General features: G+C 50.0%; 50 protein-coding genes (2 of these 50 only partly in view). 24 read left to right on the forward strand and 26 right to left on the reverse strand.

Annotation, left to right across the window (positions count from 1 at the left end):
- From potG to rlmC, 5 genes are all read left to right on the forward strand, one after another.
- Window positions 1-708: the 3' portion of a putrescine ABC transporter ATP-binding subunit PotG gene (gene potG, locus CPY98_RS07215; RefSeq protein WP_096387017.1), read on the forward strand. The gene continues 426 nt to the left of window position 1, outside the view; only the last 708 of its 1134 coding nucleotides appear in the window; its start codon lies beyond the left edge, outside the window; the stop codon is at window positions 706-708.
- Window positions 709-718: 10 nt separating this feature from the next.
- Window positions 719-1681: a putrescine ABC transporter permease PotH gene (gene potH, locus CPY98_RS07220; RefSeq protein WP_040045868.1), complete on the forward strand. Its 963-nt coding sequence runs from the start codon at window positions 719-721 to the stop codon at window positions 1679-1681.
- Window positions 1681-2526 carry a putrescine ABC transporter permease PotI gene (gene potI / locus CPY98_RS07225; RefSeq protein WP_025800918.1) on the forward strand — a complete coding sequence of 282 codons (846 nt, stop codon included), beginning with the start codon at window positions 1681-1683 and terminating at the stop codon, window positions 2524-2526. Before potH ends, potI begins: the two co-directional genes overlap by 1 nt.
- A 158-nt stretch (window positions 2527-2684) precedes the next feature.
- Window positions 2685-3176, forward strand: a complete 492-nt coding sequence (locus CPY98_RS07230; RefSeq protein WP_096387020.1) for a YbjO family protein — start codon at window positions 2685-2687, stop codon at window positions 3174-3176.
- A gap of 107 nt (window positions 3177-3283) precedes the next feature.
- Window positions 3284-4417 (forward strand): 23S rRNA (uracil(747)-C(5))-methyltransferase RlmC, encoded by a 1134-nt coding sequence (gene rlmC, locus CPY98_RS07235; protein ID WP_096387023.1) that lies wholly within the window; start codon window positions 3284-3286, stop codon window positions 4415-4417.
- Here the strand turns inward: rlmC and CPY98_RS07240 are convergent.
- The 7 genes from CPY98_RS07240 to CPY98_RS07270 form a co-directional block, all read right to left on the reverse strand.
- Entirely contained in the window at window positions 4405-4893 is a 489-nt protein-coding gene (locus CPY98_RS07240; protein WP_096387026.1) for a methylated-DNA--[protein]-cysteine S-methyltransferase, read from the reverse strand. The two genes, rlmC and CPY98_RS07240, sit on opposite strands and share 13 nt — an antisense overlap.
- A 144-nt stretch (window positions 4894-5037) precedes the next feature.
- Window positions 5038-5769 carry an arginine ABC transporter substrate-binding protein gene (gene artJ, locus CPY98_RS07245; RefSeq protein WP_043492268.1) on the reverse strand — a complete coding sequence of 244 codons (732 nt, stop codon included), beginning with the start codon at window positions 5767-5769 and terminating at the stop codon, window positions 5038-5040.
- Between the two features lie 230 nt (window positions 5770-5999).
- Complete coding sequence (artM, locus tag CPY98_RS07250; RefSeq protein ID WP_025800923.1) at window positions 6000-6668, reverse strand: arginine ABC transporter permease ArtM; 669 nt, start codon at window positions 6666-6668, stop codon at window positions 6000-6002.
- Window positions 6668-7384, reverse strand: coding sequence for an arginine ABC transporter permease ArtQ (gene artQ / locus CPY98_RS07255; RefSeq protein ID WP_025800924.1), 717 nt, complete (start codon window positions 7382-7384; stop codon window positions 6668-6670). The genes artM and artQ overlap by 1 nt, the downstream gene beginning before the upstream one ends.
- A 168-nt stretch (window positions 7385-7552) precedes the next feature.
- Window positions 7553-8284 carry an arginine ABC transporter substrate-binding protein gene (gene artJ / locus CPY98_RS07260; RefSeq protein ID WP_025800925.1) on the reverse strand — a complete coding sequence of 244 codons (732 nt, stop codon included), beginning with the start codon at window positions 8282-8284 and terminating at the stop codon, window positions 7553-7555.
- A gap of 69 nt (window positions 8285-8353) precedes the next feature.
- Window positions 8354-9082: an arginine ABC transporter ATP-binding protein ArtP gene (gene artP, locus CPY98_RS07265; protein ID WP_043492272.1), complete on the reverse strand. Its 729-nt coding sequence runs from the start codon at window positions 9080-9082 to the stop codon at window positions 8354-8356.
- Window positions 9083-9292: 210 nt separating this feature from the next.
- Entirely contained in the window at window positions 9293-10210 is a 918-nt protein-coding gene (locus CPY98_RS07270) for a LysR substrate-binding domain-containing protein (protein WP_043492275.1), read from the reverse strand.
- Between the two features lie 136 nt (window positions 10211-10346).
- On the opposite strand from CPY98_RS07270, the gene CPY98_RS07275 reads away from it, so the two are divergent.
- The 3 genes from CPY98_RS07275 to CPY98_RS07285 all read left to right on the forward strand — a co-directional run bounded on the left by CPY98_RS07275 (window position 10347) and on the right by CPY98_RS07285 (window position 12918).
- Complete coding sequence (locus CPY98_RS07275) at window positions 10347-10961, forward strand: FMN-dependent NADH-azoreductase (RefSeq protein WP_043492278.1); 615 nt, start codon at window positions 10347-10349, stop codon at window positions 10959-10961.
- 25 nt (window positions 10962-10986) lie between these two features.
- On the forward strand, window positions 10987-11355 hold the full coding sequence (locus CPY98_RS07280) for a helix-turn-helix domain-containing protein (protein ID WP_025800929.1): 369 nt from the start codon (window positions 10987-10989) through the stop codon (window positions 11353-11355).
- Window positions 11356-11517: 162 nt separating this feature from the next.
- On the forward strand, window positions 11518-12918 hold the full coding sequence (locus CPY98_RS07285) for a Xaa-Pro peptidase family protein (protein WP_096387028.1): 1401 nt from the start codon (window positions 11518-11520) through the stop codon (window positions 12916-12918).
- A 43-nt stretch (window positions 12919-12961) separates the two neighbouring features.
- Here the strand turns inward: CPY98_RS07285 and CPY98_RS07290 are convergent, their stop codons facing one another.
- Entirely contained in the window at window positions 12962-13282 is a 321-nt protein-coding gene (locus CPY98_RS07290) for a heavy metal-binding domain-containing protein (RefSeq protein WP_025800931.1), read from the reverse strand.
- Between the two features lie 47 nt (window positions 13283-13329).
- Here CPY98_RS07290 and CPY98_RS07295 point away from each other — a divergent pair, with 47 nt between their 5' ends.
- Window positions 13330-14190, forward strand: coding sequence for an N-acetylmuramoyl-L-alanine amidase (locus CPY98_RS07295; RefSeq protein ID WP_043492286.1), 861 nt, complete (start codon window positions 13330-13332; stop codon window positions 14188-14190).
- Here CPY98_RS07295 and CPY98_RS07300 read toward each other — a convergent pair.
- From CPY98_RS07300 to CPY98_RS07330, 7 genes are all read right to left on the reverse strand, one after another.
- The gene (locus CPY98_RS07300; RefSeq protein WP_025800933.1) at window positions 14184-15203 is read right to left on the reverse strand and encodes an NAD(P)-dependent oxidoreductase; all 1020 of its coding nucleotides are present in this window, start codon (window positions 15201-15203) and stop codon (window positions 14184-14186) included. The two genes, CPY98_RS07295 and CPY98_RS07300, sit on opposite strands and share 7 nt — an antisense overlap.
- 287 nt (window positions 15204-15490) lie before the next feature.
- Window positions 15491-16936 (reverse strand): DUF2867 domain-containing protein, encoded by a 1446-nt coding sequence (locus tag CPY98_RS07305; RefSeq protein ID WP_096387031.1) that lies wholly within the window; start codon window positions 16934-16936, stop codon window positions 15491-15493.
- 87 nt (window positions 16937-17023) lie between these two features.
- Window positions 17024-18076, reverse strand: coding sequence for a low-specificity L-threonine aldolase (ltaE, locus tag CPY98_RS07310; RefSeq protein ID WP_046358728.1), 1053 nt, complete (start codon window positions 18074-18076; stop codon window positions 17024-17026).
- A 236-nt stretch (window positions 18077-18312) separates the two neighbouring features.
- Window positions 18313-20034 (reverse strand): ubiquinone-dependent pyruvate dehydrogenase, encoded by a 1722-nt coding sequence (poxB, locus tag CPY98_RS07315; RefSeq protein WP_096387037.1) that lies wholly within the window; start codon window positions 20032-20034, stop codon window positions 18313-18315.
- A 258-nt stretch (window positions 20035-20292) separates the two neighbouring features.
- Window positions 20293-21294, reverse strand: a complete 1002-nt coding sequence (gene hcr, locus CPY98_RS07320; protein WP_172625173.1) for an NADH oxidoreductase — start codon at window positions 21292-21294, stop codon at window positions 20293-20295.
- Window positions 21295-21360: 66 nt separating this feature from the next.
- The gene (gene hcp / locus CPY98_RS07325) at window positions 21361-23013 is read right to left on the reverse strand and encodes a hydroxylamine reductase (protein ID WP_043492296.1); all 1653 of its coding nucleotides are present in this window, start codon (window positions 23011-23013) and stop codon (window positions 21361-21363) included.
- Window positions 23014-23225: 212 nt separating this feature from the next.
- Window positions 23226-24125, reverse strand: a complete 900-nt coding sequence (locus tag CPY98_RS07330) for a lysine exporter LysO family protein (RefSeq protein ID WP_025800939.1) — start codon at window positions 24123-24125, stop codon at window positions 23226-23228.
- 223 nt (window positions 24126-24348) lie between these two features.
- Here CPY98_RS07330 and CPY98_RS07335 point away from each other — a divergent pair, with 223 nt between their 5' ends.
- Window positions 24349-26019 carry an ATP-dependent endonuclease gene (locus CPY98_RS07335; protein ID WP_096387040.1) on the forward strand — a complete coding sequence of 557 codons (1671 nt, stop codon included), beginning with the start codon at window positions 24349-24351 and terminating at the stop codon, window positions 26017-26019.
- 61 nt (window positions 26020-26080) lie between these two features.
- On the opposite strand, the gene CPY98_RS07340 is transcribed toward CPY98_RS07335, so the two are convergent.
- Window positions 26081-27031, reverse strand: coding sequence for a VirK/YbjX family protein (locus tag CPY98_RS07340; RefSeq protein ID WP_043492303.1), 951 nt, complete (start codon window positions 27029-27031; stop codon window positions 26081-26083).
- 360 nt (window positions 27032-27391) lie between these two features.
- Window positions 27392-27613 (reverse strand): cold shock-like protein CspD, encoded by a 222-nt coding sequence (gene cspD, locus CPY98_RS07345; RefSeq protein ID WP_025800942.1) that lies wholly within the window; start codon window positions 27611-27613, stop codon window positions 27392-27394.
- A 585-nt stretch (window positions 27614-28198) separates the two neighbouring features.
- On the opposite strand from cspD, the gene clpS reads away from it, so the two are divergent.
- Window positions 28199-28522 (forward strand): ATP-dependent Clp protease adapter ClpS, encoded by a 324-nt coding sequence (gene clpS / locus CPY98_RS07350; RefSeq protein ID WP_004095820.1) that lies wholly within the window; start codon window positions 28199-28201, stop codon window positions 28520-28522.
- A 26-nt stretch (window positions 28523-28548) separates the two neighbouring features.
- On the forward strand, window positions 28549-30825 hold the full coding sequence (clpA, locus tag CPY98_RS07355; protein ID WP_025800943.1) for an ATP-dependent Clp protease ATP-binding subunit ClpA: 2277 nt from the start codon (window positions 28549-28551) through the stop codon (window positions 30823-30825).
- 175 nt (window positions 30826-31000) lie between these two features.
- On the opposite strand, the gene infA is transcribed toward clpA, so the two are convergent.
- The 5 genes from infA to CPY98_RS07380 all read right to left on the reverse strand — a co-directional run bounded on the left by infA (window position 31001) and on the right by CPY98_RS07380 (window position 36732).
- Window positions 31001-31219, reverse strand: a complete 219-nt coding sequence (infA, locus tag CPY98_RS07360; RefSeq protein WP_002211347.1) for a translation initiation factor IF-1 — start codon at window positions 31217-31219, stop codon at window positions 31001-31003.
- A gap of 95 nt (window positions 31220-31314) precedes the next feature.
- The gene (aat, locus tag CPY98_RS07365) at window positions 31315-32046 is read right to left on the reverse strand and encodes a leucyl/phenylalanyl-tRNA--protein transferase (RefSeq protein ID WP_043492307.1); all 732 of its coding nucleotides are present in this window, start codon (window positions 32044-32046) and stop codon (window positions 31315-31317) included.
- A 59-nt stretch (window positions 32047-32105) separates the two neighbouring features.
- Entirely contained in the window at window positions 32106-33827 is a 1722-nt protein-coding gene (gene cydC / locus CPY98_RS07370; protein ID WP_096387043.1) for a cysteine/glutathione ABC transporter ATP-binding protein/permease CydC, read from the reverse strand.
- Between the two features lie 2 nt (window positions 33828-33829).
- Window positions 33830-35602 (reverse strand): cysteine/glutathione ABC transporter permease/ATP-binding protein CydD, encoded by a 1773-nt coding sequence (gene cydD / locus CPY98_RS07375; RefSeq protein WP_096387046.1) that lies wholly within the window; start codon window positions 35600-35602, stop codon window positions 33830-33832.
- 230 nt (window positions 35603-35832) lie between these two features.
- A complete protein-coding gene (locus tag CPY98_RS07380) occupies window positions 35833-36732 on the reverse strand; it encodes a LysR family transcriptional regulator (protein WP_096387049.1) in 900 nt (299 codons plus the stop codon).
- Window positions 36733-36860: 128 nt separating this feature from the next.
- Here CPY98_RS07380 and CPY98_RS07385 point away from each other — a divergent pair, with 128 nt between their 5' ends.
- On the forward strand, window positions 36861-38108 hold the full coding sequence (locus CPY98_RS07385) for an alpha/beta fold hydrolase (RefSeq protein WP_231899446.1): 1248 nt from the start codon (window positions 36861-36863) through the stop codon (window positions 38106-38108).
- Window positions 38109-38200: 92 nt separating this feature from the next.
- Here the strand turns inward: CPY98_RS07385 and trxB are convergent, their stop codons facing one another.
- Entirely contained in the window at window positions 38201-39163 is a 963-nt protein-coding gene (trxB, locus tag CPY98_RS07390) for a thioredoxin-disulfide reductase (RefSeq protein WP_046358720.1), read from the reverse strand.
- Window positions 39164-39955: 792 nt separating this feature from the next.
- Here trxB and lrp point away from each other — a divergent pair.
- The 11 genes from lrp (at window position 39956) to CPY98_RS07445 (ending at window position 55088) form a co-directional block, all read left to right on the forward strand.
- On the forward strand, window positions 39956-40450 hold the full coding sequence (gene lrp, locus CPY98_RS07395) for a leucine-responsive transcriptional regulator Lrp (RefSeq protein WP_008812989.1): 495 nt from the start codon (window positions 39956-39958) through the stop codon (window positions 40448-40450).
- 200 nt (window positions 40451-40650) lie between these two features.
- Window positions 40651-44424, forward strand: coding sequence for a DNA translocase FtsK 4TM domain-containing protein (locus tag CPY98_RS07400; protein WP_096387055.1), 3774 nt, complete (start codon window positions 40651-40653; stop codon window positions 44422-44424).
- Window positions 44425-44713: 289 nt separating this feature from the next.
- A complete protein-coding gene (gene lolA / locus CPY98_RS07405; RefSeq protein WP_025800949.1) occupies window positions 44714-45325 on the forward strand; it encodes an outer membrane lipoprotein chaperone LolA in 612 nt (203 codons plus the stop codon).
- 26 nt (window positions 45326-45351) lie between these two features.
- Window positions 45352-46695: a replication-associated recombination protein A gene (locus tag CPY98_RS07410; RefSeq protein ID WP_096387058.1), complete on the forward strand. Its 1344-nt coding sequence runs from the start codon at window positions 45352-45354 to the stop codon at window positions 46693-46695.
- 108 nt (window positions 46696-46803) lie between these two features.
- Window positions 46804-48096 (forward strand): serine--tRNA ligase, encoded by a 1293-nt coding sequence (gene serS, locus CPY98_RS07415; RefSeq protein WP_025800951.1) that lies wholly within the window; start codon window positions 46804-46806, stop codon window positions 48094-48096.
- Between the two features lie 483 nt (window positions 48097-48579).
- The gene (gene dmsA / locus CPY98_RS07420; RefSeq protein WP_043492488.1) at window positions 48580-51024 is read left to right on the forward strand and encodes a dimethylsulfoxide reductase subunit A; all 2445 of its coding nucleotides are present in this window, start codon (window positions 48580-48582) and stop codon (window positions 51022-51024) included.
- A 10-nt stretch (window positions 51025-51034) separates the two neighbouring features.
- The gene (locus tag CPY98_RS07425) at window positions 51035-51655 is read left to right on the forward strand and encodes a DMSO/selenate family reductase complex B subunit (RefSeq protein ID WP_025800953.1); all 621 of its coding nucleotides are present in this window, start codon (window positions 51035-51037) and stop codon (window positions 51653-51655) included.
- 1 nt (window position 51656) lies between these two features.
- Complete coding sequence (locus CPY98_RS07430; RefSeq protein ID WP_096387061.1) at window positions 51657-52517, forward strand: dimethyl sulfoxide reductase anchor subunit family protein; 861 nt, start codon at window positions 51657-51659, stop codon at window positions 52515-52517.
- Between the two features lie 113 nt (window positions 52518-52630).
- Window positions 52631-53245, forward strand: coding sequence for a Tat proofreading chaperone DmsD (dmsD, locus tag CPY98_RS07435; RefSeq protein ID WP_096387064.1), 615 nt, complete (start codon window positions 52631-52633; stop codon window positions 53243-53245).
- The gene (gene napF, locus CPY98_RS07440; protein WP_096387067.1) at window positions 53245-53832 is read left to right on the forward strand and encodes a ferredoxin-type protein NapF; all 588 of its coding nucleotides are present in this window, start codon (window positions 53245-53247) and stop codon (window positions 53830-53832) included. Before dmsD ends, napF begins: the two co-directional genes overlap by 1 nt.
- Before the next feature lie 116 nt (window positions 53833-53948).
- The gene (locus tag CPY98_RS07445; protein ID WP_043492326.1) at window positions 53949-55088 is read left to right on the forward strand and encodes an MFS transporter; all 1140 of its coding nucleotides are present in this window, start codon (window positions 53949-53951) and stop codon (window positions 55086-55088) included.
- A 75-nt stretch (window positions 55089-55163) separates the two neighbouring features.
- Here CPY98_RS07445 and CPY98_RS07450 read toward each other — a convergent pair whose 3' ends face one another.
- The 3 genes from CPY98_RS07450 to pflB form a co-directional block, all read right to left on the reverse strand.
- Complete coding sequence (locus CPY98_RS07450; protein WP_025800958.1) at window positions 55164-55619, reverse strand: PTS sugar transporter subunit IIA; 456 nt, start codon at window positions 55617-55619, stop codon at window positions 55164-55166.
- Window positions 55620-56171: 552 nt separating this feature from the next.
- Complete coding sequence (gene pflA / locus CPY98_RS07455) at window positions 56172-56912, reverse strand: pyruvate formate lyase 1-activating protein (protein ID WP_025800959.1); 741 nt, start codon at window positions 56910-56912, stop codon at window positions 56172-56174.
- A gap of 297 nt (window positions 56913-57209) precedes the next feature.
- A protein-coding gene (gene pflB, locus CPY98_RS07460; RefSeq protein WP_025800960.1) for a formate C-acetyltransferase crosses the window boundary here: on the reverse strand, window positions 57210-57671 show its end. It continues 1821 nt past the right edge of the window; the window shows 462 of its 2283 coding nt (coding positions 1822-2283); the start codon falls outside the window, past its right edge; the stop codon is at window positions 57210-57212.

Raw genomic sequence — 57671 nt, forward strand, 5'->3', positions numbered from 1 at the left:
GCGAAACGTAAGCCGCATCAGCTTTCAGGCGGGCAGCGTCAGCGTGTTGCGTTGGCGCGCAGTTTGGCCAAACGGCCAAAATTGCTGCTGCTAGATGAGCCCATGGGAGCATTAGATAAAAAACTGCGTGAGCGCATGCAGTTGGAAGTGGCGGACATCTTAGAACGCGTGGGCGTGACCTGCGTGATGGTGACGCACGATCAGGAAGAGGCGATGACGATGGCAGGGCGAATTGCCATTATGAACCGCGGTAAATTCGTGCAAATAGGTGAGCCAGAAGAGATTTATGAGCACCCAAACAGCCGCTACAGCGCCGAATTTATTGGCTCGGTTAACGTCTTTGACGGCATTTTGAAAGAACAGTTAGACGATGCGTTGCTGATCCAAAGCCCCGGCCTGTTGAATCCGCTCAAAGTGGATCTCGATGCCGCCGTGGTTGAGGGCGTTCCGGTGCAGATTGCTTTGCGCCCAGAGAAAATTCTGCTGTGTGAAGAGCCACCGGAAGACGGCTGTAATTACGCAACGGGAGAAGTGGTGCACATTGCCTATCTTGGTGATTTGTCTATTTATCACGTCAAGCTGCTCAGTGGGCAAATGATTAGCGCTCAGTTGCAGAATGGTCACCGTTTCCGCAAAGGTATGCCAACCTGGGGCGACCAAATCAAGCTGTGTTGGGATGCCGATAGCTGCGTGGTGCTCACCGTCTGAGGAGATAGCGATGTCTACACTGTTTACAAGTCGCAGCGATCGCCCTCCGGTTCAGCGGGTGGGAAAATTCACTGCGTGGCTCTACCGTTTACGCGGGGTGCATGGCCGTAAACTGGTTATTGCCTTGCCCTATCTATGGCTGATCTGCCTATTTTTACTGCCGTTCCTGACGGTGTTTAAAATCAGTCTGGCCGAAATGGCACGTGCGATCCCGCCGTTTACCGATCTAATGACCTGGGCGGACGACAAGCTGGATATTGCGCTGAACTTTGCCAACTATTTTCAGCTTTTTGACGACCCGCTTTATGTCGATGCTTACCTTCAATCGCTGCAAATCGCCGCTGTCTCAACGATATGCTGTTTAATCATTGGCTATCCGCTGGCGTGGGCGGTAGCGCACAGCAGTTCATCGACGCGCAATATTTTGCTGCTGCTGGTGATCTTGCCGTCTTGGACGTCGTTTCTGATCCGCGTGTATGCATGGATGGGAATACTTAAAGAGAACGGCGTGCTGAATAACGTGCTGCTGTGGCTCGGCGTTATCGATCATCCGTTGATTATTCTGCACACCAACACGGCGGTGTATATCGGCGTGGTGTACTCCTATCTGCCTTTTATGGTGCTGCCTATTTATACCGCGCTGACGCGTATTGATTACTCGCTGGTGGAAGCGGCGTTAGATCTCGGTGCGAGGCCAATGAAGACTTTCTTTAAAATCATCGTCCCTTTGACCAAAGGTGGAATTATCGCGGGCTCTATGCTGGTGTTTATTCCCGCCGTGGGTGAGTTTGTGATCCCTGAATTATTAGGTGGGCCGGACAGCATCATGATTGGGCGCGTACTGTGGCAGGAGTTCTTTAACAATCGCGATTGGCCCGTGGCTTCGGCGGTGGCGATCTTGATGTTGTTACTGCTGATCGTGCCAATCATGTTGTTCCACAAATATCAGAACAAAGAACTGGGGGCACACTGATGAATACTTTACCGGTTGTGCGCTCGCCGTGGCGTATTGTGATTTTAGTGGTGTGCTTTTTCTTCCTGTATGCGCCGATGCTGCTGTTGGTTATCTACTCCTTCAACAGCTCTAAACTGGTTACCGTGTGGGCAGGGTGGTCAACGCGCTGGTACAGCGTGTTATTCCATGATTCGGTGATGATTAGCGCGGTAGGATTAAGCCTAACTATTGCCGCAGCGGCGGCAACGATGGCGACCATTCTTGGCACCATGGCGGCGGTAGTCATGGTGCGCTTTGGCCGCTTTCGTGGCTCTAACGGCTTTGCATTCATGCTGACCGCTCCGCTGGTTATGCCTGATGTCATTACCGGACTCTCACTGCTGCTGCTGTTTGTGGCGATGGGACACTTGATCGGCTGGCCCGCAGAACGCGGTATGCTGACCATCTGGATGGCGCATGTGACCTTTTGTACGGCCTATGTCACCGTGGTGGTCAGCTCCCGCTTGCGTGAGCTGGATAAATCATTGGAAGAGGCGGCGATGGATCTGGGCGCTACGCCGCTGAAAGTGTTCTTTGTGATCACCATTCCTATGATTGCCCCTGCGCTGGTTTCCGGCTGGCTGTTGGCATTTACGCTGTCGCTCGACGATCTGGTTATCGCCAGCTTTGTGGCGGGGCCGGGATCAACGACGTTGCCGATGCTGGTGTTTGCCAGCGTGCGCATGGGTGTTAATCCAGAAATTAACGCGCTGGCCAGTATTATTTTGCTGGTGGTTGGGGTGATTGGCCTGATTGCATGGTGGTTTATGGCCAGAACAGAAAAACAGCGGTTGAAAGAGATCAGAAAAGCCGCAGGTGGTTAACAGTGGTTATCTAACCTATCTCAGCGAATATCATCACTGAGCGTGTGAATAAATAGGGCGTGTAACACGTTAATTTGAAACATAAAGATCATAAACCGCTAGCCTGAACAACATAATTTGTCCTATCATGAGTTTTTCAGGCTAGCTTATGGAATAAGATGTCAGAAATACTGCGTAACCGGCATGAAATGCTGAGGAAATGGGCTTTGGCCCCGGTACCTGTATTAATTGCCGGCACGGCAATGATCGGTATTCATACGCTTGGATTTTTGCTGTTACTCCATGAGCTGGGCTTTGACGGTTTAAGCGCGTTTATTTCAGATAGCGTACAGAATTGGGATTCCATGCTGCTTTGTATCGCAAGCGTTGCGGTGCTGAGTATTGAAATTGTCTGTGGGCTGGCCGTCATTCAGGGAAAAAACTGGGGGCGCTGGGGATACTTAGGCTGCCAGATTACGGTGATCGCCTATATGTTGCTGGCCTCGCTTGGCTGGTTTCATCCTGAAATGTTCAGCGTAAACGGAGAAACCGGCAGCGAAATTTTCGCTGAGCTGGTGCGTTTAAAAATTCCTGAGCTCATGATCTTAGCCCTGCTATTTATTCCCCTCGCTAGCCGCCGTTACTTTGGGTTGCAGAATCGCCGCAGGTAAAGTCAGCGCGTTATTTACCGTCTGTATTTCGCCTGAACCTATGCCTTTATGCTACAATCCGCGCCGCCGTAACCCCATCTTTTCTTATTCAATAGAGTCTTTGTGATATGCACTGTGCCCTGTATCAGTCGGGAACCTGTCGCTCTTGTCAGTGGCTTGAAACGCCATATGCCCAACAAATTACCCAAAAACAGCAGCAGCTAGAAGCGCTGATGTCTGCCTTGCCGGTCGGGCGTTGGCTACCGGTTGTCAACAGTGTAGAACAGGCATTTCGTAACAAAGCGAAGATGGTTGTCAGCGGCAGCGTAGAACGCCCGCTGTTAGGTATGCTGCATCGTGATGGCACGGCGGTTGATTTATGCGAATGCCCGCTTTATCCCGACGCTTTTGCCGCGGTGTTCGATACGCTCAAAGTATTTATCGCCCGCGCCGGATTAACGCCTTACAACGTTGAGCGTAAACGCGGTGAGCTAAAATATTTACTGCTCACCGAAAGCCAAAAAAATGGCCAACTTATGCTGCGCTTTGTATTGCGCTCGGAAACTAAGTTGGCACAGCTGCGTCAGGCATTGCCTTGGTTACAGCAGCAACTGCCTCAGCTCGCGGTGATCACGGCCAATATTCAACCGGTGCATATGGCGATTTTGGAAGGAGAGACGGAAATCTTTCTCTCCGAACAGCAGGCGCTGGAAGAGTCGTTTAACCAAATTCCGCTGTATATTCGCCCGCAGAGTTTTTTCCAAACCAATCCTCAGGTTGCCGCGGCGCTGTATGCCACCGCGCGTGACTGGGTGCATGAGCTCAATGTCAGCAGTATGTGGGATCTGTTTTGTGGCGTGGGGGGGTTTGGATTGCACTGCGCAACGCCTGAGATGGAACTCACCGGCATTGAGATTAGTGCCGAAGCCATCGCCTGCGCGACGCGCTCTGCGCAGCAAATCGGCCTGCATAACGTCCAATTCGCCGCTCTAGATTCAACGCGTTTTGCCACTGCCGAAGGCGAAGTGCCTGAACTGGTATTAGTTAATCCGCCGCGCCGTGGGATTGGGGCAGAGCTTTGCGCTTATCTTAGCACCATGGCTCCGCAATATATTCTCTACTCAAGCTGCAATGCGCAGACGATGGCTGTAGATATTGCGCGCTTGGAAAATTATCGCATCGAACAAGTTCAGCTCTTCGATATGTTCCCGCATACGGCGCATTACGAAGTATTAACCCTACTGGTTCGTCAGGATCGGTAGCTGATTTTCTCCAGATCGAGTAAGGCTTTTTTGATCGGTAATCCGCCTGAATAACCGGTCAAAGAGAGATCTTTGCCGAGCACGCGATGGCAGGGAATGAGAATCGAAATGGGGTTTCTTCCCACCGCGCCGCCCACGGCGCGCACGGCTTTCGGATTGTTTAACGCATTAGCAATGACCGAGTAGTGGCTGATGGTGCCGTATGGGATAGTGAGTAATGCCTGCCATACCGACTGCTGAAACGCCGTACCAACGGGCGCGAGCGGCAGGTTATCAAAACGTAGTTTTTCCCCTGCAAAATAGGCATCTAAACAGTCGCGAATTTGCCGGTTGATGCTGAAATCCCCATCCTCAATCCACTCGGCAGGGCAGATCTTTTCTTCGATCTCATTAGGTAGCCACAGCTGGCGCAGCCCTTTTTCATCCGAAACTAATCTGAGCATGCCAACGGGCGAGGAATAAAGTGCGTGGTACATGAAGTCTCCCTGAGTTTGGTTTAGTCCACGTTGATTGGGCTAAGGTAGCAAAACGCAGCGAGGGAGGGTATTACCATGAAGGATAAGGGATAAAATTCAGAATTTCAGCGACCCCTCTCCCGAGATGGGAGAGGGGGATTTTATTTATTGCGGGAACCACTGATCGTTGATTTTTTTGTACGTTCCATTGGCCTTGATATCGTCCAGCGCTTTATTGAGCTTTGCCAGCAGAGCGGTATTTTCAGGACGAACGGCAATCCCTAAGCCGGTACCGAAATATTGCGCATCGGTCACGTGATCGCCCACGGCGGCGAGATTAGGATTGCTTTTCAGCCATTCATTGACGACCGCAGTATCGCCAAATACGCCGTCCAAGCGGCCACTTTTCAGATCCAGAATCGCGTTTTGATAGCTATCGTAGGCCACGGTTTTAATTTCAGGATGCTTATCCTGCAAATATTTCTGATGGGTGGTGCCATTTTCCATCCCTACGCGCAGGCCTTTCATATCGGCGAAGGTTTTATATTTGCCTTTGTCCGCTATGATAATGGCGGAGTTAGCGTAATAGGGCTGGGTAAAGGTGACCTGCTTTTGGCGCTCTGGCGTGATATCCATGCCAGAAATAACGGCATCATAACGTTTGAATTTCAGTGCAGGGATCAGGCTGTCGAAGGCCTGATTGGTGAATGTGCAGGTCGCCTGCATCTGTTTGCACAGCGCCTTGGCCAAATCCATGTCAAAGCCAACGATCTGGTTGTTTGAATCCATGGATTCAAATGGTGGATAGGTGGCAGAAGAGGCAAAGCGGATCGTTTCCGCTGCGGTGGCGGTAAAGCTCATTCCTGCCAGTAATGCACAAACCATCAGCTTTTTCATCGTAAAACTCCTGTCTGAAATAGTATCTTTAGGCGACCGTCTTTATTTTGAGGTATTCGCACGAACGGAACGATGTTCATACGGAATGACGGCTAAGTGAACAGAATTGACTTTGCCATTAAGTGAATTTATATGCAATATATTTGGTTAAATATTTATTGTGTATTTTTTATAGACACAAAAAAACCAGCGCAATGGCTGGCTTTTTGTAGGTATTCTAAATGATTAGGTTAGTTTCTGCGTTCGAAGGCCAGTGCACGGCGTTCAACCATACGCATAATTAACGTAAGTAAACCATTTACGCACAGGTAAATCACGCCCGCTGCGCCGAACACCATAACATCGTAAGTACGGCCATACATCTGCTGGCTGTAACCCATCACTTCCATCAACGTGATGGTGTAGGCCAAAGAGGTACTTTTAAAAATTAACACCACTTCGTTGGAATAGGACGACAGTGCGCGTTTAAATGCGAACGGCAGCAAAATACGTAACGTCTGGCTGCGTGACATGCCAAGGGCTTCGCAGGATTGCCACTGACCGGATGGAATCGCCTTCACCGCGCCGTAGAACAGCTGAGTGGTATACGCCGCGCTGTTCAGCGCCAAGGCAACCATGGCGCACAGCCAAGGCTGCGACAGCATATTCCACAACCATGGCGTCTGCTTTATCCAGTCAAACTGCCCTGGGCCATAATAGATCAGGAAGATTTGCACCAGCAGCGGGGTGCCAGTAAACAACGTGATATAGCCCTGCACTAGCTGAGTGAGCACGATAGGGCGCAGGGTCAGCACGATGGTGAACAGCAAAGCCAGCACCAAAGCCACCAACAGGGAAACCACGGTTAACGTTAGGCTGGTCGGCAACCCTTGAATGATATCGGGAATGTACTCAAACATTAGGCGTTCCCCCGCTCAAAGCGCGTGGTACGCAGTTCGATTCGCTTCAGAATATATTGGCTGAAAAGGGTAATAATCAAATAAATCGCCGCGGCAACCATATACCACGTAAACGGCTCTTGAGTTCGGGTGGCAATGCTTTTGGTTTGCAACATTAAGTCATTCACACTGATCAATGAAACCAGAGCGGTATCTTTCAGCAGTACCAGCCATTGGTTACCCAGTCCCGGCAGCGCATGACGCCACATCTGCGGCATGACCAAACGGAAGAAAATGGCGCTTTGGCTTAATCCTAATGCTTGACCGGCTTCGCGCTGACCTTCAGGAACGGCTTTCAGTGCGCCACGCAGGGTCTGAGAGGCATAGGCCGCATACAACATCGCCAGCGCAATAACGCCGCAAATGAAAGGGCTCACCTCAAAGTTTTCGATATTCAGCTGGATTGGGATCTGGATAAAGCCCAGATTCAGATTAAAACCGTCTGAAAGCACCATCAGCAACTGCGCTGAACCAAAATAGATAAACAGCACGACGAGAATTTCAGGGAGTCCGCGCACCAGCGTTACCCATGCGGTACCCAGCCAAGCCACCGGTTTAACCTGTGACGATTCCCATACGGCGAAAATCATGGCTAATATCAGCCCAAGAACTAATGCACAAAGCGCGAGGCCAACGGTCATACCCGCCGCACTTAATAAAGGTTGAAATTCAATCATTGCTTGGAGCCTATCCCATCAAGCGCTCAACACGCCTGAATGATACTTTTTATTACGCCTACAAAGATAGGCACTATACCCGTTCACAGTGCAGGGTATATATCCCCCGTTCATTGGCGCTGCATGGAGGCGGTTAGCCTAGCAACAGCGCCAAAGATATCAGAGATATTACTGCTGGAACCATTTGCTATAGATGGTTTTATAGGTGCCATCTTGCTTGAGCTGGTTCAGCGCGGTGTTAAATTGATTCAACAGCTCCGCGTTGTTCTGGCGCACGGCAATGCCCAGACCGGTGCCGAAGTAGTTAGGATCGGTCACTTTGTCGCCCACGGCGGACAGGGTCGCATTCTGCTTCAGCCATTCGTTCACTACCGCAGTGTCACCGAATACCGCATCCAGACGGCCATTTTTCAGATCCAGAATGGCGTTTTGGTAGCTGTCATAAGGAACTGGCGTAATTTCAGGATGTTTTTCCTGCAGGTATTTTTGGTGAGTTGAACCGTTTTGCATGCCAACGCGTTTACCTTTCAGCGCAGCGATGTCGGCAACTTTGCCTTTCTCCGCGATGAACAGCGCAGAGTTGTCATAGTATGGCGCGGTAAACGCAACCTGTTTCTGACGCTCTGGGGTGATATCCATACCGGAAATCACCGCATCGATACGTTTGAATTTCAGGCTTGGGATCAGGCTATCGAAAGACTGATTGGTGAACGTACAGGTCGCTTTCATCTGTTTACAGATGGCATTGGCCAGATCGATATCAAAGCCCTGCATCTGGTTGTTGGCGTCCATGAATTCAAATGGAGGATAAGAAGCTTCGGCAGCAAAACGAATGGTTTCCGCCGCTGATGCAGAGACGCTGATACCGGCTAATACTGTGGCAATTATGATTTTTTTCATCGCAGACTCCAACTTCTGTTAGCTAATAGTTTGGTCAAAAACGACCCTGTTAACGTGTCAATCTAACCGTTAGTGAGACAGATAACCGGCAAATGCTTCGGTTTGCGGATGTGCAAAATGACTGGCGTCACCGTGCTCAATCACTCTGCCTTGTTCCATATACACTACGCGGCTAGCGGTTTTACGTGCCACTTCCACTTCGTGAGTCACGATAACCTGTGTGATGCCAGTTTCAGACAGTTCGCGAATAATGCTAACGATCTGAGCGGTAATTTCTGGGTCTAGTGCCGCAGTCGGTTCGTCAAACAGTAATACCTGAGGTTCCATCATCAGAGCACGGGCGATGGCCACACGCTGCTGTTGACCGCCAGAAAGATGCAGCGGGAAACGATCCACGTAGTCTGTCAGACGCAGGCGTTGCAGCAATTTTTGCGCGCGTTCCACGGCCTGAGCTTTGCTCAGCCCCAAGACTTTGCATGGTGCTTCAATCAGGTTTTGCATCACGGTCAGATGTGGCCACAGATTGTACTGTTGGAACACCATTCCGACGTTACGACGCAGTTCGCGGATCGCTTTTTCACCCGGCGTTTGGCTGAAATCGAACTGATTACCCGCAATAGAAAGTTGTCCAGAACGCGGCATCTCAAGCAGGTTTAATACCCGCAGCAGAGAGCTTTTACCTGCACCGCTCGGCCCCAGTAATACCAAGGTTTCGCCCGCAGGACATTCCAGTGTGATGTCGAACAGCGCTTGATGTGCGCCGTAAAAGCAATTAATGCCGTTTATTTGAATACTCATGCGCGTTTACTGAATAGCCATTGATGGGGCAAATGTTAACTTCCACAGAATACTTATGCAATCTTTGTGCGTTAAAATTTATTACCGCACCCCTTAATCGCTTAAGATTAGCACAATATCACCTTTTTACTGGAAAACTGGCACATTTGCCCAGCCTCGACTAAATCCTCTTGGCTGAATGCATACAAAGTGAATGAATAAGAGACTGCATTAGGTTTTATTGATGCGGCGCACTTCATTCAGTGACTGGCTAAGGTAGTCCAAAAAGGTTTTGAACAGCAGTGTCTGCCCGCGTTTAGACTCATACAAAGCGTGAATTGAGTGAGGTTCGTTAGTCCACTCGGGTAAAACATGCACCAGCGCACCGGAATCAATATGATCTAAGCAGATAAAACGCGGCAGACAGGTAATGCCGACGCCGTTAATCGCTGCATAAACGACCGCGCGCATATTATTGGTTATCAGGCGCGGAGTGACGTTGAGGGTCACTTTTTCTTTATGCACATTAATGAGACGCCATTGGCGGTTATTGTCGTCGCTTTTTTTGATTATTGTTGCATGCTGTGCAAGCTCTGAAACATCGTTTGGCATGCCAAAACGTGCAATATAATCGGGGCTACACACTAATATTTGGTGCTCAATGCACAGAGGTTTGACGTGCAGGCTCGAATCGCGCAGCGGGAGTGGCTCTGGGCGAATCGCAATATCAATACCTTCCGTGGTTAAATCAACGTCTCGGTTCATGGCTAACAGTTCAATTTCCACATCGGGATATTTTTGAATAAATCGACACACCACCGGAGCCATAAATTCTTCTGTCATCATCACCGGCGCGGCGATTTTAAGCTTGCCGCTTGGGTAGGCCAATGCGTTGCTCACCAAATCTTCGGCAATTTGCGCCTGTTGCACGGCCAGACGGCACTGCTCAGCAAATTTAAGCCCCAAATCCGTGACGTTAAAGCGCCGAGTCGAGCGCTGCAATAGACGAACGCCAAGGCTCTCCTCCAGCGATGCAATACGACGACTCAGCAAGGATTTTGATACACCGAGCGCTTTAGCTGCGGCGGTATAACCCTGATGATCGACGGCATGAACGAAGTAGAGCATATCGTTGAGATCGCATTTCATTTTATTGTCTCGTTTTTGCAACAATGTTTCCGAAAATTAGATATTTCGCTCTGTAATTGCAACCATTAACCTAGCAGCAGTTATTTTTTCTTCAAAAAATGCATTTTTTGCAAACAGAATATCTTTAGGAATCAGAATGAAATTGCTGCATATCGACTCAAGCCCATTTAGCACCCAATCGACCTCGCGCCTGCTGAGCGCCGCAATCGTGGCCCAGTTGCAGGAAAACCACCGCATTCAATCTGTCATCTACCGTGATGTCGGGCTCACACCGCCGCCACATTTAACCGAAGCCGTATTCAACGCGATGCGAAATGGCGTCGAGGGATACAGCGACGAGGTTATTCACGCCGTACAGGCCGCCAATCAGGCAATTGAAGAGCTGAAAATATGTGATGCGCTGGTGATTGGCGCCCCGATGTTTAATCACTCCATCGTGACTAATCTCAAATCTTGGATTGATCAGGTCTGTCAGGCGGGGAAAACCTTTGCTTTTACCTCACAAGGTGCGCAAGGGCTGATTGCGGATAAGCCGGTATTTATCGCTTCAACGCGAGGCGGCATCTACGCGGACGCTGTTCACCGAGCGATGGATTTTCAAGAGCCTTATTTAGTTTCCGCGCTGTCTTTGATGGGGCTAAAAAACGTCAAAATTATTCGTGCCGAGGGCGTCGATAAAACGCATCCGGGCCGATCGGAAGCGCAACGCATGGCGTTGGAGGAGATAAAAAACACCGTTTTTATCGATTAATACCGCATCTAAAAGGGAGAGAATAATGACAACACAACAATACGACCACCTCATCGTGACCGATCTGGTGAATTGGATTGAAAGCCATATCGACGATAAATTGCTAATTGATGATGTTTCACGCCAGTCCGGTTATTCCAAATGGCATATTCAGCGTAAATTTAAAGCCGTCACCGGTAAAACCATTGCCAGCTATATTCGCAACCGTAAACTCACACGCGCGGCGCTGGCGCTGCGTAAAACAGATCGTCGCGTGTTGGATATCGCCTTGTCCTGTGGGTTTGATAACCAACAGACATTTACCCGCATGTTCCGCAAACGATTTGGCATTGCACCGGGGTTATATCGCGCAAGTGCTGATGCCTCTGCTCAGAATTTCATCTACCCAATCTAGATAAATTAAACGTAGAGAAAACAATTATTCGAACTACGATGATTTTTGCAAGCGAGCTCGGTTATTCAGAACAGCGTTCTCTCTCTCTGACTTAATTCCGTTATTATCTCGGTTATTGTTGTGACTTAGATGATGACTGCGCAAGCTAAAGGGAGAGTCGGCATGGATTTACTGAAAGAGAAGAATATTGTTTTAAAATCTGTACCACAGCCACAGGTATTTCCCGATGCTCAGCAGGTAGAGCTTCTCGATGAGACCCTTCAGCTTCGCTTGGATCGCGTGCTGGCGCGTATGAAAGCATCTGGGCACGACTATCTAGTGATTTATGCCGATAAAGAGCACGGGGCTAATTTCGAATATCTAACGGGGTTTATTCCTCGATTTGAAGAAGCGTTATTAGTGCTCGCTGTGTCAGGAAAGGCATTTTTATTGTTAGGCAATGAAAACATGAAAATGTCCCAGCATGCGCGAATTGCCAATCATGCCATCTGCGTTCCTCATTTCTCACTGCCTAATCAGCCGATGGATAACCCGATGACGTTAACTCAGGCGCTGAAAGATACCGGAATTCATCACGCGTCTTCAGTGGGCATTGTGGGTTGGAAAATGTTCACTAGCCCAACAGAAAATAACGAGCAGATTTTTGATCTGCCTTATTTCATGATGAATGCTATTCAGCGCGTCGTTTCTCCTCACGCTAAGATCTGCAACGCGACGCATTTATTTATTGGCGGAGACAGCGGGGCGCGAGTCATCAATTCGGCCAACGAAATTGCCCATTACGAATATGGCGCAAATTTAGCCTCAACCTGTATGTTGCAGGCGATGAACGCGATAGAACTGAATAAAACAGAAAAAGAGATTGGGCATTATCTCACGGCGGACGGGCAGCCCAATAACGTGGTGACGATTGCCGCGTTCGGTCAGCGGTTTAAAAATGCGCGTTTATATCCGGGTGAGAATCGTATTACGCTGTCAGATCGTGCCTCGTTGACGACCAGCTACAAAGGCGGCTTATCCAGCCGTGGCGGCTACGTTGCTCATGATCAACATGATTTGCCGCCTGACCAACGGGATTATCTCAACGCCGTGGCAAAGCCTTATTATCGCGCCGTTGTTGCATGGCTTGAATATATGGCGATTGGCGTAACAGGGGATGATATTTATCAGCGTATTGAGACTGTGCTGCCTAAAGCGCAATACGGTTGGCACCTTAATCCAGGCCATTTAGTTGCCGATGAAGAGTGGATGAGTTCACCCATCTATTCGGGTTCACAGGCTAAAATACACAGCGGTATGCTGCTGCAAATTGATATTATTCCCTCAGTTCCGGGCTACGCCGGTGCCAGCGCCGAAGAGTGTGTGGCTCTTGCTAATGCCGAACTGCGTGAGCAGATTGCGCGTGAATACCCTCAGGTTTGGCAGCGTATTCAACAGCGCCGAGCCTATATTATTGAGCATCTCAACATTGCATTAGGTGAGGATATTCTACCGTTGTCTAATTTGGTGGGCTATTTACGGCCTTATTTGCTCAATAAAAATATGAGCCTTTGCGGCGAGTGATGAGGACGCATAAGGGCTGAGTTATTCAGCCCTTACATATTCATTATTTCACCTTTACCGCGGTACCACTCACGCTAACCATTAACATGCTACCGTCTTTTCCTACGGTTTCGTAATCAATATCAATGCCGACGACCGCGTTGGCGCCGAGCGATTTGGCTTGATCGTTCATTTCAGCAAAGGCTATTTCTCGTGCTTTGCGCAGCTCTTTTTCATAAGCGCCAGAACGACCACCGACAATATCGCGAATGCCCGCGAAGAAATCTTTGAAAATATTGGCGCCGAGGATGGCCTCTCCGGTGACAACGCCGCAGTAGTCAACGATAGTAAGGCCTTCGAGGGATGGAGTTGTGCTATTACGCATGGCATTGTTCCTTTAATATTGAATTACTGAATGATGGAGTTTAAGACATGCCAAAACGGATTGGGTTCGCAGCGATGACAATATTGTTGGCAATTGGCTTAGCTGGTTGCCAAAGCGCGCCGTCGCAGCACCAATTGGTCAATCGAGGTACCTATCTGGTTGAAGATCGTCATCAGGCTCAGGGCGTCGATCAGCGCATCCGGTTTTTAGTGCTGCACTACACGGCGGAAGACTTCCATTCATCGCTAAAAACGCTAACCGATGAACACGTGAGCGCGCATTATCTGGTGCCCGCGCATCCACCTGCGGAGAACGGCAAATACGTGGTGTGGCAGTTAGTGCCGGAATCGCAGCGGGCATGGCATGCGGGAGCCAGTTCTTGGCGCGGACGAACGAGCCTGAATGACACATCGATTGGTATCGAAATCGTGAACAAAGGCTACCAGCAAGGCATGTTAGGCAAAATTTGGGCACCTTATACGCCGCAGCAAATTGAGCTGGTGACCGCCCTAAGTAAAGACATAGTGCAGCGTTACGCAATTGCGCCACAAAACGTGGTGGGGCATATGGATATCGCGCCACAGCGCAAGCTTGATCCGGGGCCGTTGTTTCCGTGGCAACAGTTGGCTGAACAGGGCATTGGCGCATGGCCGGATCAAAACCGGGTAGATTATTATTTGGCGGGCAGGGCGAAAACGACACCGGTCGATGTGTTAACACTACAGAAGAAACTGGCCGCTTATGGCTACGATATCGTGCCCAGCGGCACCAATGATTCAGCGTCGCGCAACGCGATCGCCGCGTTTCAAATGCACTTTAGACCCACCAACTATCAGGGCGAACCGGATGCTGAAACAGAGGCGATGGTTGATGCCCTAATCGAAAAATATGGCAGCGTGGATCAATGACGATCGCGGTTTTGCAGACGGCCATGATCTTTAAGCCAGTGCGCAGTGCGAATAATCCCTTCGTCAATGGAAACAATCGGATGATAGCCTAACTCAAGCTGCGCACGCGTGGTATCGAGCGTCATATCGAAGTTGAGTTTTGCTACGCCATAGTGTGTTAGCGCGGGCTCTTTGGGGCTATTAGCACCAATTTTTTCCATTCCGCGTGCCATCATATCCAGCATAGGATAAGGAATTGAGCGGATTTTACATTTTACGCCCAGCTCGTCGATTAAATGCTGCAACAAGGTGTGCAGATGACGTGGCTGATGGTTTGAAATATTAAACGTTCTGCCCGACGGTGTGCTTTCGATCTGCGTTGCCAACCACATGGCATGCACCGCATTTTCTTCATAGGTCATATCCACTAACGCATCACCGCCGCGCGGCAGCAACAAGGTGCCGTGCTTGCGCATTGCGTTAAGCAAACGCGGGAGTAATACTTTATCGTGTGGGCCAAACAATCCCTGTGGGCGCAGAATGGTGAAGTGTGTTTGTGGATTAGACAGCGCTAGATTTTGAATAACGTCTTCACCCGCCGCTTTGCTACGGGCGTAGTAATTGGCGTAGCGGTTCGGGACAAAATCTTCTTTGATGTCACGATGGTGGCGATAATCAAAATAGACGGCGGGCGAGGAAATATGAATAAAGTTGCGAACTCCGTAGGCGGCGGCCCATTCGCCAAGGCGGCGGGTTGAGCGTACGTTGGCCTTCTCAAAGAGTTCTTCCGAGCCCCACGGGGAGGTAAAACCATCGCAATGCCACAGCGTATCCACATCATTCAGCATGGCCTTGGCCTGTGATGATACGAGATTGGTGAGATCGGCATGAATAAATTCCGCGCCCATTTTTTTCAATAGGTCGCCCATGGCCTGATTTTGTCCAGTAGCGCGAACGCTAATCCCTTTCTGACGTAAAAACTCAACCGCATTACGTCCGAGACCGCTGGTTGCACCGGTCACCAATACTTTCATAACTTATCCGAATCCGCAGTGTGCCTAGGTTAATAGGCGTTTTATGGCTGATGTCAGCCAGCTAGTTCATTGCCCTTACTCAAAGGGAAAGGGCGCTCTCATCGCTAATTTGACCGCTTCTAGCAACAAGGGTGCCATTCTTCCGTGAATTTACTCTACATGCAATCAGATTACGGAGAGAGAGCGTAACAATTGTTTAGTTGCTCACAGGGTACGCGTTTTATAATAGATACGAGCCGTTGCCTCAGCAGGACTTATTATGCCAAGCCATGCTGAGGCAGGGTTAACTATCGCTGCTTATTTTCCCGATCGTAGGCTTCGGCAAGCTTGGTTATTTTTTTGCTCATGCCACGGAAAATAAACAGATGAGCGGGCATCATGGCAAACCAATACAACAGGCCGCTGAATCCTGCGGGATGCCACCACGCACGTACATCCAGAACGCGTTTGTCGCCTTTGTCTTCAATGGTGAAAGTTAGGCGACCAAGGCCGGGGGCTTTCATGCCAAACATCATGGCTAACTGGCGCAGGGGTTTTACCGTAATCACTTTCCAGCCGTCGACCAAATCGCCTAGCGCGAGGGTATCGCCATCAGGCCGACCATAGGCCACTTTGTTGCCGATCATATCGTCCATTCTAGCGCGGATAGCCCAGAGAATATTGGCGTAGAAATAGCCTTCTTTGCCGCCGATTTGCTGAACCACATGCCATAGGGCTTCTGGAGAGGCACTGGTTTCTTGCTCATATCCGGCGTGCTTTGGATAGAAACCGTAGCCCGGCCGCCAGCGTTCGCGGGCTTCAGGATCGTAACCCCAGTCGGCAGAGTTCACGACTTCGGCCTCTTTATCCAACGTGTCTTGTACCGCCTGATCGAATTTGATCAGCGTTTGGGGAATGAGTCGTTCAATGGCGGTGCTGTGCGCGGGAAGATCGTGTTTTAGACCTTCGATCAACGCACGGGAAATCGTGGTGGGAACCGACGTGATCATACTGAGAAAATAGACAGAAACCCAACGCGTTGGGATTGGCAGCGGGATCATCCAACGCTTTTTACCGCTCAAGGCAATGAACCGCTCAAACATCGTTTGATAGCTGATGTATTCAGGGCCGGCGACGTCGAACACGCGGTTGCCGATGGCGGGATGGTTCAGTAACTCGGTGAGATAGGTCAGTAGATTCTCAAGGGCTATCGGCGATGTTTTTGAACGCACCCAGCGTGGCGGCGTGAGGATGGGTAGGTTATAAACCATATCACGCATCACTTCAAAAGCGGCGGAGCCCGGGCCGATGATGATGCTTGCGCGCAGTTCGGTCACCGGAATTCCGCTGGCGCGAAGTGCATCACCGGTTTCTTTGCGTGCCACTAAGTGGCGTGATGACTCGCCGTTGGGCTGAAGGGCGCCGAGAAAAATAATTTGTTTCACGCCTGAATCGCGCAGTGCTTCGCAGGTATTTTGGGCTGCATTAATTTCACCGGTCACGAAATCATGGCTATCACCCATGCCGTGAACCAGATAATAAACGACATCAATATCAGCCACGGCGGCGGGTAGGGTTTCTGGTTTATGAAGATCGACGTACTGACATTCGACGCGTGGCCAAGCCTGTTCACGTAGCCAGTCAATGCGGCGTGCGGCGGCTCTGACTGAATGGCCTTCTTCAACTAATTTTGGGATCAGGTGTTGTCCGATATAGCCGCTGGCACCCAGCACTAAAATCCTTTGTGGGGTCATAGTTAAACCTAAGCAGATGAGAATATATTTTATTATTTTAGGATGACGCCCGCAGCGCTGGGATAAGCGTGCGGGCTATGACTTATGTTAGCCGTAAATAGCTTTGCTGGCTGTGGTGCTGCTCTGAGTATTGATAGATTGTTTAAACTCTTTCCATAAGGAAACCAGTTTCTCCAAATCTGAACGTGAGACGTCGAGATGCGTCACAATACGCGTGACCGGGCCTGCACTCATCAGTACGCCGCGCTCTTTCATCCATCCGCCTAATTGAGCGGCTTCATGCGCAGGGACTTTGAGGAACAGCATGTTAGTTTGTGCTCCTGGCGCCATGACTTCGACCCCAATGGCACTGAGCTCATTCGCCAGCCACTGCGCGTTATCATGGTCTTCTCGCAGACGTTCAACGTTGTTGAGCAACGCATAGCGTGCCGCTTCGGCCAAAATACCGGCCTGACGCATCCCACCACCGACCATTTTACGCCAGCGACGTGCTTGCTTGATGTATTCAGCGCTGCCGCACAAAAGCGAACCAATCGGCGCGCCCAGTCCTTTGGAAAGGCAAATGGTAAGCGTGTCGCAGTACTGTGTCAGCGTCGATAGGGGGACGTTAAGCGCCACCGTGGCATTCATAATACGCGCGCCGTCGACGTGCAGAGCAAGGCCTTTCTCACGCGTGAATACCCATGCCTGTTGCAGATAGTCGAGCGGTAAAACTTTACCGTTATGGGTATTTTCGATGCACAGCAGTTTGGTGCGCGCAAAATGAACATCATCGGGTTTGATAACGCTGGCGACGACGTCGAGCGGCAAAGTGCCATCGGCTGCGGCATCAATGGGCTGTGGCTGGATACTGCCGAGAACCGCAGCGCCACCGGCCTCAAACAGATAGTTATGCGCCTTTTGTCCAACGATATACTCTTCACCACGTTGGCAATGTGTCAGCAGCGCTACCAAATTTGCTTGTGTACCCGTTGGTAAAAACAGTGCGGCTTCTTTACCGGTAAGCTCGGCGGCTTCTTGTTCAAGCAGGTTAACGCTGGGGTCGTCACCATAAACATCATCGCCGACTTCGGCACGAGACATGGCTAAACGCATGGCGTCACTTGGACGGGTAACGGTATCACTACGAAGATCGATCACGTACTGCTCCTTAATCCCTTGGTTTTGCGCTGGCTGACGCTTGGCTTCAACGTGGGGTGTAGATTATTGAGTAGGATTTTTATAAACCTTATTCTTTGTAGCATGCGCGTTTGTAGACTCAAAACTGAAAATGGCAGATAGCGAATGATCTGCGGCAACGACCGCAAATTAGATGAAAAAACGGCGCAGAATTTCTGCGCCGGATGAGTGAGTTCGCAAGAGAAGAACGCGAGGGGTTAGCGCAGCCAGTTGGTTTTGGCTAGTTCCACCACTTCGTCACCGCGACCGTTAATAATGGCGCGTAGCATATAAAGGCTGAAGCCTTTTGCCTGTTCAAATTTGATCTGCGGCGGCATAGCCAGCTCTTGCTTGGCGGTAACCACGTCGACGACGACCGGCCCATCGTGAGCGAAAGCTTCAGCCAGCGCGCTATTTAGCTCAGAGGCTTTTTCTACCCGAATGCCCTTAATCCCTGCGGCGTTCGCAATGGCGGCAAAGTCAGGATTGTGTAAGTCGGTACCATCGGTGAGATAGCCACCGGCCTTCATTTCCATCGCCACAAATCCCAACACGCTATTGTTGAAAATAACAATTTTGACCGGCAATTTTTGCTGAGCCAGCGTGAGGAAATCGCCCATTAGCATGGTAAATCCACCGTCACCGCATAGGGCGATAACCTGACGATCGGGGTGGCTTCCTTGCGCACCTAGGGCCTGTGGCATTGCGTTAGCCATGGAACCATGGTTGAACGATCCCAGCAAACGGCGTTTGCCGTTCATTTTGAGATAGCGCGCAGCCCATACGGTTGGCGTACCGACATCGCAGGTAAAGATGGCATCTTCGCTGGCCAGTTCGCTGATTTGCTGCGCCAAATATTGTGGATGAATCGGCTGGTCGTCGTTGGAGGTCGCCAGTGCATCCAGATCTTTACGCGCCTTGTGGTAGTGCTCTAACGCTTGGTCCAAGAACTGGCGATCGCTGCGAGTTTCAAGCTTAGGCAGCAGCGCTTGGAGCGTTGATTTCACATCGCCGAGCAACGGTAAATTGACGGCGCAGTGCGAACCGATGCTGGCCGCATTGGTATCCACCTGCACGATGGTGGCGTTAGTTGGATAAAACGCACGGTACGGGAACTGGGTGCCGAGCAAAATCAGGGTATCGGCGTTCATCATGGCATGGTAGCCCGAGGAGAAGCCGATAAGACCCGTCATCCCAACGTCATACGGATTATCCCATTCCACGTGCTCTTTACCGCGCAGCGCATGAACAATCGGCGCTTTTATCTTTTCCGCAAGTTGGATCAGCTCGTCATGGGCACCTTCACAGCCGCTGCCGCACAGCAGGGTGATTTTTTTGCCGCTTTCCAGAATGTTTTTAAAGGCTTCCAGCTCGCTTTCCGGTGGTAAAACGCGAGGCAGCAAAGGCGTGTGCCAAACGGGGTTGGCATCTTCCGGTGCGGGACGCAGTGCAACATCACCCGGTAGCACAATGACCGAAACGCCTTTCTTGAGAATGGCCTGACGCATTGCCACTTCAAGCGCTTGAGGGAGCTGTTCTGGGTTGGAAATGAGTTCACAGTAATGGCTGCATTCACGAAACAGCTCTTGTGGATGTGTTTCTTGAAAATAGCCGCTGCCGATTTCGCTGGAAGGGATGTGCGCCGCGATGGCGAGTACCGGAACGTGGTTGCGGTGACAATCAAACAGGCCATTGATTAGATGAAGGTTGCCTGGCCCACAGGACCCCGCGCAGACAGCGAGCTGTCCGGTAAGCTGTGCTTCGGCACCGGCGGCAAAAGCCGCGACTTCTTCATGGCGTGTGCCAATCCAACGTATGGTTCCCATTCTTAATAGGCTATCGCTAAGGCCGTTTAAGGAGTCGCCGGTGACGCCCCAAATACGTTTTACGCCAGCCTGATCGAGTGTTTTAGCGACTAGGGTTGCAACAGTTTGCTTCATGAACACCTCCCTTGAATGAATTCAGGTAGCTCGCTCATTGATGCTTTCAGTGAGCGAGTGAAAGTCACGGCGCTGTCGGCAATGCCGAGTGCATTGTCTGCCATCGAGAAGACCACTATACATTTTGTATTATTAATATTGTAGAAATGTTATAGCAATGAGGCATTACTGAAAGGTATTGGAAGGGAGGATGGGGCGAAATAAGCGGGTCATCGGTGGATAAAAAAACAGGACGACCCGACTGATTAGGCAAAACCGTTAGGCAATAACGACATCACTATTTAGCTGGCAAGAGCAGGCAAGTACATACCCTTGCGCGATTTCGTCCGGCGTCAGCGTCATGGTGCTGCTGGTGGTGTAATCGCCGCTAAGAATGCGGGTTTTACAGCAACCACAAACCCCTGCACGGCAGGCCGCCTGAATAGGAAGCTTGTTTTGTTCCATCGCAAACAGCAGCGTTGCGCCCACCGGTGCATGATAGGTATGCAACGGCGTATTGGTGGTGAGCTTGAGCGTTGCACCATCGGCATCGTTATCGGCTACCACTTGGAACTGTTCTTGATAGAAGTTTTGCGCTGGAACGCCCAGATCGAGCGCGAGTTGTTTGACCGCTTTCATGTAAGGCGCAGGGCCACAGGTCATCACGGTGCGGCTAGCAATATCAGGGCAAATCTGTTCCAGCGTTTCACGCGTAATTCTACCGGTCAAAAACTCTGTGGTAGCCTCGCTTTCAGCCATGAGCGTTAGCTTCAGCTGTGAATAACGTGCATCAAGATCGCGCCACTCATTGGCAAAAATCACGTCGCGTGGGGTTCGCACATTGAAAATAACCTGCACATGGGCTTCTGGACGATTCGCCAATAGCCAGCGGGTCATGGACATAATCGGCGTCACACCACAGCCAGCGGCCAGCATCAGGTAGCGATCGGCGGGGGCATTGGCGCAGGTGAATTCGCCTTGCGCATCGGACAGCCACAGCTGTTGCCCCGGATGAACTTCCTGTGTCAGCCAGCGCGAGCCTTCGCCGTCGGGCAAGCAACGCACGCTGATCGTAATGAATTTACTTTGCCCCGGAGACGAAGACAGCGTGTAAGCGCGCAGCGTTTCTTCGCTATCACGAATGCTCACCAGCGCATATTGCCCCGGATGATAACGGTAGAAATCGTGGCAAATAAGAGAAATTGTCCAGACGTCCGGCGTTTCCTGATGAATGGAATGCACCTGCATCTGATTAGGGCAGAGGGGAGTTGGCATTGTCATCATGTTTTCTCAATTCGAAAGCCGCAGACCCGAAGGGCTGCGGCTTTAAGGTGACATCAAGTGCGATTACGCGCCCAGAATTTCGGTCATATCTGCTTCAACCGTGGAGATGGAACGCATGCCGAATTTTTCATTCAGAATGGCCAGCAGGTTGTCGGTCAAGAAGCCCGGAGCCGTTGGGCCGGTGTAGATATTCTTCACACCCAGAGACAGTAGGGTCAGCAGGATCACGATAGCTTTCTGTTCAAACCAAGACAGAACCAAGCTCAGTGGCAAATCGTTCACGCCACAGCCTAATGTTTCAGCCAGTTTCACTGCTAACATGATTGCGCCGTAGGCATCGTTACACTGACCGACGTCCAGCAAGCGTGGCAAGCCTTCCAGAGTACCGAAGTCCAGCTTGTTGAAACGATATTTACCGCAGGCTAAGGTCAAGATCAGGCAATCTTGAGGCACGGCGCGGGCGAAATCGGTGAAGTAGCTACGTTCAGCGCGGCTACCGTCACAGCCACCCACCAAGAAGACGTGGCGCAGTTTTTTCTGTGACACTAAGTCGATGACGGTATCTGCTGCGTTCAGCAAGGTCTGGCGACCAAAACCGACGGTGATCATGTGTTCGATTTCGTTGTATGGGAAGCCTTCGCACACTTGAGCCTGAGCGATGATCTGGCTGAAATCGTCACCTTCTAAATGACGCGCACCTGGCCAGCCAACGATGCTACGGGTCCAAATACGGTCAGTGTAGTTACCGACGTTAGGATCGATGATGCAGTTAGAGGTCATCAAAATTGGGCCAGGGAACTTGGCAAATTCGGTTTGCTGGTTCTGCCAGCCGCTGCCGTAGTTACCCACCAAATGCTTGAATTTTTTCAGTTCAGGGTAGCCGTGTGCAGGTAACATTTCACCGTGGGTATAGACGTTTACGCCAGTCCCTTCGGTTTGTTCCAGCAGCATACGCAGGTCTTTCAGGTCATGGCCTGAAATCAGAATGGCTTTGCCTGCAACAGGGCGAACGTTAACGGAGGTTGGCGTTGGATGACCGTAAGCGTCGGTTTCACCTTTGTCCAGAATCGCCATCACGTTGAAGTTCATTTTGCCAATGCCCATGGCATTATTCAGCAGTGTATCAACGTCGCGTGGCTGAGTACCTAACCATGCCATATAGGCGTGGAATTCAGCATAAATATCATCGCTGTACTGGCCGAGAACGTGGGCGTGTTCCATATAGGCCGCCGCACCTTTCAAACCATACAGGTTTAGCATGCGCAGGCCGTGAACGTCGTCGCCGATTTCTGCTTTATCGTTGTTGAGCGCGAATTCTTCAGCCTGTTTGCGCAGCGTGGCAAGGTCTGAACCCGCCAGCTGTAAATCAGCTAATGGATGATCAACCTGTGCGTTCGCGTCAACCGCGCGGCAGGCCATCATCAGCGCATCGCGCATTTCCAACGCTTCACGGGCATAACCGACGATACGTTCTGAATCGAAGTTAACGTTAGTCAGCGTAGAGAAGAAGGCGCGAGGCACGAAGTTATCAATATTGTGGTCGATAATGCCCAGCTCGCGTGCTTTCAGTGCCCATGCAGACAGGCCTTGTAATGCTGCAACCAGCAGATCTTGTAGGTCAGACGTTTCAGCAGTTTTGCCACACATACCTTGGGCGAAAGAACAGCCATTACCCGCAGGCGTTCGGATGGTTTGTTCACATTGGACACAGTACATTCTGGGCTTCCTTTTAAAGTTGCATTTATTATGCTTGTTTTAAGAGTAGTCCCGTCCAGTGAGGTAAAAAAGGAATTTTTGAGGCAACCTTAGCTTTGTTTGATATAGCGCAAATTAAGTTGTAAGTGAGAATTATTCAGAGGAAAAAGACTAAAACTTTTTAGGTATGTCATGAGGTTATTGACCCCATGACATACTTTTTAAGGCGGGAATTATGAGGAGAAAACGGCCATCAGAACCGGAGCGATCAGGCTTAAGGCAAAGCCATGAACGATGGCGGCAGGCACTAATTCTAAGCCACCGCTGCGTTGTAGAACCGGCAGCGTGAAGTCCATAGATGTTGCGCCGCACAGGCCCAACGCGGATGAGCGGCTGCGCTGTACCAGCGTGGGGATCATCATAATGGCAAATAATTCACGCGCCAGATCGTTAAAGAAGGCCGCGCTGCCGATCACCGGGCCAAACGCATCGGTCATCATGATCCCTGAAAGGGAGTACCAGCCGTAGGCAGACGCAATGGCTAAACCTGTTTTAATGGGTAGTCCCAGCAACAGGGCCGCGATGGCACCGCCGACCAACGCGCTCACACACACCAGCACGGCGATAATCATGCCGCGGCGGTTAAGAATGATTTGTTTGAGTGACATGCCGCTATTACGCAGCTGCAACCCGACCAGCAACAGCAGGAAGATCAGCGCATATTCACTGCCGTGAGAAGCGTAACTGAGCCATGACCACTGCGTTAAACCGAGCGCAAAACCACCCACCACTACGCCGCACAGCTTGAGCGATTCCAGCGCCATGTGCAGACGGGAAGGGAGTTCTTCCTGTTTATGGGGTACAACCCAAGGGCGCTTTTTTTCCAGTAGCAGTAACGCAATAAGATTGGCCACGATGATGCAAATAAAGAATACCGAAGCATACTGAAAAATAAGCCACAGGTTCTCGCTGAGGTTATCGAGAAAGGCGAGGCTGATGCCCATAAAAAACAGAATAACGTAAACCATCCAGCTAAGCAGACGGTTGATTAATACCACTAAGCTCTTTTGGCGTAGAGGGATTAGGTAGCCGAGCAGAAGCGGCACCAAGATAATGAGCAGTCCCGAGTACATGGAAAACCTAAATTGCGGAGAATAATGGCGATACGCTACCCAAAAGGGTTTGGTGAGTAAAGCGTGGCAGAGGAATTGATAAAACAAGCCGAATGGTTTGGCGTTTTACTCTCCACGAACTGAATAGGCAGAAGAAAATCGGGCATCACATCTCAGTGAGTGCTTGACCAGACAGCGTTTTTTTTTCATTCTCAGATGAATGCATCCGTAAGGGAGAGTAGCAATGTATCTAGAACGGATCGAAATTGTCGGATTCAGAGGGATAAATCGCCTCTCTTTGACGCTGGATGAGAATACGGTTCTTATCGGCGAAAATGCGTGGGGCAAATCGAGCCTTTTGGATGCGCTGACGCTGTGTCTTTCACCTAACGCCGATCTCTATCACTTCGAATCGCAAGATTTTTATTTTCCTCCCGGTGATGAAGGCGCAAAAGAGCGCTATCTACAAATTATCTTTGTATTTTGTGAGTCGGATGTAGGGCACCACAACGCGCCCCGTTATCGACCCCTGTCGTCGCTATGGCAAAATGGGGACGACCGTTTTCAACGCATCTATTTTCGTCAGGAAGGCGAGTTGTGTGACGATGGCACGGTGTGTACGTGGCGTTCTTTTCTCGATCAAAATGGCGAGCCGCTTCAACTACATCACGTCGATAAACTGGCGCGTGAGGTTGTTCGGTTACATCCGGTGCTACGCCTGCGTGATGCGCGCTTTATTCGCCGACTGCGTCCGAACGTATTAGCAGAACGCCAGATCCCCGATCAGGCGGAAGTGGCCCAACAGCTTGACGATCTGACGCGTGAAATGGTGCGTAACCCGCAGAAGCTGAGCAACAGCGAACTGCGTCAGGGCTTGAATGCCATGCAGTTGCTGCTGGAACACTATTTTGCTGAACAGGGGCAACAGCCGCAGAACTCGCGCCGTCGAAAGCGTCATAGCGACGAAGTACACGGGCGTCAGGCATGGCGTTCGCTCGAAAATATGAATCAAATGGTGGCTGAATCCGGTAGCCGAAATATGCGGTTGATTTTACTTGGGCTGTTTTCAACGCTATTGCAGGCTAAAGGTGCGATCACGCTCGATCCTCATGCGCGTCCGCTGCTGCTGGTGGAAGATCCTGAAACTCGCCTGCATCCCATTATGCTGTCGGTGGCGTGGGGGCTGCTCAATCAGCTGCCGCTGCAAAAAATCACCACTACCAACTCGGGCGAATTGCTTTCACTGGTGCCGGTTGATCGCGTATGTCGTTTGGTGCGCCAGTCAAACCGCGTGGCAACCTATCGTATTGGCCCGCAGGGGATGTCACCTGAAGATAGCCGGCGGATTGCCTTCCACATTCGATTTAATCGGGCATCGACACTGTTTGCTCGTTGCTGGCTGTTGGTTGAGGGTGAAACGGAGGTTTGGTTGCTCAATGAGCTCGCTCGCCAGTGCGGCTACCATTTCGAAACGGAAGGGATCAAAGTTATCGAGTTTGCCCAGTGCGGTATTCGTCCGCTGGTGAAATTCGCACGGCATATGGGACTTGAGTGGCATGTACTGGTGGACGGCGACGATGCGGGGCGTAAGTATGCCGCTGCGGTACGTGCGTTGACCGAGCATGCTAAGGAGAACGAACGCGATCGTCTGACCGCGCTACCTGCGCCGGATATGGAGCATTACATGTACCGTGAGGGGTTTGCGTCGGTGTATCACGATATCGCAGGCCTACCGAGCAACGTACCGCTGTCAGCGCGTAAGGTGATCACCAAAGCGATACACCGCTCATCTAAACCCGACTTAGCTATTTCTGTGGCGGCACAGGCTGAAGTTTGGGGCAGAGATTCTGTGCCTGCGCTTATCAAAGGGATGTTTTCACGAGTGATTTGGTTGGCACGCGGTAAGGCAGAGTAGCTAAGGCAGAGTAACAAGATAGCCGCCATTCGTATTCAGAATGGCGGATTCTGTGTGAGATTTAGCGACTCAATGCCGCGTGAGCGGCGGATTCCAGATCGTCCAGCAACTGGTAACGGCGACGATATTCTGCCCGTTTTTTGCTGGCGATTTCTTCCAACGATTTTCGGGCAATCGTTAGTGGCAGGCGGAAATAACCTTCCTGCGTTGTTTCTGCGCCGATTGAGAGCCAGAAGCTGTCGTAGTCTGACATCATCTTGCTGCTTTTCTTTTTGTTGTAGCGCCAGTTTTTATAGATATGGGTGTCATTGCCCACGGCTAATATCTGTTCGCATCCCACGCTGTTGGCAAATAAGCAAAGTGCCTGCATCAAAAGGCGTTTAGGAAATAAACCATGGCATTCTTTAGTAGCGGTTTGAATAAGCTCATGCGGGACCGAACGTTTTGGCCCTTGTAATCCACCGACGAACAGCGTTTTTTTACCTAAATAGGTGAGCAAGGTAAAGGTGCATTCAGAAAGCATGGTGCCTTCATCGTTATAAAATAATAACGACAGCTCGCCTTCCTTATTCAGACTATCAATTGGGCTGATCCCGATACGGAATAGCTGGCCGTTTTTGCCTGTCATTTCACACAGATAATAGGGTTTGGCATTATATATTTTACGCAAAATGCTCTGCGGCAACGCGTCATCCATCATCTGGTAGTGTTCGCCAATGGCTTTGACGGCATCTTGGCGCTTGAAGTGAACATTCAGATAGGGATGATGAAGCTTACACGGCAGGCGTGGCTGGGCTAAAAGCACGTCCTGACAGCTAGGGATAGCCGCAATGTTTTCCAGCAGCTTTATCGTTGTGACTGGGGCTAGCAACGTTCTGAGCGCAAATTTCACGCGGTAATTTTTCGCATGCCAAAGACGCCCCGGCTTTAAGTCTCCTTTTACGAGAGAATTAAAGAGTTGGAAACCCGTCATGGATGAATCTGCTGTGCGTTCGACGCTGATTTGAGACATACGATATACCTGATAGAACGTTGCTGTATTTAATTTCTAGCAAGTAGTTAAACAGGCTAAACCTCAACGGCAATTAAATCGGCGAGCTAGGTGAACGTATTTTAAATAATTATTTGATTGTCGTTGATGATTTATTTAGTGAATGAGTGAGTTGAGCGGCCAAATAACTATTGGTGTTAATTATTAGACGGTTAATTAATCATAAGCGGAAGGAGAGCGGGTTGCCCTTGAAAAAAAAGGAAACGCCACTATCTAACAAGGAGGAAGATAGCGTATTGCCATGATGATAAGTGCTATAAAACAATGCCAGCGCGGGGCTGGCATGGAGCAAAAGTGGTTCCTTCGTTTGCGGAGGGGACGTTAGGCTGTCATCTCTACTTCGATGGGAACGATGGCGTTGGCGTGGTTGCCCTTAGGGCCTTCTTGCACATTAAATTGGACCTGTTGCCCAGCCTTCAGTGTGCGGTAACCTTCCATCTGAATTGAAGAATAGTGAGCAAAAATGTCTTCGCCGCCATTCACAGGACAGATAAAGCCAAAACCTTTAGCATTATTGAACCATTTAACAGTACCCGTCTCCATGCTTATACAACCCTCGCCATGCTGTGATAAGAGATTTGCACGATTAACCCAGAGTCATCGGCAAAGCTCGCTATGTATGTTATGAGATAAGATTGATGCCCTTCATTCTTCGAACCGTGGGTCTTGGTTGATGCGAAACCTCGGTTGAGTGCGAGGGCAGATACAGGACGTGTTCTTAACATGTTCGATTAACGCACCCACAAGCGGTGCTGAACAGCTTAGGAACACCCCCTACGGGTGCCGAAAAGATCTGTTAATCAAGCGATTAATATCTTCAGTTTGAAACAGAGGCTTATCGGTCGAAACGGCATCGATTTGTATGAATCGTCACCAGCTTACAAATTTACACTCTAGTGTATGCCGCTAGTTCGTCAAGCAATGGCTATTTTTAACACAGTGCATTGTGATGAAAGTTTGAAGCAGATAACGCTATTTAGATGAATCGGGCGAAATTTAATCACTTAATGCAACGCAAATAACACAACTGTGAAGATTTGTGTCACAGTTAAGTCACTAGCAAGAAAGACATGTAGTTATGCGATCGTAGTCTGTATCGCATGATTGTTAACAGAGAATGGGCAGGACATGGCAAACCAAAACGACTGGCTGAATTTCGAACAATTAGCCGACAGCAAACAAATCGATGAGGTAAAACCGCCGTCAATGTATAAAGTTATACTTAACAATGACGATTACACACCGATGGAATTTGTGATTGACGTCCTGCAAAAGTTTTTTTCATATGATATTGAACGTGCAACGCAGTTGATGCTTACTGTGCATTATAAAGGAAAAGCGATTTGCGGTGTTTTCACCGCTGAGGTGGCGGAAACAAAAGTCGCTCACGTCAATCGGTATGCGCGGGAGAACGAGCATCCACTGTTGTGTACGTTAGAAAAGGCCGGTTAACGGCCGCTTAAATGGGGGAGGTGCCTATGCTCAATCAAGAACTGGAACTCAGTCTCAACATGGCGTTCGCCAGAGCGCGCGAGCATCGCCATGAGTTTATGACCGTGGAGCACCTGCTGCTGGCACTGCTTAGTAACCCTGCTGCGCGTGAAGCGCTGGAGGCTTGCTCTGTTGATCTAGCCGCTTTGCGTCAAGAACTCGAAACCTTTATTGAACAAACCACACCCACGTTACCTAACGGTGAAGCCGAGCGTGATACTCAGCCTACGCTGAGTTTCCAACGCGTTCTGCAGCGTGCTGTTTTCCATGTTCAGTCCTCAGGCCGCAATGAAGTTAGCGGCGCGAACGTACTGGTCGCGATTTTCAGCGAGCAAGAGTCTCAGGCTGCGTATCTGTTGCGCAAGCACGACGTGAGCCGCTTGGATATCGTGAACTTCATCTCGCATGGCACACGCAAAGACGAAACTGGACAGGCGCCAAATGCCGAAAATCCAGCACCGGAAGAGCCTGCTAGCGGTGAAGATCGCATGGAGAACTTCACCACGAACTTAAACCAGCTTGCACGCGTCGGCGGTATCGATCCGTTGATAGGCCGCGATAAAGAGCTGGAGCGTGCGATTCAGGTGTTGTGCCGTCGTCGTAAAAACAACCCGCTATTGGTTGGGGAGTCCGGCGTCGGTAAAACCGCGATTGCGGAAGGGCTTGCTTGGCGAATTGTGCAGGGCGACGTGCCTGAGGTGATGGCGGACTGCACCCTGTATTCACTGGATATTGGTTCATTGCTGGCGGGTACAAAATACCGCGGCGACTTTGAGAAGCGCTTTAAAGCGTTGCTCAAACAGCTTGAACAAGATACCGATAGCATCCTGTTTATCGATGAAATTCATACCATCATCGGTGCGGGTGCAGCGTCTGGTGGGCAGGTTGATGCGGCTAACCTGATCAAACCGCTGCTGTCTAGCGGCAAGATCCGCGTGATCGGATCGACGACCTATCAAGAGTTCAGCAATATCTTTGAAAAAGATCGCGCCTTGGCGCGTCGTTTCCAGAAGATCGATATTACTGAGCCAACCCCAGATGAAACGGTACAGATCCTTAATGGTCTGAAACCAAAATATGAAGCTCATCATGACGTGCGCTATACCGCGAAAGCGATTCGCGCGGCGGTTGAGCTGTCGGTTAAATACATCAATGACCGTCATTTGCCAGATAAAGCCATTGACGTTATTGATGAAGCGGGCGCTCGTAGCCGTTTAATGCCGGTGAGCAAGCGTAAGAAAACCGTCAACGTCGCTGATATTGAATCTGTGGTCGCTCGCATTGCGCGCATTCCAGAGAAAACCGTATCAGCCAGCGATCGCGACGTGCTGAAAAGCTTGGGCGACCGTCTGAAAATGTTGGTGTTTGGACAGGATAAAGCCATCAGCGCGCTGACCGAAGCGATCAAAATGAGTCGTGCTGGTTTAGGTCAAGATCATAAGCCGGTCGGTTCGTTCTTGTTTGCTGGCCCAACGGGCGTAGGTAAAACCGAAGTCACGGTCCAATTGGCGAAAGCCTTGGATATTGAGCTGCTGCGTTTTGATATGTCCGAATATATGGAACGTCATACCGTTAGCCGTTTGATTGGTGCGCCTCCGGGATACGTCGGCTTTGACCAAGGTGGTCTGCTGACGGATGCGGTGATCAAACATCCTCATGCGGTTCTATTGCTGGATGAAATCGAAAAAGCGCATCCTGACGTCTTCAACCTGTTATTACAGGTGATGGACAACGGCACCTTAACGGATAATAACGGCCGTAAAGCCGATTTCCGTAACGTGATTTTGGTGATGACGACCAACGCCGGTGTGCGTGAAACTCAGCGTAAATCAATTGGCTTTGCGCAGCAGGATAACAGCACCGACGCGATGGAAGAGATCAAGAAGGTGTTCACGCCAGAGTTCCGTAACCGTCTGGATAACATCATTTGGTTCAACCATCTGTCGACTGACATTATTCAGCAGGTGGTGGATAAGTTCATCGTCGAACTGCAGGCTCAACTGGATGCTAAAGGCGTTTCGTTGGAAGTGAGCGAAGCAGCGCGTTTGTGGCTGGCAGAGAAAGGCTACGATCACGCGATGGGCGCTCGTCCTATGGTACGTGTGGTGCAGGAAAATCTGAAAAAACCGTTGGCGAACGAATTGCTGTTTGGTTCGTTGGTGGACGGTGGCTCTGTCACCGTTGATTTGAGCGAAGATAAGCAGCAGTTAACGTATGAATTTTGTAGCGCACAGAAGCGTAAAGCCGAAGACGCCCTACATTAACCGAAGTTTAAGAAGTAAAAGAAAAGAGCGCCAAAAGGCGCTCTTTTTTTATGGCTGAAATTTAAGTTTTTCAGCTAACTCTCAGTGATATTTATGTGTCTCGTCAGACCGTCATATCACCGCGAGTATAATTTATGCCGCAGATGCGTGAACGCAGGTGCGCAGGGTGAGCCTATCAGCGGCTACGGAAGACAATGCGGCCTTTGCTCAGGTCGTACGGGGTCAGCTCTACAGTGACTTTGTCGCCCGTCAGAATGCGGATGTAGTTTTTACGCATTTTACCGGAGATGTGAGCGGTAACGACGTGTCCGTTTTCTAATTCAACGCGGAACATCGTGTTTGGTAACGTATCAAGTACGGTACCTTGCATTTCAATATTGTCTTCTTTGGCCATCGAATCCTCTAGGTATGAGTACCATATTTTTTAATCGGCAAGATAATGCCGAAAAACCCCGATTATGTAAAGGAGTGTCGGTGGTTCTTCATCCATTACGGGCAATTTTGATGGGGTTTTATCGCAAACTCGCGTGAAATAATAGTTTGGGGTTTCCAGCAGGCGGGATTAATTACCTTATTCTGGTCAATCCGTAAGTGGTGTAAATAATCACTGCGCGGGATATTACGCGCACCTAACGACTCAGTGTGCGCGTTAAGCACCTGACAGTCAATTAATGTTCCCCCAAACGACACAAAATGCTCACAAAACGCAATTAGAGCCGTTTTGGAGGCGTTTGTGGCGCGGCTGAACATCGACTCGCCGCAAAAGAGAGAGCCTTGTAACACGCCGTACAGGCCGCCTACGAGCCGATCTTCTTGCCAGACCTCAACGGAGTGCGCATGGCCAAGTTCGTGCAACTTCACATAAGCTTGCTGCACGTCCTCACCAATCCATGTGCCTTCTTCGCGTTGATCGGCGCATTCACGAATGACATCGGCAAACGCCTGATTAATCGTGACTTCAAAATCGTGCTTACGTAAAAATTTCGCCATGCTACGGCTAATGTGCAACTCATGCGGGAATAAAACCGCACGTGGATCGGGCGACCACCAGAGGATGATGTCCCCCGGTGTGAACCATGGGAATATCCCCGCACCGTAGGCGGCAAGTAAACGGGCAGGGCGTAAATCCCCGCCAATGGCCAGCAACCCGTTCGGTTCACGCAGTGCGAGATCCGTTGGGGGAAATAACGTTGATTGCCGATCCAGTTGCATGATGCGCATCAAAATATTCCAATCTGAATGAAAAACATCATTGGCCTGTTAATTATTACCCGTATTAACTATAGCCGCTGGCACAGCTGATAATATCGGCCTTTTTCGTCAAGAAGTTTAGCGTGATGCCCTTGTTCGACGATCTGGCCATTTTCCATCACGCAGACCCGATCCATTTTATCCAAGCCTTGCAGGCGATGAGTAATTAAGATCAGCGTTTTGTGTTGGCAGTGCTGCATGATCAGCTCAAGGATTTGCTTCTCTGTGTCAGCGTCTAAGCCTTCAGTGGGTTCATCCAATAGCAGCAGCGGTGAGCGATGCAGCAGCGCACGAGCAATACCTAAGCGACGCTGTTCGCCGCCTGAAAGCGGTCGGCCGCCGTCGCCGAGCCATGCATTTAGCCCTGTATCTTCTAGCAATTTGCCTAAGCCTACCTGCTCCAATACGGTTTTTAGTTCAAGATCGGTCGCTTGGTCATTGGCGATTTTTAAATTATCACGCAGCGTTGAGCTGAAAACATGTACGCGTTGGCTGACGACGCCAGTGGCTTGTCGCAGCGTTGCTTCATCAAAGTCAGGTAGCGGCATATCATTCAGGCGAATTTCGCCCTGAGAGCAGTCCCATGCGCGTGTTATCAGCTGTAACAGGGTTGATTTACCACAGCCGGTACGTCCGAGCAGGGCGATTTTCTCTCCGTGCTGCACCGAAAGGGAAATATCGTTAAGTACTGAAACCGGTTGATTTGGATAGCTAAAGCTCACGTGGTCAATGTTAACGGCAATCTGTTCACTCAGTGCGGGGCCTGATCGAGGGAATGTTACCTCGGGTTTTTGCTCAATCATCTGCGCTACGCGGGTTGCTGATGCGGTGACCTGTCCCAAATGCTGGAAGGCACCGGCAACCGGAGCTAAGGCTTCAAAAGCGGCCAGAGATGAGAAGACAAACAGCGCTATCAGCGCACCGGGCTGGGCATAGTGCCCAACGCCACCGGCGGCGAGCCAGAGCATTAAGGTGAACGTTAACCCTGAAGCCAAAATCATCAAAGCCTGTGCGGCACCGGTTAAAGACGCTTGCTTCTGCTGTTGCTGTTGCCAGTCGCGCTCTTTGGCATCCAGCGCCTGACGAAAGCGGTCAGCCGCGCCGTAGATGGCGAGTTCTGCTTGCCCTGCAACCCACGTAATTAATAAAGTGCGGTAGTCGGCACGGAGTTCAGTGAGCGCAATCCCAACGGGCTTTCCTGCTTGATAAAAACCTAGCGGCAAACAAAACAGCAGCAACAACATGATGCCGCCCAGCGTGATTGCTAGCGTAGGATCGAACCAAGATAAACCGGCCGTAACGACCACGATCACCACGATGGCGCTAATCAGCGGAGATATTACGCGGAGATAGAGATGATCGAGGGTGTCTACGTCAGCAACCAAACGGTTGAGTAACTCCGCCTGACGAAAACGCGCAATGGCTCCCGGCGACAGCGGCAGTATTTTACTAAAGGTGAATACGCGTAGATGGGAAAGCACGCGAAACGTTGCATCATGGCTGACAACGCGCTCGGCGTAGCGCCCTGCGGTACGGATAATCGCCGCTCCGCGTACGCCAGCGGCTGGCAGCATATAGTTAAACGTCATCAGCCCTGCTAGCCCAGCCAGCGCTGAGGCAGCAAGGAACCAACCCGAAAGCATCAAAAGCCCAATGCTGGCGAGAAGGGTAATGATAGCCAGAACTACGCCCAGTGAGATGAGGAACCAGTGGCGACGATAGAGTGCTAAAAACGGCAAAAGTACGCGCATGGTTATAGCTCCTTACTACGGGTTGCAAGCAGATCGGCAAAAGGCCCTTTTTGCTGGCTGAGCTCGGTATAAGCGCCGCGCTGAACCAGCTTGCCATTATCCATTACCCAAATTTGGTCGTAGGCACTCACATCATCTAACTGATGCGTCACCATCAGCGTGGTTTGCTGATGCGAGGCTTCAGACAATGCCTGCATGACAAGCTGCTCGCTGTGCGCATCCAAACTGGCTGTGGGTTCATCTAACAACAAAAGGCGGCATGGACGAAGTAAGGCGCGCGCCACTGCAACACGCTGTGCTTGGCCGACCGAGAGGCGAGCGGCACCCTCACCGATTTCTGTATCAACGCCTTCATTTAGCAGGGGCAAAAACTCGGTAACATGCGCACGTTCTAACGCGGTGGTCAGTTGTTCTTCTGTGGCCTGAGGAGCGCCCAGCAGCACATTAGCCCGCAGCGTGGTCTCTGGCAGATTAGGGTTTTGCCCAATCCAGCCGAGGACCTGACGCCAGCTCGCTGGCGCTAATTCACGTAGCTCTTTTCCATCAACTAAGAGGGAACCGCGGTAGGGGAGGAAGCCGAGTAACGCGTTAATCAACGAACTTTTCCCAGCGCCGCTAAAGCCTACCAGCGCAATTCTCTGCCCTGCATCAATGCTGAACGTCAGTGACCCAGCCAGCACTTTTCCCTGTGGTGATAATACTTCCAACTCTGAAGCCACAATGCTAATGGGATGCGTACCGGTTAACTGCTCTTGGCCTTGCCCCTGCGCTGGGCTTTCTGCATCTTCTGCTAAAAAAGTCACCAGAGATTCAGCCGCGCCCACGGCCTGTGCTTTCGCGTGGTAAAAAGTGCCTAAATCACGCAGCGGTTGGAAAAATTCCGGTGCCAGAATAAGCACCAGAAAACCCGCAAAAAGAGTCACGCTGGTGCCATAGCTACCAAAGTTGAGTTCGCCCAGATAGGAAAAACCAAAATAGACCGCCACCACGGCGATTGAGATGGAGGTAAAGAACTCCAACACCGCAGAGGAAAGAAACGCCATACGCAGCACTTCCATAGTGCGGCTGCGGAAATCTTCCGATGAACGACGGATATTGTCGGTTTCGGCGGCGGCGCGATTAAACAGGCGTAGCGTATCTAAGCCACGCAAGCGATCGAGGAAGTTGCCGCTTAAACGTCCTAATGCCAAGAAGTTTCGGCGGTTAGCATCGGCGGCACCCATACCAACCAGCGCCATAAACAGCGGGATCAACGGCGCTGTGACCAGCAGGATCATACCTGCGGCCCAGTTAATCGGGAATACGGTGATCAGAATCAACAGCGGGATCATGGTTGCCAGATACATCTGCGGCAAATAGCGAGAGTAAAACTCCTGCATGTCTTCAATTTGTTCAAGAATTAACGTTGCCCAATGTCCGGCTGGTTTTCCTTGTATCCATGCAGGGCCGAGTTCATCGAGCCGATTGAGCACCAAGTTTCTAATTTGCACTCGTACTACTTGGCCACACTTAAAACCAACGCGTTCACGCAGCCAGCTTAAGGCTGAACGTAGCACAATGGCGGTAATCAATAAGCCAAAAGGCAGCAGGAGAGATTGGCGCGGTACCTGCTCAATAATCAAATCATGCAGCAGTTTCGCCAAGATCCACGACTGAGCGACGATCAGAAGTCCGGATATCAAACCGAGGATCATAGAAATTCGAAGCCAACGGCGAGCCAGCGAACTGCGCTGTTTGAGCCATTGGGTTAATTCGCGTTGTCTGTTTTTATTCATGTGTTGCGATGGTTTCTAAAGCAGATGAAGCGTCGAAAAGAGTGCTGATGGCCGGCCTATTTTATCTTTACTCACCGGTTCACGCGTAAGCTCTGATATTACAACGGCCTGCGGGGACATGAAACCAAAGGAAGGTAAATTCTGTTAACAACTGTGGGGGAGTTCAGATAACAAGTTCGCAATCTAATCATAATGAGCGTGAATTGACAGTTTGTTAACCGCTTAATGAGCTATGCAAGATCGGAAAAAGCGGGCTGATAACGCCCCACTACGGTTTTAATAAATTCACTAACCGCGCGGACGCGTAACGAAGTCCTTAGATCGGCGTGTGTGATTAACCACAGATCTTCTGAGAAGACGTGCTGGCTTGGGATAACTTCCACCATGTCAGTGTCATTAGCGACTAAAAATGCAGGCAATAATGCAAGACCAATACCGGATTTTGCGGCTGCGAGTTGCTCTGCAACGCTGCTGGTCACTAAGGCTGGACTTGTATCGTAACCGCGTTGAGCAAGCCAGTTTGCGGTCGGCAAATGTGCATAGGCACGATCCCAAATGATAAATGAACGACCCGAAATAGGCTTGTTTGCAGGCGCTGGATGCTGTTTCAGATACTGAGTGCTGCCATAAATAGCTGAATTCATGGTACCTAAACGCTGCATGACCAAATTACCACTTTGTGGCCGAACTAAGCGTAGCGCAATATCGGCTTCGTAACGCGATAGATCAGAAACACTAATGCCAGAAATGATTTCTAATCGCAGTTTGGGGTAGCGAGAGATAAATTCTGGAAGGGCTGGAATAATCATATTGACCGCTAAACTTTCTGGTGTAGCGAGTCTAACGGTACCCGTGGCGCTGGTATCGAGATCTGCGAGTTCTATCTGTAGTGCGGTAATACTGTCTTCCACGGCGGAAACTTTGCGCAGAACATTTTTGCCTTGGTCGGTAAGAAAATATCCGGTGGCATGACGGACAAAAAGAGGCGTATTTAAATCCTGTTCCAATGCGGTTATGCGACGTGAAACGGTCGATTGGCTGACCTGCAGTTCTGCTGCTGAGCCGGTTAGGCTACCTGTGCGTGTAACACTCAAGAAGTAGCGCAGATCATCCCAGTTCATATTTTTCATTTTTGGAAAACCCCTTGGTGTTTATGTCTGTAGTTATGCGTATTTGAATGAATAATAATCTATGCAGTTTCCGGCAACCAGCGAAGAAACTAGCATATTCGGATTTTTTCATTTGAGGCGTTAGACACATGACAACACTATCTCACTTAGAGCCAGCGACGATGACATCCCATTGTGACGCTGTGCGAAAATATTTTGCGGCATTTGGTTGTGGAGATATTCCTGCGGCGTTAGCGCTGATGACAGAGGACGTTGTTTGGCATATTGATGGCGTGCCGAGCGTTTCGACCGTGGGAATATTATATGGGCGTGCTCAGGTGCGGGAGTGGTTAGAATCGTTTCCCGTTAATTTTAAACCGCAGATATTTACCGTTGATCGCTTGTTTGAGTCAGGCGACTCTGTGCTTGCGTTAGGCCGTTTTCGTCATACTGTTTTGTCGACTGGGCATACCATCGGTAGTGACTACGTTGTTCGTTTCGAGATGAAAAATGGACTGATTTCCCGTTATCAAATCTTTGAGGACTCCGCTTTATTAGCCCGTGCATTTGATCCTGAAGATAGCTTTGAACGTCATCAAATTCGCATTAATGGAAATGTGTATGCCTATACCGATATCGGGAGTGGGCCAGCAATTGTCTTTGCCCACGGTCTTTTTTTAGATCGAACCAGTTTTGAACAGCAGGTAAAGGCGTTGTCGAAAAATCATCGGTGTATTGTTTTAGATATGCCCGGGCATGGTGAGAGTAGCGTATTTCCTTCTGCATGGAGCTTACAGGATGCAGCGAAGGATATTGCTCTGATGGTGACAGAATTGGCTCTGGGCAAGGTGACGTTTATTGGGCAAAGCCAAGGGGGAATGATCGGCATTCGGATAGCAGCGCAGTTTCCTGAGCTGATTAGCCAATTAGTGATTATTGGTGCGAGTGCTCGTGCAGAATATGCTGAACGGCTTGGCGAGTGGGGCAAGCTAAGAAAGATACTACGCAATGGAAGTAGGGCTGAGAGAGAGCTAGCGTTCTCACGGATTCAGCAACGTTTGTGTCCAGAGCAATGGCTAAATGAAAACCATGAATTGGTTAAACGCGAGATAGCCATTATGTTAGCTCACGATACCGTTGGTATAGCTCGAGCACTCAGTGCCGCCACTCTCAATCGTGTTGATATTCGCCATTTGTTACCACAAATAAACATTCCGGTACTGATTGTTTGTGGCGATCTTGATCGGGCAACGCCCGTTGAACTCAGCCAAGAAATGGCCGAAAAAATGCCTCTTGCAGATTTATGTATTCTAAAAGGCGTAGGACATCACCCTCAGCGAGAAGCCTCTGATGAGCTGTTATCCGCGATTGAGTGTTTTTTGCTACGTGCTGCATAGCGTTTGAGCTAGCATTCGGGATGATAAAAAAACAGCCGGTTGCTTTCGTGCAATCGGCTGTTGATATCAGAATAAGCGAGCAAATGGCTAACTTATTTTACAGCGGCTAAGCCATCCAAATAACGCTCGGCATCAAGCGCCGCCATACAGCCGGTGCCCGCGGAGGTAATGGCCTGACGATAGATATGGTCCATAACGTCACCCGCGGCGAAAACGCCGGGAATGCTGGTTTGGGTAGCGTTGCCACTCAGGCCAGATTGAACCTTGATATAGCCGTTTTCCAGCGCGAGCTGACCATCAAAAATGGCTGTGTTCGGTTTGTGGCCGATAGCCACAAACAAACCTGTCACGCTCAGTTCTTCAACGGTATCGCTGTCGGTCGCTTTTAAACGTAATCCGTTTACACCCATAGCATCGCCTTGAACTTCATCAAGCGTGCGGTTGGTGTGCAGCACAATGTTACCGCTCGCAACTTTATCCATCATGCGTCCGATCAAGATTTTTTCGGCGCGGAATGTATCACGACGATGTATCAAGTGAACCTTGGAGGCGATATTAGATAAATAAAGCGCTTCTTCAACCGCAGTATTACCGCCGCCGATCACCGCCACTTCTTGTTGGCGATAGAAGAAACCATCACAGGTCGCACAGGCAGATACGCCACGGCCTTTGAACTCTTCTTCGGAAGGCAGGCCGAGATATTGCGCGGAAGCGCCGGTTGCAATAATCAATGCGTCGCAGGTGTATTCCTGAGAATCGCCAAACAGGCGGAATGGGCGGTTCTGCAAATCGACACGCTGGATGTGGTCAAAAATAATCTCGGTGTTAAATTTGGCCGCGTGCTCGTGCATACGTTCCATCAGCAGAGGACCGGTGAGCCCTTCGGGATCGCCTGGCCAGTTTTCGACTTCTGTCGTGGTGGTGAGCTGACCGCCTTTTTCAACGCCGGTAATTAATACTGGGTTCAAGTTAGCGCGTGCCGCGTAGACCGCCGCTGTATATCCTGCAGGGCCTGAGCCCAAGATCAGGAGTTTGCTGTGTTTGACTGTGCCCATGAATTCCTCTTTTCCAATTTTACCGGACAATAACTCGATTGTAGGGAAGTTAGCGCCTGAAAAAAAGCGTGCAAAAAAAATGTTATCAATTTGTTTGATAGTGGCTAGCTATCGATTAGTAAAAATCATGGCAGCAGATAATTTTTTTTAAACCTATTCCGATAACATTCTTGCCGAGAAAGCCCCCTAATAGCGCTTCTTAGCGACGCTTATTCGTCTGTTTTGACGGTTTATTTTGTTGTCGCCTCGAAAGTCTTCTTTAGAATAGTTGGCATGTTCGTCTGATTTTGCTTCTTTTGCTTTGACAATCGCCTGTGCATTTGCGAAAACATGGATGTAGGGAAGAACTTGTCTTTGGTTTTTGTGGCTTGAAAGGCATTTAGCAGAATTTTTATCTGCTTGAAGGCAACAAATAGCCTATTGAACTAAAACAGCGCTTTCTTCTCCTGATGTAAGAAATACCGCGTATACGAAAAGAAATGTGTAGTGCTTAGATTGGCTTCAATGAGTGGCGTTAGGGATCGTGGTCTTACGATGAACCTCTATGTGCATTGATTTGGAATCAGAGCAAAGCAATTATGCGAGCCCTCGCATGTGAATTAAGTGCAATCTGCGAAAACAGATGGAGTTGAAAGCTAGCTTCGGCGGATTTATCCGGCTGTTTTCGTCATCATAAGCAATGGGAATTGCTGATTGACTGCAGGCATGGGGTTTTCGTTTGGGACAAATCCTTAACAAATTGAACTTGTTGAGGGGATGGCGAGCAGGGAAGGATATAAGAGAGACAATAAGATGGCAGACAATAAAAAGCGCCCCGGTAAAGATCTCGACCGTATCGACCGTAACATCCTGAATGAGTTGCAGAAGGATGGACGAATTTCGAACGTTGAGCTTTCAAAGCGAGTTGGCTTATCACCAACTCCATGTTTAGAACGTGTGCGTCGCCTTGAGCGTCAGGGTTTTATTCAAGGTTACACTGCGTTATTGAACCCGCACTATCTGGATGCATCCTTACTGGTATTTGTAGAAATTACCTTGAATCGTGGAGCGCCAGATGTGTTTGAACAGTTCAATACGGCTGTTCAGAAACTGGAAGAAATTCAGGAGTGTCATTTAGTTTCAGGCGATTTCGACTATCTGTTGAAAACGCGTGTGCCTGACATGTCCGCTTATCGTAAATTGCTTGGTGAGACCCTGTTACGCCTGCCTGGCGTTAATGACACCCGTACCTATGTGGTTATGGAAGAAGTCAAACAGAGCAATCGCTTGGTTATCAAAACACGATAACGGTAGCAGGTGCAAAACCTGATTAATTTGGTTACACTCCTGTGTATCTATACAGTTTCAACGCCGAGGGTAGACTCTCTCGGCGTTGTTATTGGTATGAGTTTTACTGAAATATAATATTACGTGGCAATGCGTTGTTCTAAAGCGGCAATAGGCAATAATAGTGCTATGGTGAAAAACAGGAACCTGGAGAGCCTTTCTTGAGCCAGGAATACACAGAAGAGAAGGACGTTACTCTCAAACGAATGAGCAGTGGACGTCGGTTATACGAGGCGTTACTCATCGTAGTAGCGTTGTTTTCTATTTATCTTATGGTTTCGTTGCTGAGTTTTGACCCCTCGGATCCGAGTTGGTCACAAACGGCATGGCACGAGCCTATCAATAATATCGGCGGCGCCGCAGGAGCATGGCTGGCTGATACCTTATTCTTCGTTTTCGGAGTGATGGGTTACGCCATTCCTCCCGTCATTATCGTTCTGTGCTGGTTTGCGTATCGCAAACGCGACGATAGTGGCTATGTTGATTATTTCTCTATTTCGCTCAAGCTTATCGGTATGTTGGCATTGGTGCTGGCATCGTGTGGCTTAGCGTCGCTGAACGTTGACGACCTTTACTATTTCGCCTCAGGCGGCGTGATCGGTAGCCTTCTCGCAAACGGCGTGATTCCTCTGCTGGGTAGCGTGGGCGGAACACTGCTTCTGCTGGGCGTTTGGGCGGTGGGGCTGACGCTGTTTACCGGCTGGTCTTGGCTGACGATTGCTGAAAAAATCGGTGGTGTTCTCCTCGGTGGCATGACGTTTATGAGTAATCGTTCTCGCCGCGATCGAGATGATGAATACGACTATGAAGACGATAGCCGAGAAGTGGTTACTGCCGAGCGTGAACGTTCAAAAGGTGAGGGCGCAGATGATGTATTGCTTAATACCTCCGCCGTGGAAGACGATGACGATATTCTGTTGGCTAAACCAGTAAAACAGCCTGTTGAAGCGCCTGTTGCTGATGTCGATGCTGAAGACGACGATCCTTTATTGGGTAAACTCCGTCCGTTGCACGAAGCTGAGAACTCGCTGAATGATGTGGCTCAGCCTGCAGTTACACCGACGATGGCCCCAACCGCGGCGGTTTCTGCCGTTGGTGCAGCGGTTGCCGCCGCTCAGCCGGTAGCCTCTGCTGCCACTCAGCCTATGACGTTCAGTGCTTCAGAACCCGAGCCTGTGGCGGAAATTAAGCCGAGCATGCCTCCGCTGTATTCCTTTGAAGTCCCTGAAGATAGACCGTCTAACGTGGCCAATCATTCATCTCGTCCAACGCGCTCTGCTTGGGATGATGAAGGCCCACGAATTGGCAGTTTTGAGCCTGAAACGCCTACTTCACAAATCGGGAATGCGTCATCGGGGATGAATTTCTCGGCCTCGCATTTTGATCGCGATGAATCGCCTGCGACGCCATATATTAATCCTGGCCTATCGTCGGATACGGTTCCGTTTGGTGCGGCCTCGCGTAACGATGTTGTTCCTGCAACCGTATCAACGGCTGCAGCCGCGGGCTCAATGTTTATGCCTGCGTTTAGCGCAACCGAAGACAGCAGCTTGCAGGTGAAACAAGGCGTCGGACCTGAACTGCCGCGTCCGAATCCTGTGCGTATCCCAACGCGCCGTGAGTTAGCCTCTTTAGGCATTAAACTTCCTTCACAGCGAATGGCTGAAGAGCAGGCGAAGAAAGAAGCAGAAGCTCTGCGCCAGCAAATGGTAGCCTCTCCAGAGCCGGAGCAGAAAACTGCACAGCCGATGGATGAGGAAAGCCTTGCCCTGCGTCAGGCGTTTGCCGAGCGACAGCAGCAGCGTTATGGTGAGCAACAGTATGCGCATCAGGCAGAAGATGAGCAGGCCGCTGAGATGGCGCGGTTGCAGAGCGAATTTTCTGCTCAGCAACAGCAGCGTTATCAGCCACAACCTGTCGCAGACGACCACGCATCAGCATTAAGCGGCGTGACCGCCTCGCGCAATGACCTGATGGACTTCTCTCCGGCGAAGGCGTTGAGCGAAGCAGCGGCTTCTAACCCTAATGCTTTCAGCTTTACCCCCGTTTCAGACTTAGTGGATGATGGACCTTCTGAGCCGTTATTTACTATTACGCCTGAGCAGGAAGAGAGCGCTGCGCGTGAAGATGATGCGTACGATGTTCCGTTTGGTCGCTACGATGAACCAGAACAGCCAGCGCCTGCGCAGTATGCACCGCGTCAGCAAGATCCTCGCTTTGCACCTGTGCAACAGCAGCCATCTGCGCCGCAAGCACCTCAGCCTCAATATAATCAGCATAATAGCCAGCCAGCACCGAGCGTGCAGCAAACTGCCGCGCCACAGTATGCAGCTCAAACTGCGCCAGTGCAGCAGCCTGTGGCTCAACAACCCGCTGGCCAGCATCCCGCGATGGATGGCTTAATTCACCCATTCTTGATGCGCGGTCATGAGCAGCCGCTGGAAAAACCAACTACGCCGTTGCCAACGTTGGATCTGCTCACAGAGCCTCCTGCTAACTCCGAGCCGGTTGATATGTTTGCGCTAGAGCAGGTAGGAAATCTGGTTGAATCGCGTTTGGCGGATTATCGCGTTAAAGCCGAAGTAGTCGGGATTTCGCCGGGGCCGGTAATCACCCGTTTTGAGTTAGATTTGGCGCCAGGCGTGAAAGCGGCGCGAATTTCTAACCTGTCGCGTGACTTGGCGCGTTCACTGTCTGCGGTTGCCGTGCGCGTGGTAGAAGTTATTCCGGGTAAGCCTTACGTTGGATTGGAGTTGCCAAATAAGCATCGCCAGACGGTTTATCTCAGAGAGGTTTTGGACTGCACCAAGTTCCGTGAAAGCCCTTCCCCACTGACTATCGTGCTGGGCAAAGATATTGCTGGTCAGCCTGTGATTGCCGATCTAGCAAAAATGCCTCATCTGTTGGTGGCAGGTACCACCGGCTCAGGTAAGTCAGTTGGCGTGAACGCCATGATCCTCAGCATGCTGTATAAGGCGACGCCGGATGAAGTTCGCTTCATCATGATTGACCCTAAAATGCTGGAGCTTTCGGTTTACGAAGGGATTCCACATCTGCTGACCGAAGTGGTCACCGACATGAAAGACGCCGCCAATGCGCTACGTTGGTGTGTAGGTGAGATGGAGCGTCGCTATAAGCTGATGTCGGCATTAGGCGTGCGTAACCTTGCTGGTTACAACGAACGCGTTGAACAGGCCATTGCCATGGGGCGCCCAATCCCAGATCCGTTCTGGAAGCCGGGTGACAGCATGGATATGACGCCGCCGGTATTGGAAAAACTGCCTTACATCGTGGTGTTGGTCGATGAGTTTGCCGATCTGATGATGGCCGTCGGTAAAAAAGTGGAAGAGCTGATTGCACGTTTGGCCCAAAAAGCACGTGCGGCGGGGATCCATTTGGTTCTGGCGACTCAGCGCCCATCGGTTGACGTTATCACCGGCTTGATTAAAGCGAACATTCCAACGCGTATCGCGTTTACCGTTTCGAGCAAAATCGACTCTCGTACTATCCTTGACCAAGGTGGCGCAGAATCGTTGCTGGGGATGGGGGATATGCTGTATATGCCGCCTAACTCGTCAATGCCGGTTCGTGTGCATGGCGCATTCGTTCGCGATGAGGAAGTGCATGCGGTGGTTCAGGATTGGAAAGCACGTGGACGTCCACAGTATATCGATAGCATCCTGAGCTCTTCTGAAGAGGGCGAAGGTGGGTTTGGGTTGGATAGCGATGAAGAGCTCGATCCGCTATTTGACCAAGCCGTTGCTTTCGTGGTGGATAAGCGCCGAGCCTCAATTTCAGGCGTTCAGCGCCAGTTCCGTATCGGTTACAACCGCGCTGCGCGTATCGTTGAGCAGATGGAAGCTCAGGGGATCGTGAGCTCACCGGGCAATAATGGTAACCGTGAGGTATTAGCGCCGCCATCGCATGATATGTAATTTCGTCATTGCTTGATGCCATGTTAGCGGGCGGTGATTTCACCGCCCGTTTTATTTATCGATGAGATGCAAAAATAGACGAATGTCTGTCAGCGAAAAGATGTGTAAATCACGGTCATTCAGAATGTTACCGATGATAACTCCATGTCTATTGGCTACAGTTAGCGTATTATATTGTTTAATATAAAGCGTGGTGTAACGGCTAGCGTGCCGTTGACCAGATGATAAAAATCAGCCGAGGTTATCTGTTTTTGCAGCTAACCATGACCGACAAAAGGTGTAGAAAATAATGAAAAAGCTGTTATTAGCGTGCTGTTTAATGACTGGTTTTGCATCGACCGCCGCGCTGGCGACGCCAAGCAGCGATTTGCAGAGTCGCCTGAATAAGGTCAACAGTTTCCATTCAAGCTTTACTCAAACCGTAACAACGGCCGACGGCGCTGCTGTACAGCAGGGAGAAGGTGAACTTTGGGTCAAACGTCCTAACCTGTTCAACTGGCACATGACCTCACCCGATGAGAGCGTTTTAGTTTCCGATGGCAAAACGCTGTGGTTCTATAACCCGTTCGTTGAGCAGGTAACCGCGACTTGGCTAGATAGCGCGACCAGCAATACACCGTTTATGCTGATTACGCGTAACGATGCGAAAGAGTGGAATCAGTACAATGTGAAACAAACCGGTGATACGTTTGATCTGACACCGAAAAGCCAGAAAAACAATCTGAAGAAATTTACGATTAGCGTATCGCCAACGGGCACCATCAATAGCTTTACCGCCGTTGAACAAGACGGACAAAGCAGTGCTTATAAGCTGAAAAGCCAGCAAAGCGGCGTGGTTGATGCCAGCAAATTCCAGTTCACACCGCCTAAAGGCGTGACGGTGGACGATCAACGCCAATAGACAAACTTGATGAATGGGAAAAGCCAGTGAGTAATCTGTCCCTCGACTTCTCGCAGAATGAATTCCAACCACTGGCCGCGCGTATGCGGCCAGAAACATTGAAGCAGTATATTGGGCAGCGTCACTTGCTGGCTGAGGGCAAGCCCCTGCCGCGTGCGATTGAGGCCGGACACCTGCATTCAATGATTTTGTGGGGGCCGCCAGGGACCGGGAAAACCACGCTGGCTGAATTGATTGGCCGCTACGGTAATGCCGACGTTGAGCGTATTTCGGCGGTGACTTCTGGGATCAAAGAAATCCGCGAAGCCATTGAACGAGCGCGCAATAATCGTGATGCGGGCCGTCGAACTATCCTGTTCGTCGATGAAGTCCATCGCTTTAACAAAAGTCAGCAAGACGCTTTCCTTCCGCATATCGAAGACGGCACCATCACGTTCATTGGTGCTACCACGGAAAACCCTTCGTTTGAGCTCAATTCTGCGTTGCTTTCACGCGCCAGAGTTTACCTACTCAAGGCGTTAACCAGCGAAGATATCGTTGAAGTGCTTAATCAGGCAATGGCCGATAAAGATCGCGGATACGGTGGGCAAAATATTGTTTTGCCTGATGACACGCGCAATATGATCGCCGAGCTGGTGGGGGGCGATGCCCGCCGTGCGCTGAATACGTTAGAAATGATGGCCGATATGGCAGAAGTGGATGCCAGCGGCCATCGCGTTTTAACCGCAAATCTGCTGAAGGAAGTGTCCGGCGAGCGCAGTGCGCGCTTTGATAATAAAGGCGATCGTTTTTACGACCTGATTTCAGCGTTGCATAAATCAGTGCGCGGCTCTTCTCCGGATGCCGCGCTGTACTGGTATGCACGTATTATCACCGCCGGTGGCGATCCGCTTTACGTTGCACGACGTTTGCTGGCGATTGCCTCCGAGGATGTCGGTAATGCCGATCCGCGCGGCATGCAGGTTGCGATTTCAGCCTGGGACTGTTTTACCCGTGTCGGGCCCGCAGAAGGTGAGCGTGCGATTGCACAAGCCATTGTCTACTTAGCCTGTGCACCGAAGAGCAACGCCGTCTATACCGCGTTTAAAGCCGCTGTGCGTGATGCCAAAGAGCGCCCTGACTATGATGTTCCCGACCATCTGCGCAATGCGCCAACTAAACTCATGAAGGAAATGGGGCTGGGGGCAGAGTATCGTTATGCGCATGATGAAACCAATGCCTACGCTGCGGGTGAAGTGTACTTCCCGCCTGAAATGTCACAAACCCGATATTATGTGCCCACTAACCGTGGTTTAGAGGGCAAAATTGGTGAAAAACTGGCATGGTTGGCTGAGCAGGATCAAAATAGCCCGACAAAACGCTACCGCTAATATTCCCATTGCGGTAAGGTTATCCCTGATAAAATACGCTTTACATTGAGCGTCTTGTGCTCAATGTATTGCTCATTATAACTCCCTCAATATAATCACAGGATTAGCATGCTAGATCCCAATCTACTGCGTAATGAGCTAGACGCAGTCGCCGAAAAGCTGGCTCGTCGAGGCTTTAAACTGGATGTTGACACTTTGCGTCAGCAGGAAGAACGCCGCAAAGTGCTGCAAGTTGAAACTGAAAGCCTGCAAGCAGAGCGTAACTCGCGATCCAAATCCATCGGTGCGGCTAAAGCGCGTGGGGAAGATATTGAGCCACTGCGTCTTGAAGTCAACGAATTGGGCGAAAAGCTGGATGCGGCCAAGTCAGAGCTGGATCAATTGCTAAATGATATCCGCGATTTGGCGTTGTCCATTCCTAACATGCCAGATGATTCTGTGCCGGTCGGTAGAGACGAAAACGACAATCTGGAAGTTAGCCGCTGGGGCGAGCCTCGTACGTATGATTTCGAAGTTCGCGATCACGTGACTCTGGGCGAAATGACTGGCGGGCTGGATTTTGCTGCCGCAGTTAAATTGACCGGTGCGCGTTTCGTCGTGATGAAAGGCCAAATGGCGCGTATGCACCGTGCATTGGCTCAGTTCATGCTTGATCTGCATACTGAACAGCATGGCTATCTCGAGACCTACGTTCCTTATTTGGTTAACCATGACACGCTGTACGGTACAGGCCAGTTACCTAAATTCGGTGGCGATCTGTTCCATACGCGTCCACTGGAAGAAGAAGCGGATTCCAGCAGCTATGCGCTGATCCCAACGGCAGAAGTCCCAGTCACCAACTTGGTGCGTGGCGAAATTCTGGAAGAAGAATCTCTGCCGCTGAAAATGACCGCACATACGCCATGTTTCCGCTCCGAAGCGGGTTCTTATGGTCGTGATACTCGCGGTCTGATCCGTATGCACCAGTTTGATAAAGTTGAGCTGGTTCAGATTGTTCGTCCAGAAGATTCAATGGATGCGCTGGAAGAACTGACGGGTCACGCCGAGAAAGTGTTGCAGCTGCTGAATCTGCCATACCGTAAAGTGCTGCTGTGCACCGGTGATATGGGCTTTGGCTCAAGCAAAACCTACGATCTGGAAGTTTGGGTTCCTGCGCAGAACACTTACCGCGAAATCTCTTCATGTTCAAACATGTGGGACTTCCAAGCGCGTCGTATGCAGGCTCGCTGCCGTAACAAGACCGACAAAAAACCACGTTTGGTGCATACACTGAACGGTTCTGGTTTAGCTGTGGGTCGTACTCTGGTTGCTGTATTAGAAAACTATCAGCAAGCTGATGGCCGAATTCAGGTACCAGAAGTTCTGCGTCCGTATATGAACGGTTTAGAATATATTGGTTAATTCCTAATATGTTTAATAAAAGCGCCTAAGGGCGCTTTTTTCGTTTATAAACTCAAATATAAATTCAGATCCTATTTTTAATATTGTTGCGGCTGTATTAATTCAGTTTAAAAGCATTTAAGTTGACTGATAGCTATTCTCAATCGTAAGTTTTTGATTTTGATAAGTTGCTAATTCCATCACATAAACCGCCAGCGGCCTGCTTGCGCGTGCCTTTATTGACATCAAACAATATGGATTACTCCCAAAGAAGTATTATCCATTTGAGAAAGTGGGCGCTGATATTTAATGACCTTCCATTCCATATCATTTCATTCTAATTAATTGCGAGTTGATTATTTTCCTTAGTGTTTTGAGCACACGCTGGATGATCAATTACGTAATAGGCCACTTTCTTTTTTGCTGACTAAAAAAACGCTGACTTTTGTTAGCGCTTTTTGCGGTCACATTTTTGATTTTGAAAGCAAACTGAGTGGGTATTGTATGAAAAATACGAAAGAGACAGGCTTATTGTCTGCGCAGGTAAGCCGCCGCAAACTGGTAAAATCCAGTGCCATTGGCGGTTTAGTTGCGGCAAGCGGTGGATTATCTTTGCCATTTGCCCGCAAGGCAGTCGCCCAATCAAACACCGCATCTGCTAACACCAATGAAAAAGTCATTTGGAGCGCATGCACAGTAAACTGTGGCAGTCGTTGTCCATTACGCATGCACGTTGTCGATGGCGAGATTAAGTATGTTGAAACCGATAATACCGGTGATGACAACTACGAAGGTTTGCATCAGGTACGTGCCTGCCTACGTGGACGATCAATGCGTCGCCGTGTTTATAACGCCGACCGCCTGAAATATCCGATGAAGCGCGTTGGTGCGCGCGGTGAGGGCAAGTTCAAACGTATTAGTTGGGAAGAAGCCTTCGATACCATCGCGGCGAGCATGCAACACATCATCAAAGATTATGGCAATGAAGCCATCTACCTCAACTACGGCACAGGGACGCTGGGCGGCACCATGACTCGCTCATGGCCACCAGGTTCAACGCTGATTGCCCGTCTGATGAACTGCTGCGGTGGTTACCTAAATCATTATGGCGACTACAGCACGGCGCAAATAGCCGAAGGGCTAAATTACACCTACGGTGGTTGGGCCGATGGCAATAGCCCATCGGATATTGAAAACAGCAAACTGGTGGTGCTGTTCGGGAATAACCCAGGCGAAACGCGAATGAGCGGCGGCGGGGTAACATACTATTTGGAACAGGCTCGTCAGAAATCTGATGCGCGTATGATCATCATCGATCCGCGTTATAACGATACGGGCGCTGGCCGTGAAGATGAGTGGGTTCCTATTCGTCCAGGCACCGATGCGGCGTTGGCCTCAGCGCTAGCCTATGTGATGATCAAAGAAGATTTAGTTGATCAACCATTCCTCGATAAATATTGCGTCGGCTATGATGAAAAAACCATGCCTGCCGGTGCGCCAGCCAACGGTCACTATAAAGCTTACATCCTAGGTGAAGGTGCCGATGGCATTGCTAAAACGCCTGAATGGGCTTCAAAGATCACCGGAATTCCAGCCGATAAAATTATTAAGCTCGGTCGTGAAATCGGTGCAGCAAAACCTGCGTATATCTCACAAGGCTGGGGGCCACAGCGCCACTCAAACGGTGAATTAGCCTCACGCGCTATTTCTATGCTGGCCATCCTAACGGGTAACGTCGGGATCAACGGCGGAAATAGCGGCGCGCGCGAAGGCTCTTACGATCTTGATTTCGTGCGTATGCCAACGCTTGAAAACCCCGTTCAGACCAGTATTTCGATGTTCTTATGGACCGATGCCATCGTGCGCGGTCCTGAGATGACGGCGAAGCGTGATGGCGTACGCGGTAAAGATAAGCTGGATGTGCCGATCAAAATGATCTGGAACTACGCAGGTAACTGCTTGGTTAACCAGCACTCTGAAATCAACCGTACGCATGAAATCCTGCAAGACGATAAGCAATGTGAAATGATCGTGGTGATTGATAACCACATGACCGCATCGGCAAAGTATGCCGATATTTTACTGCCAGACTGCACGGCATCAGAGCAGATGGATTTTTGCTTGGATGCGTCTGCGGGCAACATGTCATACGTTATCTTTGCCGATCAGGTGATTAAGCCACGTTTTGAATGCAAAAATATTTATGAGATGACCAGTGAATTGGCGAAACGCATGGGCGTGGAGGCGCAGTTTACCGAAGGTCGTAATCAGGAAGAGTGGCTGCGTCATCTGTATAAACAGTCTCAGCAAGCCATGCCAGGTCTGCCGTCGTTTGAAGAATTCCGTCAGCAGGGGATTTATAAACAGCGCGATCCTGAAGGGCACCATGTGGCCTACAAAGCGTTCCGTGAAGATCCGGCGGCTAACCCGTTAACCACGCCTTCAGGCAAAATCGAGATTTACTCTGCGCAATTGGCTGAAAAGGCAGCGACATGGGAATTGGCTAAGGATGATGTTATCGATCCTCTGCCAATCTACAGCGCCGGTTTTGAAAGCTATGAAGATCCGCTAGTTGAGAAATTCCCACTGCAGCTAACAGGGTTCCACTACAAAGCACGTGCGCACTCTACCTATGGCAACGTTGATCTGCTGAAAGCTGCGTGTCGCCAAGAGATGTGGATTAACCCGATGGATGCGAAAAAACGCGGCATCACCAACGGCGATATCGTGCGTATTTTCAACGATCGCGGCGAAGTTCGTATCAACGCTAAGGTGACACCTCGCATGATGCCGGGCGTTGTCGCACTGGGTGAGGGGGCATGGTATAGCCCTGATGCAAACCGCGTCGATCATGCAGGCTCAATTAACGTGCTGACCACCCAGCGCCCATCGCCGTTGGCGAAAGGGAATCCGTCGCATTCGAATCTTGTTCAAGTCACCAAGGCATAAGGAGTAGCTGATGACAACGCAATACGGCTTTTATATCGACTCTAGTCGTTGCACCGGCTGCAAAACCTGCGAGCTGGCCTGCAAAGATTTTAAAAATTTGACGCCTGATGTGAGTTTCCGCCGCATTTATGAATATGCAGGGGGGGATTGGCAAGAGGATAACGGTGTTTACCACCAAAACGTGTTTGCTTATTACCTGTCGATCTCGTGTAACCACTGTAGCGATCCGGCTTGTACCAAAGTGTGTCCAAGCGGTGCGATGCACAAGCGCGAAAAAGATGGCTTTGTCGTGGTCAACGAAGAAGTGTGCATCGGTTGTCGCTATTGCCATATGGCCTGCCCGTATGGCGCTCCTCAATACAATGAGGAGAAAGGGCATATGACCAAGTGTGATGGCTGCTATGAGCGAGTCGAAGCGGGTAAAAAACCGATCTGCGTTGAGTCTTGCCCGCTGCGTGCATTGGATTTAGCGCCTATTGAGGAGCTGCGTGCCAAATACGGTGATTTAGCTGAAATTGCACCGCTTCCAGCTGCGCACTTTACGAAGCCGAATATCGTATTAAAACCTAACGCCAACAGCCGTCCGGTTGGAGATACCACCGGTTATCTGGCAAATCCGAAGGAGGTCTGAGATGGGTATGGGATGGCATGAATGGCCGTTAATGATTTTTACGGTCTTAGGGCAGTGTGTTGTCGGTGGTTTCATCGTACTGGCGCTGGCATTACTCTCTGGGCGTTTGGATAACGATCGCACGCGACGCGTTCATCTGAGTATGTTTTTTCTCTGGGTGCTGATGGGGATAGCGTTTATCGCCTCGGTGATGCATTTGGGCTCGCCAATGAGGGCGTTCAATTCGCTTAACCGTATCGGCGAATCTGCTCTGAGTAACGAAATTGCTAGCGGTTCGGTGTTCTTTGCCGTTGGCGGTATCTACTGGCTTTTGGCGGTATTAAACAAAATGCCTGCTGCGCTGGGTAAGCTTTGGCTTGCGGTCACCATGGTGTTAGGTCTGTTATTTGTTTACGCCATGTGTCGTGTGTACCAGATTGATACCGTACCTACATGGCATAACGGCTACACCACGCTAGGCTTCGTGCTGACGATGTTTATTGGTGGGCCTTTGCTTGGCTTCTTACTGCTGAGGGCTGCCGGTGTGTGTGGCTGCGCAATGCGTATTTTGCCCGTTGTTAGCGTATTGGCGGTGCTTGTCAGCGTTGCCTCTGTAGCGATGCAGGGCTTTGGTTTGGCTGAAATTCATAGTTCAATCCAACAAGCTTCTGCGCTCATTCCATCGTTTGGTGCTTTGCTAGCATGGCGTTTGGCGCTGCTGGTGCTTGGATTGGGTTGCTGGATTTGTCCAATGATCAAAGGCAGAGCGCCATCAGTTGCCTGGCTGGTGATTGGTTTATTACTGGTTGTCGCCGGTGAGCTGATTGGCCGCGGTATGTTCTATGGTCTTCATATGACAGTAGGTATGGCAATCGCTGGGTAAATACTGTTTTTGCTGAGTGGGGCTCAGAATCGAGCCCCACTATCTGTCAGCTAACATTTGCTATGTTATTAAAATTGTCATTCGCATCGCGATGAAATTGATTTGGTATCCTCATGCTACAACCACAACAGCTTCAAGATATTGCCATTTCGGCCCGCTCTTTAGGCGCGCTTTTTTATTATTCCCCAGAAAGTGACGCTTGTGCGCCGCTGGTGGAAATCTTCACTTCATCTGAATGGTGCAGTGAATGGCCGTATGGTTCGGAACCGCAGTTAGCGCAGTGTATGACTCAGTTGGCGGCTGCTACGAATGAATCTTTGGAAGATGCGTACCAGCGTTTGTTTATCGGGCCACATGCGTTACCGGCTCCCCCTTGGGGCTCGGTTTATCTGGATAAAGAGAGCGTTCTCTTTGGTGATTCAACGCTGGCGCTACGTCAGTGGATGCGCCAGCACCATATTGAAGGGCAGAGCGAGCAAAAGGAGCCGGAAGATCAGTTTGGCTTAATGCTGATGATGGCTGCATGGCTTGCTGAGACACAGCCTCAGGCACTCGGTGAGTTTTTATCTGCTCATCTGTTGCCATGGAGCTCACGCTATTTGACGCTCATGATACAGGACGCTCAACATCCGTTTTATCAAGGGTTAGCAGATCTTGCGATGTTAACTTTGGCAAGTTGGCAGCAACAGTTAGCGATTATGCCTGTTGCGTGTGAGCTTTATCGCTAATGAGTGAGCAAAAGGATCAAGACTACTATCGCGCTTGGATGTCTCATCGTACTGTTAGCCGCCGCGGGCTTTTCCGTGGCTTGCTAGGGGCCGGTAAGCAGGCTCAGTTGCAGGTTGCACAAGAAACGGTGCAACGCGCTGTGGGTCGGCCACCGCAGGCGGTAGCGGAAAGTCTTTTTCTGGCATTGTGTACAGCATGTGGGGAGTGCGTGGGCGCGTGTCCCTACGGCTTAATTGAAATTAAAGATGGCGCGGCGGCAGTACAGATTGATTTTTCATCCTGCGATACTGCGAAGTGCAACTATTGTACTGCGGTGTGCAAAACGGGAGCGCTGTCTCCGCTAATTCCTTCAGATACGGCCTTAAGGCCAGTTGTCGCCAAAGGCTGCATTGGGCGAGGAAATGATGACTGCCGTTTGTGTGTTCATGCGTGTCCTTCACAGGCGATTAAGTTTGACGAAGTCGATCAGCCAAGCTTTGACGAAGCCCGCTGTGACGGTTGTGGGCAGTGTAAAACGGCCTGTTATCATGGGCATATTTTGCTGGTGGCAGGAAGTCCAAAATTAGCCAGTTTGTCAGAAAAATAAATTTATCCCCCTACGTATTAACAAATCGTGCTATGTCTAATCTATGGGCGATTGACTTTTAATTCACCAGTGGCATGATGCCGCCACTTCTCAATGCGGTTCGGTTTTAAATTCACATGTTTTCATACTCTCGCCCAGTGCTTTTATTGCTCTGCGGGCTCCTGCTGCTGACCGTTGCTATGGCGGTTTTAAATACTTTAGTTCCATTGTGGCTGAGCCATGAGCAGTTACCGACTTGGCAAGTCGGTCTGGTGAGTTCCTCGTATTTTATGGGGAATCTGGTGGGGACGCTGGTTGCTGGTTCAGTAATCATGCATTCAGGATTTAACCGAAGCTATCATTATGCCTGTGCCATTTTTGCGATTTCGACCGCGGCGCTGAGCTTTTCAACCGATATCTGGAGCTGGTTGGCTCTGCGTTTCTTCGCAGGTGTAGGCTGTGCGATGGTGTGGGTAATTGTTGAAAGCGCATTACTGCGTAGTGGAACAAATGCGAATCGTAGCCAGCTGCTGGCTGCTTATATGACGGTTTATTATTTGGGAACCGTGCTGGGACAACTGATGCTGGGCGCTGTGCCGACCGCCGTATTACAGGTGTTGCCATGGGCAACGTCGCTGATGGTATTGGCTATGCTGCCGCTGCTGTTTGCTCGCTTTACGCGGCCAGAAGCGCATACCTCGGTGCCGATGTGGGCGATGTTGCGTCGTCGTAGCGCGCGCTTAGGTATCCATGGCTGTATTATATCCGGTGCGGTGCTTGGGTCTTTATATGGCCTACTACCTTTGTATCTGGCCCATAAAGGCATGAGCGATGCAAATGTTGGCCTGTGGATGGCATTGTTGGTTAGCGCTGGCATTATGGGGCAGTGGCCGGTTGGTCGCTTAGCCGACCGCTTTGGGCGTTTGGCAGTGCTGCGTGTGCAGGTGAGTTTGGTCATTATCGGCAGCATTGCGATGCTGGGCAACTACGGCATTGTGCCAGCTTTATTTACGCTGGGATGTGCGGGATTCACGCTGTATCCGGTCGCCATGTCGTGGGCATGCGAAACTGCTGCAGCGCATGAATTAGTGGCGATGAATCAGGCCTTACTAATGAGCTATACCATTGGCAGCCTTGCTGGCCCAGCGACGGTTGCCGCTTTGATGCAGCAATACTCTGATAATGTGCTGTTTGTGATGATTGCGGGGATCGCGTTGGTGTATCTGCTGATGCTGATGAAGAAGACCGATCATCATCATGCACTGCCTGCAGCATGAGTTTTTAGTCGTCATAAAAAGCCATAAAAAAACGCCCGAGTGGGCGTTTTTTGTATCTGTATCGTAAGCCTGCAATTAGTGCATGCGGCTTCCAGCTTGGATGCGAGAGCCCAGCATATTCTGGCTGGTTGCTTGCATTAGATGCTCACGGCAGTTATTCATCTCTAACCAGCCTTCAATTTGCTGATGCAGAGTGTTCATCTCGGTTTGCGTTCCCGCAGAGAGCACGATAATCAGGCTAACTTCGCTACCATTTTGCAGCACAACCGGTTTATCGCACTTCAGCACTGATGCTTCTCCACGTTTACTGATTACCCCGTTTTCAGGTTGGGCAAACACCAGTAATACACCTTCGCTAACCACGAAATCCTGTTTATCCTGTTTAAGCGCATCGATGATATGCAGCGGGTAGCTTGCATTCACCTTGCTTTCGCTAATCAGCGGTTGGCAGGCTAAATGGATCGCGTGGCGCCAGCTCAGTGGCTGGTGGCAGTACTGCCAGCGTTGGTCGAGAATTGCATCAATTGACATAAAACCTCCGGTAACATTGCACCTGTAAATGGGGCGCCTGAAAAATTAAATAAAGGCTATCCATAGTGTTTATTTGATTCATCCACCTCTGGTGTTTGCAGCAATGTGCAGGCACAAGTCAGTATGAAAAAAAGTATTCACAACTCCGCAATAGACTGAAATTAAAAGCCTATCATTTAACACCTATCGTTTGCGGGTGTATGGGCAGTGTATCGGGGCAAATCAGGGAAGTCACTGCTTAGAAGAAAGTCTAATAATCCACCCCATCTCATCACATTACTTAAATTCTGTTAGGAATATTAGGAAAATAATTTAGTTGGGTGCTTACGGAGCAGTATAAAACTCCGAATGTTAAATATTCATAAAAAATGACTGCTAAGGCGATTTATGCGTATTTCTTTGTGTTTGTATTCAGTTAGAAATGTTTCAAATAATAATAAATATCAATATGAAGGGCGGTAAGAAGTATTGCGGCTGGAAACCAAAAGAAATTATCACGGGCGGAATAATTAATTGGACTGGTATTTTTACCAGCCCAAAAGACATAGATCATTAATACATGACTTTATGTCCATAACTTTCGAGAATATTTTTTACGCGTTCCATGGTTTCGTGAGTTGGTGGTTTAACTCCACCTAATTTGTATTCCTCACCCATGGCTTCCCATTTGTGTTTGCCTAGCTCGTGGTAAGGCAAGAGTTCGATCTTCTCAACATTCTTCATGTCTTTCGTGAAGTCGCCGAGCAAGTGGGCAGAAGCATCATCATCTGACCAACCAGGCACAACCACATAGCGGATCCACGTCTTTTGGTTACGCTTTGCCAAATAGCGGGCAAATTCCAGCGTACGATGATTTGAGACGCCTACCAAGTTCTGGTGAATATCATCGTTCATCTGTTTGAGATCCAGCATGACGAGATCGGTAACGTCGAGCAGTTCGTCAATCACGGGGTCATAACGACGAACAAAACCGTTAGTGTCTAAACAGGTATGAATGCCTTCTTCTTTGCATGCGCGGAACCAGTCACGCACAAACTCAGCCTGAAGGACGGCTTCACCGCCGGAAGCTGTTACGCCGCCGCCTGAAGCATTCATGAAGTGACGATAGGTCACGACGTCTTTCATCAAATCTTCAACGGTAATCTCAGTACCGCCGTGCGTATCCCAAGTATCCCGATTATGACAATACAGGCAGCGCATGAGGCAGCCTTGGAAGAAGGTAATAAAGCGGATCCCAGGGCCGTCTACGGTACCGCAGGATTCGAAAGAGTGGATGCGACCTTTAAGTGACATTGCGGGGTTTTCTCCAAAATTGACTGATCAATAGCAGTCTAAAAAGGCAATGATATAGACAGCGGGCATCAATACCTTGCTGATAACTGTTTTGCCTGATGTCCATCGGCATGTATGTTTTGAGTATAGGGGGAGCTATAGCAACCCGGCAAAACAGTTAAGGGTGTCGTTTTATCACTGAATTATTTTCGTAGAGCTGTTCGCTCGCCGAAACGACCCAGCTATTATCTCACACTTAATAAAAAGGCCCCACCTAAGTGGAGCCTTTATTTTATGCCATTTTAAGCTGGCAGGTAATTACATGGACTGAGTGAAAGTACGAGTAATTACGTCCTGCTGCTGTTCTTTGGTCAAAGAGTTGAAGCGTACAGCGTAGCCAGATACACGGATGGTCAGCTGAGGATATTTCTCAGGATTTTCCATCGCGTCTAACAGCATTTCGCGGTTCATAACGTTAACGTTCAGGTGTTGACCACCTTCGATGCTCGCTTCGTGGTGGAAGTAACCATCCATCAGGCCAGCCAAGTTAGCTTTACGAACTTCGTCGTCTTTACCCAGAGCGTTAGGAACGATAGAGAAGGTATAAGAAATACCATCTTTAGCGTAAGCAAACGGCAGTTTAGCAACGGAGGTCAGAGAGGCTACAGCACCTTTCTGGTCACGGCCGTGCATTGGGTTAGCACCAGGACCGAATGGAGCGCCAGCGCGACGACCATCTGGGGTGTTACCTGTTTTCTTACCATAAACCACGTTAGAGGT

It is taken from the genome of Hafnia sp. CBA7124 (assembly GCF_002355555.1).
GTDB classification, from domain to species: Bacteria; Pseudomonadota; Gammaproteobacteria; order Enterobacterales; family Enterobacteriaceae; genus Hafnia; species Hafnia alvei.

Coding starts and splice junctions, on each gene's coding strand:
- CPY98_RS07280 (WP_025800929.1), top strand. CDS start 10,987: ATGACAACACAACAATACGACCACCTCATCGTGACCGATCTGGTGAAT.
- cydD (WP_096387046.1), bottom strand. CDS start 35,602: ATGAATAAAAACAGACAACGCGAATTAACCCAATGGCTCAAACAGCGC.
- artM (WP_025800923.1), bottom strand. CDS start 6,668: ATGTTTGAGTACATTCCCGATATCATTCAAGGGTTGCCGACCAGCCTA.
- CPY98_RS07240 (WP_096387026.1), bottom strand. CDS start 4,893: ATGTACCACGCACTTTATTCCTCGCCCGTTGGCATGCTCAGATTAGTT.
- CPY98_RS07340 (WP_043492303.1), bottom strand. CDS start 27,031: ATGTCTCAAATCAGCGTCGAACGCACAGCAGATTCATCCATGACGGGT.
- napF (WP_096387067.1), top strand. CDS start 53,245: ATGAGTGAGCAAAAGGATCAAGACTACTATCGCGCTTGGATGTCTCAT.
- aat (WP_043492307.1), bottom strand. CDS start 32,046: ATGCGCATCATGCAACTGGATCGGCAATCAACGTTATTTCCCCCAACG.
- infA (WP_002211347.1), bottom strand. CDS start 31,219: ATGGCCAAAGAAGACAATATTGAAATGCAAGGTACCGTACTTGATACG.
- poxB (WP_096387037.1), bottom strand. CDS start 20,034: ATGAAGCAAACTGTTGCAACCCTAGTCGCTAAAACACTCGATCAGGCT.
- cspD (WP_025800942.1), bottom strand. CDS start 27,613: ATGGAGACGGGTACTGTTAAATGGTTCAATAATGCTAAAGGTTTTGGC.
- CPY98_RS07275 (WP_043492278.1), top strand. CDS start 10,347: ATGAAATTGCTGCATATCGACTCAAGCCCATTTAGCACCCAATCGACC.
- cydC (WP_096387043.1), bottom strand. CDS start 33,827: ATGCGCGTACTTTTGCCGTTTTTAGCACTCTATCGTCGCCACTGGTTC.
- potI (WP_025800918.1), top strand. CDS start 1,681: ATGAATACTTTACCGGTTGTGCGCTCGCCGTGGCGTATTGTGATTTTA.
- lrp (WP_008812989.1), top strand. CDS start 39,956: ATGGCAGACAATAAAAAGCGCCCCGGTAAAGATCTCGACCGTATCGAC.
- pflA (WP_025800959.1), bottom strand. CDS start 56,912: ATGTCACTTAAAGGTCGCATCCACTCTTTCGAATCCTGCGGTACCGTA.
- clpS (WP_004095820.1), top strand. CDS start 28,199: ATGGCAAACCAAAACGACTGGCTGAATTTCGAACAATTAGCCGACAGC.
- CPY98_RS07430 (WP_096387061.1), top strand. CDS start 51,657: ATGGGTATGGGATGGCATGAATGGCCGTTAATGATTTTTACGGTCTTA.
- CPY98_RS07285 (WP_096387028.1), top strand. CDS start 11,518: ATGGATTTACTGAAAGAGAAGAATATTGTTTTAAAATCTGTACCACAG.
- CPY98_RS07335 (WP_096387040.1), top strand. CDS start 24,349: ATGTATCTAGAACGGATCGAAATTGTCGGATTCAGAGGGATAAATCGC.
- clpA (WP_025800943.1), top strand. CDS start 28,549: ATGCTCAATCAAGAACTGGAACTCAGTCTCAACATGGCGTTCGCCAGA.
- CPY98_RS07290 (WP_025800931.1), bottom strand. CDS start 13,282: ATGCGTAATAGCACAACTCCATCCCTCGAAGGCCTTACTATCGTTGAC.
- CPY98_RS07380 (WP_096387049.1), bottom strand. CDS start 36,732: ATGAAAAATATGAACTGGGATGATCTGCGCTACTTCTTGAGTGTTACA.
- lolA (WP_025800949.1), top strand. CDS start 44,714: ATGAAAAAGCTGTTATTAGCGTGCTGTTTAATGACTGGTTTTGCATCG.
- CPY98_RS07385 (WP_231899446.1), top strand. CDS start 36,861: ATGACAACACTATCTCACTTAGAGCCAGCGACGATGACATCCCATTGT.
- trxB (WP_046358720.1), bottom strand. CDS start 39,163: ATGGGCACAGTCAAACACAGCAAACTCCTGATCTTGGGCTCAGGCCCT.
- serS (WP_025800951.1), top strand. CDS start 46,804: ATGCTAGATCCCAATCTACTGCGTAATGAGCTAGACGCAGTCGCCGAA.
- CPY98_RS07425 (WP_025800953.1), top strand. CDS start 51,035: ATGACAACGCAATACGGCTTTTATATCGACTCTAGTCGTTGCACCGGC.
- artJ (WP_025800925.1), bottom strand. CDS start 8,284: ATGAAAAAAATCATAATTGCCACAGTATTAGCCGGTATCAGCGTCTCT.
- CPY98_RS07300 (WP_025800933.1), bottom strand. CDS start 15,203: ATGAAAGTATTGGTGACCGGTGCAACCAGCGGTCTCGGACGTAATGCG.
- CPY98_RS07330 (WP_025800939.1), bottom strand. CDS start 24,125: ATGTACTCGGGACTGCTCATTATCTTGGTGCCGCTTCTGCTCGGCTAC.
- dmsA (WP_043492488.1), top strand. CDS start 48,580: ATGAAAAATACGAAAGAGACAGGCTTATTGTCTGCGCAGGTAAGCCGC.
- CPY98_RS07230 (WP_096387020.1), top strand. CDS start 2,685: ATGTCAGAAATACTGCGTAACCGGCATGAAATGCTGAGGAAATGGGCT.
- artJ (WP_043492268.1), bottom strand. CDS start 5,769: ATGAAAAAGCTGATGGTTTGTGCATTACTGGCAGGAATGAGCTTTACC.
- CPY98_RS07445 (WP_043492326.1), top strand. CDS start 53,949: ATGTTTTCATACTCTCGCCCAGTGCTTTTATTGCTCTGCGGGCTCCTG.
- CPY98_RS07305 (WP_096387031.1), bottom strand. CDS start 16,936: ATGACCCCACAAAGGATTTTAGTGCTGGGTGCCAGCGGCTATATCGGA.
- hcp (WP_043492296.1), bottom strand. CDS start 23,013: ATGTACTGTGTCCAATGTGAACAAACCATCCGAACGCCTGCGGGTAAT.
- artP (WP_043492272.1), bottom strand. CDS start 9,082: ATGAGTATTCAAATAAACGGCATTAATTGCTTTTACGGCGCACATCAA.
- CPY98_RS07295 (WP_043492286.1), top strand. CDS start 13,330: ATGCCAAAACGGATTGGGTTCGCAGCGATGACAATATTGTTGGCAATT.
- dmsD (WP_096387064.1), top strand. CDS start 52,631: ATGCTACAACCACAACAGCTTCAAGATATTGCCATTTCGGCCCGCTCT.
- CPY98_RS07450 (WP_025800958.1), bottom strand. CDS start 55,619: ATGTCAATTGATGCAATTCTCGACCAACGCTGGCAGTACTGCCACCAG.
- artQ (WP_025800924.1), bottom strand. CDS start 7,384: ATGATTGAATTTCAACCTTTATTAAGTGCGGCGGGTATGACCGTTGGC.
- hcr (WP_172625173.1), bottom strand. CDS start 21,294: ATGACAATGCCAACTCCCCTCTGCCCTAATCAGATGCAGGTGCATTCC.
- rlmC (WP_096387023.1), top strand. CDS start 3,284: ATGCACTGTGCCCTGTATCAGTCGGGAACCTGTCGCTCTTGTCAGTGG.
- potH (WP_040045868.1), top strand. CDS start 719: ATGTCTACACTGTTTACAAGTCGCAGCGATCGCCCTCCGGTTCAGCGG.
- CPY98_RS07270 (WP_043492275.1), bottom strand. CDS start 10,210: ATGAAATGCGATCTCAACGATATGCTCTACTTCGTTCATGCCGTCGAT.